Source organism: Paludibaculum fermentans (assembly GCF_051172195.1).
Lineage (GTDB): Bacteria > Acidobacteriota > Terriglobia > Bryobacterales > Bryobacteraceae > Paludibaculum > Paludibaculum fermentans_A.
On the sequence record NZ_JBPJAQ010000001.1, the window covers coordinates 238,186 to 295,856 of the forward strand.

Here is a 57,671-nt window from a genome sequence, read left to right on the forward strand (position 1 = left end):
CTTGAGAGGGAAGAGCGCGCGGAGTTCGTCCAGCTTCGGCCGCCGGCCGTACTCACACAGTTCGAAACACTCCACATGCTGGACCTTGGCCGCGGCCTCGGCCCCGATCTCCTCGGCCAGCACCTTGCGCTTCTCGTCGCTGATCGGCCCGCTGCGCCACTTCTCCAGCCAGACCCTGCGAGCCTTCACATCTTTGGGCACCTGCTCGAACTGGTGGTCCACCCATGGCAGCCATTCGTAGAACTGGGACACATGCGCATCCAGGCCGTCCAACTTCTGTTTCCACGTATCGTCGATGGACACCACCACATCGGGCCGGAAGGGAGCCGGCTTCTGGAAGTTGTCTTCCACGTAAAGGAAGATCGGATTGTCGACCAGCGCAGGCGTGTCCGTCACCGTATTCGGCACCACCACCATGTACGCCGCGTCCTGCACGAGCACACCGGTGTAGCGATGGTCCGGATGATAGTCGTTCGGCCGCGGAGCCAGCACGATGTCCGCCTTCCATTGCCGGATCGCCCGAATCACCTGCCGCCGCACTTCCAGCGAAGGCAGCAGTTCCCCATCGTGATTGTCCAGGATCTGGTATTCCATGATCCCCAGCCGCCGGGCGGACTCCTGCGCCTCGAGGTAGCGCCGCTTCGCCAGCGCCGCCCCGGCCAGCGTCTGGTGGCCCGCATCGCCGTTCGTCACAGCCAGGAACTTCACCGCGTGGCCGGCCTTGGCCAGCTTCGCAGCCGTCCCGCCAAAGCGGATGTCACAGTCGTCGGGATGTGCGCCGATGGCGATCACCCGCAATTTCCGCGTGGATGCAGCCGGGGTCTGGCCCATCGCCAGAACCCCGAAAATCACGCCGGCAGCCAGCACTCTTCTCGTCATACTGTCCCGTAGAGTCCTTTCCATGTCTGTTCTTTCTGGGCATACATGGCCGTGCGGCCCAGAATCGCGATCATCGTGGAACGCGCCGCGCGATCGGCTACGTTCTCCACATCGCCGCTGAGGATACGCCCCAGGAACTGCTCAATCCCCTCGTAGGTGATGTCGCGCTTCGACTCCATGGTCTCCACGTCGTTGCGCCCCTTGTAGTGCATCATGCTCGCCCGCGAGGTGACCAGCGTCCCCTTCGTGCCTGTGAACTCCTCGCCCACTTTGCGGTAACCGATAGGGGTCAACTGGTTCGCTTCAAAGTTCACCAGCAGGTTGTTCGGCCATTCGAACGTCAGATTTAGATTGTCGTTGATGTCCATGGTCGTGCGCACCTTGCGCCCGCAGTAGCCCACAGCGCGCAACGGCAGCCCGCCCAGGAACCAGTGCAGGACGTCCAGGTTGTGGCAGTCCTGCTCCACGATGAAATCGCCCGAGTACTTGCGGAAACAGAACCAGTTCCGCAGGTCGGCCTTCGCCGGATCCAGTCCCGGATAGTCGCGCCGCGTGAACGGATCGTTCGCGATCCAATAGCCTCGCGCCACCGACACACTGCCAATCGCTCCAGCCTGCAGCCGCTTGTACGCCTCCAGATAGACCGGACCGTAGCGCTGCTGGTAGCCGAACGACAGTACCTTCTTCGGGTCCATCTTCTTGCCTGCGGCCATCACACGCTTGCAGCCTTCGAAGTCCACGCCCGCGGGCTTCTCGCAGTAGACATGCTTCTTCGCGTCCACCGCCGCTTCCAGCATGCGCGGATGCTCAAACGGAGGCGTGGCGATGAACACAGCGTCGATCGACGGGTTCGCCAGCATCTTCTCGAACTCTTTGTAGGTGTCTACCTTGTCCAGCTGCAGCGCGGCCTTGGCCTGCTCGATGCGGTCGTCGTAGAGATCGGCCAGCGCCGTGATGCGCGCCCGCGGATCGGAATGCGTGATCTTGGAGTCGTATGTCCCCCGCCCGCCGCAGCCGATCAGGCCGACCGAAATCTTCGAGTTCGCCTGGGATCCGCGCACTGCCTGCGGACTGACAATCGAGAATGCGCTCGCGGCTGTGCTCGCCAACACGGCCCGGCGTGAAATGGATGGGGATTCGGGTGATTGCGGCATGGAATGTCCCTGCCGCCTGATTCTATCTCAAACGAACCCGCGAACTACTTCTTTACCGGCTCGGTCCGGCCGTGCCGGTGCTGGTGAGCGCTGTGGTAGATTTCGCGAATCTCCGAACCCGTGGTGGCCAGCGCAACGGCCCCCGCCGCCAGAAGCGGTACGGTCACCACAAAGAACATCATGCCCGAGATCGATTTCGCCGTCTGCGAGTCCACCCCCAACATGCGATGCAGCGCCAGGAAGCCGCACAGGTGGAATAACCCGACATTGCCCGGTGCACCAGGCACCACCGTTCCCAGCCGCAACACCACAAGTACGACCGCCGCCGCGCCCCATGGCAGGTTCAGCCCATAGCCCTGCAGCATCGCGTGGATCGGTATCACCTGCAAGGCAAGGTAGACCGTGCTGGCCGCCACCGCGGCGGGAAACGACTTCGACCGCCCCATCGCGTGCAGCCCTTCCACCACGCGCAGCAACTGCTCAGACCAGCGATGGCGTGTCGTCATGTGGTGGGCGAAGCGCCGGTTCAACACCGAGAACACCACCAATCCGCCAATCACCGCTACCACCGAGGCCAGGATCCAGACCCCTATCTCGATCTCCTTCGGCAGTTCGGCCGATAGCGAAACCAGGGCGAAGCCGACAATCAGCCAGACTCCATCGATCAGCCGCTCAATCAGGGCCGAGCTCAGCACCAACGGGAAAGGGATCTTGTCCCACACCGTCAGCAGGTAGCAGCGGATCAGCTCGCCGCTGCGCAGCGGCAGCACCTCATTCGCGAACAGCCCGATGTAGATCGCCTGCACGCTGCGCCAGAACGGGACACGCGCCACCGGCCGCAACAGGATATTCCAACGCCACGCCTGGGAAAAATAGACGAGGACATCGCAAGCTACGGCCAGCAGGATCCACGCCCAGTGCACGCGGGCCAGCTTGGGCAGTTCCAGACGCCAGTCGAAGTCGTGATAAACCCAGAGGAGACAGCCCAGCGAAAGCGCATAAACAAAAGCCGTGCCGAGCCACGGAGGAAATCGCCTGACTGCCCCACCGCCCACGGGTGAGTTTGTCCCCATTACTCTTCCATCTTAGACTTCCGATGCTCCCGGAAGTATCGCGGCCGATTTTCTGGGGTCGAATTCCGTTACAAGTGTTAATGCAGACGCGACGCCGTACTCTCGCGGACGATCAATTCCGGATTGAGTTGGATCACCACCGCATCCGGCGAACTGGCCCGTCCTTCGATCCTCTCGATCAGCAATTGAGCACCCCTCCGGCCAATCTCATAGGCCGGTTGAGCCACAACCGTGAGTCTCGGCTGAATGACGTCGCCGAACGGAATATCATCGAATACCGCCAGCGCAATGTCGCCCGGACACCGCAGCCCCAACTCCTGCATCGCCTTCAACGCGCCGAAGCCCATCATTGCGTTGGCCGCGAAAATTGCCGTCGGCGGTTCAGACCGCAGCAGCAGCTCCTTCGCCATCTTGTAGCCGCTGTCCAGCCGGAAATCGCCAAAACACACCAGCGATGGATCGAAGGGGACGCCGCTCTCTTCCAGCACGGACCGGTATCCGGCCAGCCGCTGCTCCGAGGTGTATACGTCGTGCGACCCGCACACCATGCCGATACGCTTGTGCCCGCGCAGCAGCAGGTGATGCATGCACATGCGCGTACCCTTCACGTTGTCCACGCAGACTGAATCCACTGGCGAATCCAGCGGGGCCCGGTCCAGGCAAACCACCGGCGTGCCGCCTTCGATCGCGGCCCGGATGTGGCCGATATCGCCCGAATCCGGCGCCATGACCAGCAGGATTCCATCCACCTTGCGCGCCCGCAGCAATGTGACCGCCCGTCGTTCCCGGTCCACGTGATCGTCCGTGTTCAGGGTAATCAGCAGATAGCCGCGCTCCAGCGCCGCATCCTCCGCCCCGCGGATCATCTGCGGGAAGAACGGATTCGTGATGTCGGTGACCACCGTCCCCAGAGTCTTGGTCGACCTTGTTTTCAGACTTCGTGCAATTTGATTCGGTTCATAATCCAGTGCCCGCATCGCCTCTTCCACACGGCGTCGCAGCTCCGGCCGCACTGACTCCGAACCAGACAGCACGTTCGACACAGTACCCACGGAAACGCGGGCTTTCTTTGCTACTTCCCGAATCGTGACCATCGCGATGTCAATCTACCACCATCCGATGGTCCCCTGCATTGCCACCCGGATTTTTACTTGAATCGTCTCCGGCCTCCGGCTCGCGAAGGGCTTCGATCGGCTTGCAGGGCGAGCCCTTTTCGAAGCCTGTTCAAATCGAGGGTTCAACTTTCACCGTGTTCATACATTCCGGCCTGATCCCCGGCCGGGAACTCAATGCGCCCAAGTATCAGCACCGCGCGATTTAGTGTCTGCTCGCAGCATGATACGATCATTTCCGCATGCGCCCCGCCATCCTACTTCCTACCTTCGCGGCCCTGCTCTTCCTCACCGGCTGCGGCTCTGAAACCAAGCCCGAGCCCGCGCCCGTCAAAAAGGCGGCCACACCCCCAGCCGACGAAAGCCGCCGCTTCCCCTCCGCCAACCGGGTAGAGACCAGCATCACGGCCGACCACCTGCTTGGTCATGATTTTCTTCCGGGCGGAAACATTGCCCACTACAAGAAGGGCGCGAAGGAGTTTGACCTGATCCTCGTCCGCACCGCCTCGCCCGAAGCGGCCGGCATCCTCCTGTTCGACTACAAGACCCGTCTCACCAACCCGAAAGTAGTCCCCGGCTTCGGCGGCTTTGCCGGCAAGGATGGCGCGCGCGAAGCCTTCCTCTTCGCCAAAGGCAGATACCTGGCCGGCGTGCTCGGCCTGCCCGAAGCCGACGCCGACGCGTTCGCCCGCGAGTTTGCAGCCCTCATCCAATAGCCAGATATCTGTTATGTCCTGCGGCCCCAAAGCCACGGAACTCGTTCAAATTGTCGGCCAAACCATGGCTGAAGCCCAGGCTAAGGGCGGCCCGTGGATCGTCTGCCGCCCCGGCTGCGCCGAATGCTGCCTGGGGACATTCGCGATCTCGCAGTCCGATGCGGAGCGGCTCCAGCACGGCCTCGAACAGTTGTCCGTCCAGGATCCATCCCGCGCTGCCCGTGTCCGTCAGCGCGCCAGGGCCTTTCTCGATCGCTTTGCCTCCAGTTTCCCCGGCCACCCCGATTCGGGCTTGCTCGACGACTCGCCCGAAGGCCAGGAACGCTTCGAAACATTCGGCGAAGACGTGCCCTGCCCGGCTCTCGACCCCGCCTCCCAAACCTGCGACCTCTACCCCTATCGTCCGGTTACCTGCCGCACCTTCGGACCCGCCATCCGCTACCCCGAAGGTGAGATCCGCGCCTGTGAACTCTGCTACCAGGACGCCACGGAGCAAGAGATCGCAGCAGCCGCTGTCCCCCTCGCCCCCGTCCATCTGCGCGAAATCCAGGAAGCCCACACCATCGCCGCCTGGGCCCTCGCCGGCCGGCCCCGGCGCTTTTAGGCGACAACGCCCCACCTGCCTGTTACCCTGAAGGAGACCCCCTCCATGCGCCAGCAGCCCCCCGTCCGCAAACCCGAAGTCATGAGTCCGGCCGGTTATTGGCCTCAACTTCGCGCCGCTATCGAAGCCGGAGCCGACTCCGTCTACTTCGGCCTGAAACACTTTTCCGCTCGCGCCAAGGTCGGCTTCACGCTGACGGAATTGCCCTCCGTCATGCGCGAACTCCACACCCGCGGGGTCCGCGGCTACATCACTTTCAACACCCTGGTCTTCGAACACGAGATCGCCGGAGCCGCCGACGCCATCGCCGCCATTGTCGACGCCGGGGCCGACGCCCTCATCATGCAGGACTACGGCATGGTGCGCCTGGCCCGCCAGATCGCGCCCGGCATGGAACTCCACGCCAGTACGCAGATGAGCATCACCGACGCCGCCGGGGTCCGCCAGGCCCAGGAACTGGGCGTCCAGCGCGTCACCCTCGCCCGCGAACTCGCCCTCACCGAGGTGCGCTCCATCATCGAGCAGACCTCCTGCGACCTCGAGATCTTCGTCCATGGCGCGCTCTGCGTCGCCTACTCCGGTCAGTGTTTTTCGTCCGAGGCCTGGGGCGGCCGCAGCGCCAATCGCGGCCAGTGCGCACAGGCCTGTCGCCTGCCCTACGAAATGCTCGTCGACGGCCGCCTGGAGCCGCTTGCCGACGCCCGCTACCTGCTCTCGCCCGGCGACCTCTACGGCTTACGCCAAATTCCCGAAATCGTCTCCATGGGCGTGTCCGCCCTCAAAATCGAAGGACGGTATAAGGACGCTGACTACGTCGCCCTCGCCACCGCCTCCTATCGCAAAGCAGTCGACGAAGCCGCCGCGGGACGCAAGCTCTCCATTACACCCGTCGAAGAGCTCCAGCTCGAACAGGTCTACTCCCGAGGCTCCGGGCCTTACTTCCTCACCGGCACCAACCACCAGACCGTCGTCAAAGGCCGCGCTCCGCGCCATCGCGGCGTCTGCATCGGCAAGGTCACCAAGGTCAGCCCGGACTCCGTCACCCTCCAGACGGCGCCGGCCCACAAAATCGCGCCCGTGAAACCCGGCGACGGCCTCGTTTTCGACGCCGCCGCCTGGCGCAGCCCGGAAGAGCCCGAAGAGGGCGGCCGCATTTTCCAGTCCCTGCCCAACCTCGACGGCTCGCTGGAACTGAAATTCGGCAACAACGCCGTCCGCTTCACGCGGATCCATCCCGGCGACCTGGTCTGGCGCACCCACGATCCCGCCCTGGAGCGCGTAGCTAAGCCCTATCTCGAACCCGCCGCCCCCGCTGCCCGCCAACCGCTCCACATCCGTGTGACCGCCGCCGAAGGCGCCCCTCTCGTGACCGAATGGCACCTCATCGCCCACCCGGAAATCACGACCACCGTCATCTCGCCCGAGTCCATCGAACGCGCCCAGAATCGCGGCCTCACCAAGAAATACCTGCACGACCAGTTCTCGCGCCTCGGCAACACACCCTACACCCTGCAAAGCATCGACCTCACCTGCACCGGCACTCCGTTCGCCGCCAGCTCGCTGCTGAACCGCCTGCGCCGCGAAGCGGTCGAACAGCTCCAGGCCCAGCAGGTCAACCGTCCGCGGTTGGAAGTCAATCCACCCAAGCCGCTCGTGGAAGCAGCCCTGCGCCAGGCCATTGCGGAACAACCCGCCAGTCCGGAGCCCCAGCTCCACCTGCTGGTCCGCACCCCCGAGCAACTCGAAGCCGCCCTCGAACTGGCACCCGCCAGCATCACTCTCGACTACCTCGACCTCTACGGCCTGCGCCCCTCCGTCGAAAAGGTCAAAACAGCCGGCATCGCCGTCCGCGTAGCCAGCCCTCGTATCCTGAAGCCCGGTGAAGCGCGCATCACCAACTTCCTGCTCAGCCTGGAGTGCCCGCTGGTCGTCCGCTCCACCGGCATTCTCCACGAACTCAAGCAGCAGGCACACGCTGACCTGATCGGCGACTTCAGCCTCAACACCGCCAACTCGCTCACCGCTTCGGCCTACTTCGAACTCGGCCTGTCGCGCCTGACGCCTACGCACGACCTCAACGCCGACCAGGTCGCCCGCCTCGCCCGCACCGCCGGCGCCGCCCGCATCGAGGTCATCGCTTACCAGCACCTGCCGGTCTTCCACACTGAGCACTGCGTCTTCTGCCGCTTCCTCTCCACCGGCACCACCTACAAGGACTGCGGCCGCCCCTGTGAAACCCACACCGTCGCCCTGAAGGACCCCTCCGGCCGCGCCCACCCCGTCATGGCCGACGTTGGCTGCCGCAACACCGTCTTCGGAGCCGAGGCCCAGGAGGCCAGCAGCTTCATCGACCAGTGGCAGGAAGCCGGCATCCGCCACTTCCGCCTGGAGTTCGTCCACGAGTCCGCCGCCCAGGTCCGCGAGGTCACCCAGGCCTTCCAGTCCTACCTGAAGGGCGAATCCACCGCGCTGCAGTTAGCCGCTGAACTGAAGCGCATTGCTCCGCAAGGTGTCACCCAAGGCAGCCTGTTCGTCCCGCCGGACTACCTGACCCTGCCGATTCTGCAGTAAGCCCGTTGCGGTGAACCTCTCCCCTGCCGGGGGCCGTTGTAGCAGGTGTTCCAGGGCCGGGCCGAAGGTCTATCGCAACTCGGAGGCGTTCCCCCGCTACTGGAGCGTTCATGAGGCCGCCACCGTCCCCGCCCCGGAGATCATTCCACGCGTGGGCGCCGAAGGCATGAATCTGCACCGGAAAGCCTGGATGACCGCCCAGACGTCGTCCCTGGAGACTTGCGAAGGCGGGGACGAACTGCGCCTGACCGCCCGCTCGACCACCACCTCGATCTTCGAGACCACCATGCGCTGCCGCGGACTGCTGATCGCCAGTGAAACACTTCCCCGGCTGGTACGGCTATGTCGACGGGCAACCGGTCCCGCTTCACGAAGTCTACGGCGCCCTGGGCGGTATCGTCGTCGGCGCGGGCCGTCACCGCGTGGAAATGCGCTACCGCCCCTCGTCGGTGTACTGGGGCGCTGGGCTCACTCTCACCGGCTCGCTCGCAGCGCTAGCCGCCGGATACCTCAGTTTCATCAGACAGACGCACTGAGCGTACTACCGTCGGTTTACGCCCCTCCACCCCGCCTGTTACGCTCCAGTTGAAGGGAGCAGTGTCACGTGACCAGCCACATCCACCCAGCCCCCGCGCTGCCTTGGCACCTGCGCTTTGGCCCGGCCATCGCCGCTGTTCTCTGCCTCTTCACTTTCTACTACCGCGGCCTCGACTGCTGGTTCTACCAGGACGACTTCGGCTGGCTTCACCTGGGCCCCGCCAAAAACTTCCCTGAGTTCCTGGGCATGATCTTCGGCCCCAAAGCCCACGGCAACCTGCGGCCCTGGAGCGAGAATCTCTATTTCTATGGGCTGAAGGCACTCTTCGGCATCAACCCGCTGCCGTTCCGCATCGTCGTATTTCTAACCGTGGCGGCCAACCTGTTCCTCATCAATGCCGTCACCCGTCGTCTCACGGGTTCTGTGCCGGCCGGTGCCGCCGCCACCTTCTGCTGGCTGTTGAACCCCTGTGTCGCGCCATCGCTCTGCTGGACCTGCATCTACAACCAGTCGCAGTCGCTCTGCTTCATCCTGCTGGCTTTCCTGTTTTATCTGCAGGGCCGCGAACGCGCCCAGTGGATCGTCTTCCTGCTCGGCCTCGGCTCCCTCGAAACCGTGGTCATGTACCCGTTGCTGGTCTCCACCTATGCCCTGCTATTCGATCGCAGCCGCTTCAAGCGGACCTTGCCGCTCTATGCCGGCTCGGCCGCTTTCACGCTAATCCACTTCCTGGTCGCCCCTGTCTACAAAACAGGCCCCTACGCAATCCAGGTGGACAGGAGAATTCTCCGGACGCTCTGGTCGTACATCGAGATGGCCTTGGCCCCGGAACGCATCGGCCACTTTCTCTGGAGCTGGCCCCCCTGGTTCTTCCTGGCCGCCACGGGCGTGCTCTGCGCGGCCGTCCTGCTTGCGCTGCTGATACGGGATCCAAGACCCGGACTCTCCCGATACTTCAATCCCACGGCTGTATTCGGAGCAGCCTGGTTTGTGATTCTCCTCGGTCCCCTGCTGCTGCTGCCCGATCATGTGATGGATTACGCGCTCACCGGACCCGTCGTTGGTCTCGCGTTCATCATCGGCGCCGCCGTCTCGGCGCGGAAGGCGATAGGCATCCCCATCGCCATCCTCTACCTGGTGTTTGCTGCACCCGCCGCCTGGAACGTCACCCGCTGGCACTGGGAACGCAGCCACCTCGCCCGGGACCTCGTCCAGGGCGTCCTCCGATTCAAACGCGCAAACCCCGAAAAAATGATGCTGCTCACCGGCATGGACACAGACCAATTCCTGGTTGGTTTCGCCGACCTGCCGTTCCAGGTCCACGGCTATTTCGACGTCTGGCTGGCGCCCGGCGCCGAAACGAAAATCCAGGACGCGGGTCATCTCGCTCCGCTGCTGGTCTGGAAACCTGAGAAATCCTACCCGCTGCTGGACTCCGGCCAAGCCATGGTCCTCGATGTGGCTGGTGGCAACGTACGCGACGTCACCGCCCAATACCAGGCCAATCGCCCGAAAAACTAGGCCGCCCGCGCCGGCAGCAGCACTGCCTGTACCGGCCTCTGCGCCCGGAACGCCGCCAACTCCGCCGGATACTCCCCAATCAGCGGCGCCGGCGCCCGCAGTGCCCGGTCCCCGAAAATCTCGCGCAATTGCAGTGCATTCACCATCGACCGGCCGCCCTCCGCATTGGCGGTCACCACCAGCACCCGCGCCGCGTTCGCGGCCAGTCGCTCAATGCGCGGCTGCCACTCCAACAACTCGTCCAGGTCATAGAGATACGACTGGTCCACCGGCTGGTCAAACTCACGAAAGCCCTCCGGGCTCCGCCGCCCATGCAATCGGACGACTGCCACCCCCGAGGTAAGCATCGCCGTGGGCGGCATCGCCCGGAAGTATTGCGGCTGGTCGATGTTGACGAACCCGACGCGGTAGTTCACCAGCGTCGTCACCGCCTCATCGCGCAGCCATGACTCATGTCGGAACTCCGCGGCCAGCGGAAACTCGTGAAACGTCCGCCGCAGCTGAATGAGGAATTGCTTGTTCTCCTCGGTGAAACGGAACGCCCACGGAAACTGCATCACCACCGCACCCAGCCGCCTGGCTTTCAACAGCGGGAACATCCCGGTCTTCCACGCTTCCACCGCACCTTCATTCAGGTCCCGGTCGTACGTGAAGCGCCGTTCCAGCAGCGCCGTGAACAGGAAGTCAAGATTCCGCTCCACCTTCTTCGCGTATAGCTTCGCAATCTCCTGCCGCAATGGCCCGGCGAAGGTCTGCCCTATCTCGGCAACATCCACATATCGCGCCAGTGTGTCCAGCGGATGCCAGCCGCGAGTCGCGGGCTTTGGATAAACAGTCGAAACCCAGTCCGCGCGGTGCCACCCGGACGGACCGATTGAGAGGTGGTGCAGGTTTGCCATGCTTCCTCCTTCGCCTTATGTTTGCCAACTCAGAATAGAACAAACAGCGAAGAAGTGCAACACAAAAAATGTCGCCATCAATTTCGGCCGACCTGTAACCTGAAACCGGCCTTTTGCGCTCTTATAGTCAATCCCCGTTACGAGAAGCGGGCGCCTTCACCCCAACACCCAACCCGGCGCCCGCACCCTCTTTCCCGTAGTCCTACCTAATCCATATCTATTAACCGGCTAAACTGCGCCCAAAAATGCGAAACACCCGCTGCTCGTCCGGATTCCTCCGTCAGAGCAGCGGGTGCCTTTATGCAAGCGCAACCAATTTTCAACTAATCCGCGAACATGCCCTCGAAAAGCGACGACGACAGATACCGCTCGCCCGCGTCCGGCAAAACCACCACAATCGTCTTGCCTGCAAACTCAGCCTGATGCGCCAGCCTCACCGCTACCGCCGCCGCCGCACCACACGAGATGCCGCTGAGGATCCCTTCCTCCGACGCCAGCCGCCGCGCCATCTCCATCGATTCGTCGTTCGAAACCTGCTCCACCCTGTCTACCATCGACAGGTCCAGGGTGCCCGGAATGAAGCCTGCTCCAATCCCCTGGATCTTGTGCGGACCCGGCTGCGGCGCTTCGCCGTTTCTCACCTGGGTGATCACCGGGCTCGCCGTCGGCTCAACCGCCACCGACAGAATCGGCTTCCCCTTCACCTGCTTGATATACCGCGAAGTGCCCGTAATTGTGCCGCCCGTGCCTACGCCCGACACCAGTACGTCTACCTGGCCATCGGTGTCATCCCAGATCTCCGGGCCCGTGGTCTCGAAGTGGATCTTCGGATTGGCCGGATTCTGGAACTGCTGCAACAGGACGTACTTGGAAGGATCTGAATTGTAGATCTCCTCCGCCTTCGCAATCGCACCCTTCATGCCCTTGGGACCTTCCGTCAACACCAGGTTCGCCCCAAAGACCTTCAGTACCTTGCGCCGCTCCAGCGACATCGTCTCGGGCATGGTCAGCGTGATGGGATACCCGCGCGCCGCCGCGACAAACGCCAGCGCGATGCCTGTGTTGCCGCTGGTGGGCTCCACCAGTTCCTTGCCCGGTCCCAGGATCCCGCTCTTCTCCGCGTCCCAGACCATCGAGGCGCCAATCCGGCATTTCACGGAATAAGCCGGATTCCGGCCTTCGATCTTCGCCAGCACCGTGGCGCCGGCGCCCTTCGTTACACGGTTCAGCCGGACTAAAGGAGTCCGGCCAATGCTAAACGAGTTGTCATCAAAAACTCTCATCGGCTCCCCTTAAATTTCCCAATTCGGCACGTATCGTGACTGCCGGTCCCGCCAATTCCGCGCCAATTCCGCAAACGTTGTCTTGTCGATGACTCCAGCCACCGCTTCGTCCACACGATCCCAGAATTCGCCCAGCGGACCCGGTTCTTCCAGGGCCGCCCGGCCGGTCCGGCCGCCCTCCACACTCCGCAGCACTTGACCCACCGTGATCGTCTCCGCCGCCTTCGCCAGCAGGTATCCACCCTCGGCGCCACGGCGCGACTCCAGGAACCCATGCTTCTTCAGGTCAGCCAGAATCGTCTCCAGGAACTTTTGCGGAATCTTCTGCCGGGTGGCAATGTCCGCGATTCTGATCGGTTGCGCCCCTGGCGCCAAGGTCAGGTCAAGCACGGCGCGGAGCGCGTATTCGCACTTGACGGAAACGTTCATGAGCGTCTGCAATGGCATTTCCCTATTCTCACTAGAGAATATCGTCTTCCACTCAAGCGGTCAACACAAGCCTGCTCTTTTCCATCACTTACCCCGTTTCCCCGGCCTTCCTACCGGCCTCAACACAGCATCCTACCCCTAGTCCGACATCAGGAAGATCAGTGGCCGGACGTCGTCTTCCGGCGTCCATTCCCAGTAACTTAACAGAATGGTATAAACCATCAGCCCCGTCTCCCCTTCGCCGAAGAACAGATACCGCGACGCCTGCTGCATCAGGTTGGCCCTGGTCAATCCAATGAAGATCGAGATTGGATCAATCAGTTCGCTGATGTAGGCAATCGTGTTCGCCAGCGCCGTCGCCCCATAGGCATTCGCAACAAAGTTATCTCCCTCCCTCTCGATCCGAAACTCCAGCGGAGCCGAAAACTCGCTCCGGTTGTCCGCCAGGTGGATGTGAACAAACAGGAAGGGTCCCTTCACTTTGTAGTGCTTGACGATCTCGGCCTGCTTCCGCGTCCGCGCCGCCGCCGTATCACTGCGGATCGGCACCAGGTGGACTTTCTTGCTCACCAACTCGGATGCCAGCCGCGCCGATTCCGAATTGCTGAAATAGCTCTTCGTCACCCGGAACTCAAACGATCGCATCGACCGGCTCAGGGCACTCACCAGCATCAGGGCGACCGTGAAAATGGAGCCGATGATCAGTCCGTCCGGCCGCTCGATGCAGTTGTCCACCAGGGTATAGGCGAACACCAGCGCCACTACGCCGGTGTAGACCGAAAGCGGTCTTCTGCCTTCCTTCCACAAATCCAGCGCCGCCGCGCAGGCCGCCGAGAGAATCAGCACCAGTACCCCGGTCGCATAGGCCCCGCTCTGCGCCTCTACATCCGCCCGAAACACCAGCGTGACCACCACATTGATCCCGAACAGCACCAGAACCAGCGGCCGCGACAGCGTCATCCATTCCGGAGCCATCCCAAATCGCGGCAGATACCGCGGAATCAGGTGCAGCAGCCCAGCCATCGCCGAAGCTCCGGCCAATGACAGGATCAGGATCGTCGACGCATCGTAAATCGATCCGAAGAAGCTCCCCATGTACTCGTGCGCCAGAAATGCAATCGCACGCCCACTCGCCTTGCCGCCGATCCGGTAGGCGGATTCCGGAATCAGTAGCGTAGTCACCACGCTGCTCGCCACCAGCATCACGCTCATGATCAGCGCCGCTGTCACCAGCAGCCGCTTTGTATTCCCCACCCGCCCGGACGGCGGCTTGCCGCTGCGCGGATTGTACCCCTGGTCCGCCGGCCCGCCATCAATCAGCGGCATCACTGAAACCCCGGTCTCAAATCCGCTCAACCCCAACGCCAGTTTTGGAAAGACCAGCAGCGCGCCCGCCATCACCATGGTCATATCGCCCTTCAACGACAGCGCCGCCCGCCAATCCGCCAACAGCGCCGGATGCAGGTAGATCTCATACGCCCCACGTGCCAGCACGGCTACATTCAGCAGCAAATAGGGGACGGAAGCGGCCGACGCCACCCCGATCGCCTCCTTGAACCCCTTCAGGAAGACCAGGGTCAGCGCGGTCAGCAGCCCCAACGTAATCAGGATCAGGTGATCACCAAGGTATGGGTGTAGAAAGGGATTCTCTACCGCGTGTTTGGCCGCATCGGCCGCGGACAACGTCATAGTGATGACGAAATCAGTGGCGGCGAACCCCAATAGCGTGAGCACCAGCAGCTTGCTCTTCCACCCCAGCAGCAGGTTCTCCAGCATCGCGATCGAACCCTGCCCGGCAAAACTGCGCTGCGCCACCTGCGCATACACCGGCAGCGCCCCCAAGAGCGTCACCAGAACCAGAATGGCCGTCGCCAGCGGAGCCACAGCCCCCGCCGCCAGCAGCGCAATGCCCGGCTGATACCCAAGAGTGGAAAAGTAATCCACGCCGGTCAGCCAGATCACCTTGTACCAGGGATGTGTGACCGTGTGCTCGGCCGACTCCTCCAACGCCTCTCCGCGCGCAATCCATCGTCCAAATGCGGAGCGGAACTGCAGCGACGGTTGCGGCAGTTCCTTGTTTACCGGAATGAGTCGGCCCATGACAGACCAGATGTTAGCTTATACGTCGCAGATGCGCATCATCTCATCGAGAGTGGCTATCGGATCCTTACCCTGCGAAGGGCTGTACTCGTGCGACATGAAGCCGGTGTAGCCAGTGTCAACAATCGCCTGGGCGATGCCCTTGTAGTTCATCTCCTGCGTATCGTCGAACTGGTGCCGCCCCGGATTGCCCGCCGTGTGGAAGTGTCCGAAATACTGGATGTTGTCGCGAATCGTGCGGATGATGTCACCTTCCATGATCTGCATGTGATAGATGTCATACAGCAGCTTGAAGCGCGGCGAGCCCACCCGCTTGCACAGCTCCACACCCCACTTGGCGTGATCGCACTGATAGTCCTTGTGATCCACCTTGGAATTCAGCAGTTCCATGCAGATGGTCACTTCGCTGTCTTCCGCCAGCTTCACCACGTCCTTCAGCACCAGCAGGCAGTTGTCCATGCCCTCTTCGTCACTCTTGCCGCGGCGGTTGCCGCTGAACGTAATGACGTTCGGGATCCCTTCCTTCTTCGCCCGCGGCAGATTCTCTTTGAATTGCGCCCGAATCGCGTCGTGCAGCGTCTTGTCGTTGCACGCATCGGTCAGTTTGCCGCCGCCCGCTGTCATGTTCGGCACCAGGCCGTGCTTTTTGAGAATCGGCCACTGCTCCGGTTGCGACAGGTCATAGCAGTGGGCGCCCAATCGCGCGGCCTGCCTGGCTCGCTCTTCAAACGGCATGTTGCGGCCAAATACGCCCCCGCAAACACCCTGCTTGATCCGGTTCTTACGCTGCACCTTCTGCTCGGTCACCTGAGCGCTCAACACCGCCGGCATCGCGGCCGCGGAAACGAGGAAATCTTTACGGGTCATGTGTGGAATCCTAGCCAGACGACTTCCGGCACCGTTTATCGTATAGCAGTCCCGGGCTGCGTGGACACCCTTCACCGGCTCAGCCCCTACTCCAGCTCAAAATCGATCGACTGTGACACGACACCCCGGGCGCCCTTCGCCAGCTTGTCCCACACCACCACCTGCAGTGCGTAGTCGCCCGGCTGGAACTGCTGCCCCAGTTGCAGCACTCCGCCCACCATCAGTTTCGACCTGTCCTTTGCCGCGGCCACACCCAGGGGCTTGGGGTCGCTGTGGAACACCTCCAGGCCATCCCGGTACAACCGGACAGACGTCAACAGTTGCGGCTCGCTCGTTCTGGAGTCCAGTGAGGCATTCAGAACCTTGTATCCGTAAGTCACCTTCTGCCCCCGGCGGAAATGCCGGATGGCCGCGTTCCCTTCCGAATACTGGGCCTGGTCTTCGTCGCCGCCCTCCCGGCCCGTCAGCTTCTGCACCGCCTCACTGGTGGCCGCCATCAGCATGATGCCCGACAGCGCCAGGTGGCCGTCTTTCAGGTTCGGGATCTCAATGAACTGCGTGGCCGAACCCAGCTTCTGCCCCTCCGGATCGCTCACCACCGCCCGCAGTTGAAAAGGACCCGCCTCCTTCAGCGGCTGCGCAATCGTGAAGATCACGCCATCCTCCATCAGCCGCTGGTACCGCGCATCGTTCGCACGCAGCGTGAACGACCCCGTCCGGCTCTCCGCCAGGCGCCCATCCTCGCCGAAGGTCGCCGTCACCACATCGATTGCCGCCTTGTGCCGGCCATCCGGCTCCACTACAAAGTGCAGATTGCGCGCATCAATGTGCAGCATCGAGAAGACAGAAGGACCACTCGCCGCATCCAGGTCAAACAGCGACGTCAGCCGCACTCCAATCTCGTTCGCGGCGAAGGGCGAAATCAGCGCGTTCACCACTCTCTCGCCGTGAGTCTTCGGACCCGCCGCCCGCACCGTCTCCGCTTCGTTGTAGAACCCGTTCCGCGAACGCACCCGCAGGCCCGCCCGCTTCACCCGCACCTGAATGTCGTGGTACCTCGTCTTCTCATTTCCACCGCGGAATGTGCCTGCTTCCGGATGGTAGCCGATCAGATAGTACCCGCCCTGGTCCTCGGCCGCCTTCCCCAGAAGGACTGAGACGTCATTCGATCCCTCCAGGTGCAGCCCGCCCGTTTCCACAGCCAGAAAATTCAGCCCCATCCGGGAGTCATTGAACTCCTGGCGCCGGGCATCCAGAGGCGAGAGCCGCCCGCGCGGATTCGGAACGTTGATTTCGGCCCCAGCCTGATCCTCGGCCCGCAGCCCCAACGGCAGCAGCCCGCGCGGATCCACGGAATAGAACACCACCCCGGACCGGTTCGCCAGGTCCGTCAGCGATCGCAGCCTGTCCCACACACCGATATTGTTCAGGTCGTTCTGCCTGAGCGCCAGGTTCTCGGAAAAGAGGATCACCGATTTCCGTCCAGGCATCGGACGCAAACCCTGCACCAGGTACCGCAAGACCCCCAGCGTCCCCGACGCGATGTGGTCGCGTTCCCGATTTTCCGCCTGCTCCTGCGACTCCTTCGTGTGCGCCTCATTGGCTCCGGCGGCCGGCTGCTGTGCCGCCCCCCGCCCGCTCCGCCCGCCGCTCCCGCCGCCCAACTCGCTCGCCGACCTCTCGTCGTACAACCTCGCGACGGAATCGATGCCCACCCGCGTCCGGAAATTGAACTTGATCTGCTGGATCGCCGCCCGCAACTGACGCTTGTCCGTCGTGAACCGCTGCAGGGTGCCTGCGCTTTGGCCCGTCCTCAGCACCGCCACCAGATCGCCCGGCTGCATCTGCTCGTCCACAAACTTGAGCATCGCCTCTTTCGCCCGCAGCACACTCTCAAAGGCCAAACCCAAATCGTCGACGACCAGCGCCATCGTCCGGTGCACTTCACCCGCAATCAGCTCCTTAGCCTTCTCCGCCGGCGCCGCTACCTCGCCTTTGGCCCGGCCCACCACTGGCTCAGGATTCACCCGGCCGGGTTCCGCCACATAGGTGAAGTTCGTAATCCTCTGGACCTTTCCGTCCTGCTTTATCTCAAAATCCTCGGCCCGCAGGTCCGTAACCGGCTTGCCCTTTCCGTCGTGGACCACCGCATCCACCTGCACCAACTCCACATTCATCCGGATAATCGGAGCATCCGGACTCTGCTGCGGCAGCGCCAACATCGCGGCCGCCAGAACGGCCACTCCCAATTTCCTGCAAACCAAAGCGCAAACCCTCCCGGTGTTCCTAATAATAAATGGTTCATGCGGCAATCTGGTTACAGGAACATTTACTGCAATGCCCAGTCGCCTCCAAGGCACGGGCCATCAACAAATGACAATTGGAACAGTCGAACCCAATTCCGGCAACGAAAGCACGGCCTTTTTACTGGCCCGCAGCCCACTCGGGAGCACGACCCCCACCACCCCACTCCTCATTCGTCCATAATCAGGTAACGTGTTGATCAGCATTACGAATACTGCCGGGCCAGCCACCGATCTCGGATTCCTCCTTCATAAAAATCCGTCCAATTTGCACTCAGCCGATCTCTCCTTCGGCAAGGCCCATGTCTTCTACACCGACGCCGAACCTCATCGCTGCACGGCTTGCCTCCTGCTCGAACTCGACCCCGTTGAACTCGTCCGCGGCGCCCAGCAGCTCGAAGCCTATGTGAACGACCGCCCCTACGTGTCATCCTCGTTCCTCACCGTCGCCATCAGTCGCATCTTCGGCACCGCCCTCTCCGGCATCTGCCAGAAGCGCCCCGAACTCGTCACCCAACGCCTGCCTCTTGAGATCTCCGTCTCCGTCCTTCGCGCCCGGGGCGATCGGGAACTCATCCCTCAACTCTTCGAGCCGCTCGGCTACCGCGTCGCCACCACCACGCTGCCCCTTGACCCGCACTTCCCGGAATGGGGCGACAGCCACTACGTCTCCCTCAACCTCCAGGCCGAAGTCACCGTCCACGACGCGCTCTCCCATCTCTACGTCCTGCTACCCGTCCTCGACGACCACAAGCACTATTACATCGGCGACGCCGAGGTCGACAAACTTCTCCGCCACGGGGAAGGCTGGCTCAGCCGCCACCCCCGCCGCCAGTTGATCGTCCAGCGCTACCTGCGCCGCAAACCCGACCTGGTCAGCGAAGCCTTCGCCCGGCTTCTCGACGATGAATCAGCCGCCATTGAAGCCGGCGAGACCAGCACAGAGCAGTCCACGCAGGCCGAGAAGGACCTCGAGCGCCCCATGACGCTCCACACCCAGCGCCTCAATCAGGTGGCCGGCCGTCTCAAGGAACTCGGCGCCCGCTCCGTTCTCGATCTCGGCTGCGGCGAGGGCAAACTTCTTCGCCGCCTTCTGGCCGACCGCAGCCTGGAACGCATCACTGGCATGGACGTCAGCCACCGCTCCCTCGAAATCGCCTCCGCTCGCCTGCGCCTCGACCGTATGTCCGAGCGCCAGCGCAAACGACTCCAGCTCTTCCAGGGCTCCCTCCTCTATCGCGACAACCGCCTGGCCGGCTTCGATGCCGCCGCCCTCGTCGAGGTCATCGAACACCTCGATCCCCCGCGCCTCGCTGCCTTGGAGCGTGTCGTCTTTGAATTCGCGCGCCCCCAGCACATCCTCATCACAACCCCCAACCGCGAGTACAACGTCTTGTTCCCTACCCTGCCCGAAGGCCGGCTCCGCCATGGCGACCACCGCTTTGAATGGACCCGCGCCGAATTCAACACCTGGGCCCAGGCCACCGCCGCCCGCTTCGGCTACCAGGTCCGCTTCGAACCCGTCGGCCCTGTCGACGCCCAGCACGGCGCGCCCTCCCAGATGGCTCTCTTCTCCCTGCCCCAGGCGGTCTCCGCATGAGAATCCTCGAGATCCCGGAACTCGCCCTCGTCACCCTCATCGGAGCCTCCGGTTCCGGCAAGTCCACCTTCGCGCGCCAGCACTTCAAGCCGGCCGAAATCCTCTCCTCCGACTTCTTCCGCGGCCTGGTCAGCAATGACGAGAATGATCAGGCGTGCTCCGCCGACGCGTTCGACACGCTCTATTACGTCCTCAGCAAGCGCCTCGCCCGCGGCCACCTCACCGTCGTCGACGCCACCAACGTCCGCGCCGACGACCGCAAACGCCTCGTCGAGCACGCCCGCCGCTACCACTGCATCTCCGTCGCCCTGGTCATCAATACGCCCGAGCGCCTCTGCCTCGAGCGCAACAGCCAGCGGCCCGACCGCGACTTCGGCGCCCACGTCGTCCGCCGCCAGATCGGCGACCTCAAACGCGGCCTGCGCGGCCTCGATCGCGAGGGCTTCCGCTATGTCCACATGATCGAACCCGGCGAGGAGATCGAAACCCGCCGCGCCCCGCTCTGGAACAATCGCAAGCACGAAACCGGCCCCTTCGACATCATCGGAGACGTCCACGGCTGCGCCTCAGAACTCCGCGCCCTGCTGCAACAACTGGGCTGGCAGCGCTATACACTTGAAGCGCCGGAAGCCCCCTGGGGCGGCGAATCCTGGAGCCACCCCGCCGGCCGTAAAGCCGTCTTTCTCGGGGACCTCGTCGATCGCGGCCCGCACATCGCCGACACCCTCCGCATCGTGCGCAATATGTGCGCCGCCGGCCACGCCCTCTGCGTCCCCGGCAACCACGACATGAAGCTCGTGCGCTGGCTCAAGGGCAAGAACGTCCAGATCCGCCATGGCCTCGAACAGTCCATCGCCGAACTCGAAGCCTGGACGCCCGCCGACCGCGCCCAACTCGCCGCTTTCCTCGATGGCCTGGTCAGCCACTATGTCCTCGACAAAGGCCGCCTCGTCGTCGCCCACGCCGGCCTGCGTGAGGAAATGCACGGCCGCGGCTCCGGTGCCGTCCGCGAATTCTGCCTTTTCGGAGAAACCACCGGCGAGACCGACGAGTTCGGCCTGCCTGTCCGCTACAACTGGGCCGCCGAGTATCGCGGCAAAGCCGCCGTGGTCTACGGCCACACCCCCGTACCCGAACCCGAGTGGCTCAACAACACCATCAACATCGATACCGGCGCCGTCTTCGGCGGCAAACTCACCGCCCTCCGCTACCCCGAACGGGAACTCGTCGCCCAGCCCTCCGCCGCTCAATACGCCGTGCCCGCTCGGCCCATCAGCCCGCCCGTGACCCAGCCGCGCTCCAGCCAGCAGCACCTCGACGATGTCCTCGACCTGGAAGACGTCACCGGTAAGCGCGTCATCGAAACCACCCTCCAACGCTCCGTCACCATCCGCGAAGAGAACTCCATCGCCGCTCTCGAGGTGATGAGCCGCTTCGCCACTGAGCCGCGCTGGATCATCTACCTGCCGCCCACCATGTCCCCGGCCGAAACCTCCACCCTGCCGGATTACCTCGAGTACCCCACCCAGGCCTTCGATTACTTCCGCCGGAACGCGGTCCAGCACGTCGTCTGTGAAGAGAAGCACATGGGCTCCCGAGCTGTGGTCGTCGTCTGCCGCGATGCCGCCTCCGCCCGCGAACGGTTCGGAGCCCTCGACGGCCGCCAGGGCGTCTGCTACACCCGCACCGGCCGCCCCTTCTTCTCGGACGCCGTCGACGAAGCAGCCTTCATCGCCCGCATCCAGGCCGCCCTCTCCACGGCCGGATTTTGGAAGGAATTCAACTCCTCCTGGTTCTGCCTCGACTGCGAGCTGATGCCGTGGTCCGCCAAGGCGCGGGAGCTGATCCAACGCCAATTCGCCCCAGTGGGCGCCGCCGGAGTCGCAGCGCTGGAAACCGCAGTCGAGGCCCTGCGCCGCAGCCCCGCCGCCGCCCACTTCACTGAAGCCTATGAACGCCGCCTGCGCCGCGTCCGCCAGTACCGCGACGCCTACCGGCGCTACTGCTGGCCCGTCCACTCGCTCAGCGACTATCGCCTCGCCCCCTTCCACCTGCTCGCCTCGGAAGGCGCTGTCCACACGGATAAGACCCACCGCTGGCACATGCAGACCCTCCACCGCCTCGCCGCGGCCGACCCCGGTTTCCTCGTGGCCACACCCTTCCTCGAGGTCGATCTCCATGACGAAGCTGCCGTCGCCGCAGCCACACAGTGGTGGGAGACCCTCACCGCCCAGGGCGGCGAAGGCATGGTCGTCAAACCCCTCGACTACATCGCCAAGGGCCCTAAAGGCGTGCTCCAGCCCGCCATCAAATGCCGCGGCCGCGAATACCTACGCATCATCTACGGACCTGAATACACCGCCGAGGATCAATTGCCGCGCCTGCGCGCCCGCGCCCTCAACGGCAAACGCTCGCTCGCCCTCCGCGAACTCGCCCTCGGCATCGAAGCCCTCCAGCGCTTCACCGCCCGTGAACCCCTCCGCCGCGTCCACGAATGCGTCTTCGGAGTTCTCGCCCTCGAATCCGAGCCCGTCGATCCGCGCCTCTAATCAATACAAACCCGCAAGATTCCTCTTGCGGGGTCCGGACATTTCATCTACTCTGTAGACCTAATGCCCGACTACCTGGGTGAGTTCGAGCAGATCGTCCTCCTCGCCGTCCTTCGCCTCGACGGCTCGGCCTACGGCGTGCCCATCCGCCAGGAGATCGAGCAACGCGCCGGCCGCGCCGTCACCATCGGCGCCCTCTACGCCACACTCGACCGCCTCGAAGCCAAAGGCTACGTCACTTCCTGGTTCTCTGAACCCACCCCCGAACGCGGCGGCCGCTCCAAACGCTACTTCCGCCTCCTGCCCGCCGGCGCCGAAGCCCTGGCTCGCAGCAAGGACATGCTCGACAGCATGTGGAAAGGCGTCCGGCTGAAAGGGGAGCATGGTGCATAAGCCACCCAGGCTCGCGGAACGCCTTCTGGTCCACATCGTCGGGGGCCGCGACGCGCAGGTCATCGCCGGCGACCTCGCTGAGTCCTACGAGGAGCGCGGCGGCGGCGCCCTCTGGTATTGGGGCCAGGTACTCAGCTGCCTTCTGGTGCGCCTCTCCCCTCACCGCCGCCTGATCCCCGACCTCGGCTACGACGTCCACCACGCTTTCCGCCTCATCCGCCGCAACCCGGGCTATGCCTTCGCCGCGGTCCTCTGCCTGGCCCTCGGCATCGGCATCAACACCACCGTCTTCAGCGTGCTCGATGGCATGTTCCTGCGCGGCCTCCCGCTGCCTGACCCCGGCCGCATCGTCACGCTCGACCGCGATGGCGCCGCCCCCTGCTCCATCAGCGAATACTTCGAACTGCGCAAGACCGCGAAGTCGCTGGTGAAGCCCGTAGCCGTCATTACCCGCAATACTTACCTGGATGTGGGCGCGGCCAACGAACCCGTCTTCATCGAGACCGTCATGGCCAACTACGCCGACGTGCTGCAAACCAGACCGCGCCTCGGACGCTGGTTCGCCTCGACGGATGAACAACCGCACGGTGGACTCCCGGTCGTCATCAGCGACCGCCTCTGGCAGCGCTACTTCCAGCGCGAGTCGAACGCACTGGGCCGCACCATCCGCCTCGAGGGCCAGGTCTACACCATCGTCGGCGTCGCTCGCCCGGAATTCCGGGGTGTCTCCTCCCCCGCGTCCATCGACGCCTGGGTGCCCCTCGCCAGCTTCCCTCTCAATCGCGCCGACTTCGACTCCACCACCGATCAGGCCGGCCCGGACGTCTCCGTCGTCAGCCGGCTGGCCCCGAACTTCACTCTCCAGCAGGCGCGCGCCGAGATCGCTGTCTTCGACGCTCACCTCCGGGCTCAATCCAAAGACGATCCGCGCCTCAAAGCCGCGCTCACGGTCGAACCCGTTCTTGGCTTCGTTTCGCGCCGCGCCCGGCGCAGCATCGCCCCTCTCGCCCTGCTGCTCGCCGGAGTGGTGGGCATCGTCCTGCTCATCGCCTGCGTGAATGTCGCCAACCTGCTGCTGGCCCGCGCAGCCGTGCGCCAGCGGGAAATGGCCGTCCGCCTCTCGCTCGGCGCTTCCCGCGGCCGCCTCATCCGCCAGACCCTCGCGGAAGGGCTCGTCCTCGCCGCCGGCGGCGCCGTGCTCGGCCTCATCGCCGGTTTCTGGACCAACCAGGCTCTCTCTGCCTGGCTCCCCACGTCCTTTCCCCAGGCCGCCTTGCGCACCGTTTTCCTCGAGATCAACTGGCGCGTCGCCGCGCTCACGGCCGCCGTCTCCCTGCTCTCCGCCCTGCTCTTCAGCCTCGCCCCGGCCTTCGAGACCGCCCGCACCGAATGCACGCCCGCCCTCAAAGGCGATGGCAGTGGATCCTCGCAACGCACCCTGCGCCGCCGCGACCTCTACGCCGCCGCCCAGGTGGCACTCTCCCTCGTGCTGCTCGTCTCCGCCGGCCTGCTGCTGCGCGCCCTCGATCGCGCCGCCTCCATCGACCCCGGCTTCGCCACCGCCCGCCGCGTCTACGTCCGCCTCTTCACACCCGGCCGCGACTTCACGCCCGAAGCCTCCACCCAGCTCTTCACCCGCCTCGTCGAAAACGCGCGCCAGTTGCCCGGCGTCCAGGACGCCACCCTCTCCTTCGCCCTCCTCGGCTTCGGCGACCGCAACTGCGCCGCCACCGGACCCACCGCCCCCACCCGTAAACTCCACATCAATGTAGTGGAGCCCAACTACTTCCACATGATGCAGGTGCCTCTCGTCCGCGGAGCGGGCTTCCAACCGCAGGGACGACCCGAGCCCATTCTGCCCGTCATCGTCAACGAAACCATGGCCCGCACCTGGTGGCCCGGCCAGGATGCCGTCGGCCAGCCCATCTGGTTCGGCTGCGAATCAGAACACCAACGCCTCGCCGGCCGCGTCATTGGCATCGCACGCGACAGCAAGTACCAGGCGCTCGACGAGGAACCGCTGCCCCTCTACTACGTCTCCACCCGCCAGTTCTGGTGGAACGGCTATCTGGCCCTGATCGTGGAAACGCGCGGCGAGACCCGCGAAGTCGTCGAACCGCTGCTGGCCCTCGCGCGCACCGGCGGCCGGAACCTGCGCATCGGCGAAGTGAACACCCTGGAGTCCGTCGTCTCCCTCTCGCTCTGGTACACCCGCTTCTACGCGGCGCTGCTGGGGCTCTTCGCGGCGCTGGCCATCGTGCTTTCCACCATCGGGTTGTACGGCGTGGTCGCTTACTCCGTGGCCCAACGCACCCGGGAGATCGGTATCCGCATGGCCCTGGGCGCCCACCGCGCCGACGTGCAGTGGATGGTGCTCGCCCGCGCCCTCAGGCTGACTGCCCTTGGCATCGGAGCGGGACTCCTGCTCAGTGCCGCCGCCACCCGCCTCCTGCGCCACTTCCTGCACGGCCTCAGTCCGCTCGACCCTGTCACCTTCACCGCCGCCGCCCTCGCCTGGATCGCCATCTCCATGCTGGCCAGCTATTTGCCCTCACTCCGCGCCACCCGTGTCGATCCCACGGTCGCCCTGCGTTACGAATGACTCAGCCCTGCTCCAGCATTCTGTAAACGTCGCGCTTGCCCAGCCCGCGTTCCCGCGCCACTGCCTTGATCGCGTCCATCCGGGGCAGTCCGGCCGCTTCCAGCCGCTTCACGGCATCCTCTACGTTCTCATCCATTTGCGGCTTTTTCTCAGACTTGCCCACCAGCACCGTAAACTCGCCCTTCACCGAATCCCGCGCCGCCAGCGTGGCCCGTACAGCCGAAGCCGGCCCGCGCAGGAACTCCTCGTGCAGTTTGGTCAGCTCCCGCGCCGCCACCACCGGGGGATCGCCCAGAACCTCCTCGACATCCTGCAGCGACTCCAGAATCCGGTGCGGAGCCTCGTAGAACGCCAGCGTCGATTCCTCCGTAAGCAGCCCCTCCAGCATCCTCCGGCGTTCGCCTGACTTTCGTGGGAAAAAACCGCAGAACCGGAACGAGTCCGTCGGCAATCCGGCCGCCGAAAGTGCTGTGATCAGGGCCGAGACACCTGGGATCGGCACTACGCGGATCCCGCGCTCCGCCGCCGCGTTGACAATGCGATAGCCCGGGTCCGAGATCAGCGGCGTGCCGGCATCGGAGACCAGCGCGATCGACGCTCCGCCCTCCAGCCGCTGCAGCAGGTCCACGGTACGCTCCGCCTCATTGTGCTCGTGGTAGCTCAAGGGGTGTGCCGCTATGCCGAAGTGATCCAATAACTTACGGGTCTGCCGCGTATCTTCGCAGGCAATGTGGTCCACACTCTTCAGGGTCTCCACCGCCCGGTATGTCATGTCAGACAGGTTCCCGATCGGGGTGGCAACGATGTACAGAACTCCGGCCATACGGTGATTTCCCTTAACTACTTGCCTAGTATGCCTGAAGGAAATCTGCCCCGCTGCCGATAAGGGAAAAGGATGATTTATGCTTGAGTTATCTGGTAGGGCACCATACGATAGAGCGAATAGCCAGTCGCATGGCCACCGCTCGGAGGATGGGCCTGCCGCGACGAGCCTCATGGATCAACAGCACCAGACCACCACTACCACCGCCGAGCCCGACAAGCCTGCCGGCACCGCGTATCTCTATGAAATTCCAGGTAAACCGATGTCGATCTACGTCGACTTCGATCTGGTCGACCGCCTGGGCTTTGAGATCATGCGCGGCTTCGGCGCAGTGCCGCGGCGCGGCGCTGAGGTAGGCGGCATCCTGCTGGGTTCGGCCGAAACCGGCGAACGCACCGTCCTGCGGATCGAGGACTTCGTGCCCGTCGCCTGCGAGCACATGCGCGGCCCGTCTTTCATCCTTTCCGAATCGGATCTTCACAACCTGGACGAAGCCATCGCCAAGTGGACTCCGGCTCCGGACAAGCGCATCTACGTCGTCGGCTTCTATCGCAGTAATACACGGGATGTCATACAGTTGGCGCCTGAGGACCTGACGCTGCTCGAACGCCGCTTCCCCATGCAGACCGCCATCTGCCTGCTGGTGAAGCCCTATGCCACCCGCGCCAGCGAAGCCACATTCTTCTACCGCGAGAACGGTGAGTTCCCCGGAGATCCCGCGCAGCAGACCTTCCCCTTCCGCCGCAAAGAGCTCGGCGGCGGTAAGCCGGCCCGCCGGCCCCGGGGAATTGACGTCCCCGATCCCGAACTCGAAACCGCCGCCACCGGCTACAACCTCACCGAAGAACCGCCGCCCCCCCAGCAACCGGAACCGGTGGAACTGCCCGCGCTCGCCGCGCTCAGCCTGAATGGCTTAGCCGCCGCCGGGCCCCGCAGCCAGGCTGCCATCGACCAGGCTCTCCCCGATCCCCTGCCCCGCTCGAAATATCGCAGCGGCTGGATCTGGATCCCTTTATCCTTCATCTTTCTGTTACTCGGCGTCGTCCTTGGCTTCCAGATCGCCCTCAGCTATAAGAGCCAGAAGGCGCCCGACGCCGCCACAGACCCTTACCTGCTCGACCTCACCCTCGTCCAGTTCGGCGAGAACCTCCACCTGAAGTGGAACACCGAGACCCTGGCCTTCCGCAACGCTCGCCGTGGCATCCTGCACATCCAGGACGGAGATAACAGCAAGACCGTCGAACTCAAACAGGAAGACCTCAGCCGCGGCGGAGTGCTCTACCGGAATGCGACGAATAACGTCAAGTTCCGGCTGGAGATCTTCCCTCGGGATCGCAACAGCGTCGCCGAATCCCTGGAAACCCGCATCCTGGAAGAGGCTAAGCCGGTTCAGGCCGCCAAGTAGTTTGGATCCGGTACAATAGCAAGAGTGCAGGACGACAATCTGTCGGCGGACGTCCAGTCCGATCCGGTCAGCCCACCACCTATTGAAGCGTCAGGGGCCATCGACACGCCCGAAGAGCATCACGTCGGCGAGCAGCCTCGTGGAGCCATCGCCGAGTGGGCCGTCACCATCTTGTTGCTCCTCTTCGGCACCACGGCACTCATCCAGGCGTTTGTCATCCCCACCGGTTCAATGGAGGACAACCTGCTGATTGGCGACCACTTACTGGTCGACAAGCTGGCTTTTGCCCCCTCCGGCGTGGTGAGCAAATACCTGCTGCCGTATACCCCGGTGAAGCGCGGCGACATCATCGTCTTCCGTTACCCCGTCGACATCCGCCAGACGTTCGTGAAACGCGTCATCGGCGTGCCCGGCGACCATATCAAGCTCATCAATAAGCAGCTTGTTCTCAACGGCAAGACGGTGGAAGAACCCTACAAGTTCAACAAGACCGACTTCATCGACTCCTACCGCGACAACTTCCCCACAGATCCGAATACCCGCGTCGACGACCGGGCGCTCGAGATGCTGGACAAGTGTGTCGTGAATGGTGAAGTCGTCGTTCCGCCGGACTCCTATTTCGCCATGGGCGACAACCGCGACTCGTCGCTGGACTCGCGTTACTGGGGGTTTGTCCCCCGGGCCAACATCATCGGCAAACCCCTGCTGGTCTACTGGTCCTATGACGCGCCCACCGAGAGGCTTGTCAATTCCGGCGTCGATATCGAACATTTGTTGGATCTTGCTCGTCACTTCTTTACGAAGACACGTTGGAAGCGCACGTTCATGCTGATCCGCGGCTATGATCTAAAGAACTGAGACGATGAAGCAAAAAGCAAAGAAGCCCGCCGGCACCGAGGCAGTGCCCCAGCAGCAAGATTCTGAAAAGCTCCAGAAGGTGAAGCCCGACTTCCCGGAACAGGTGCGGTCGTTTGTCTCCGAGTGGACGGTGACCATCATTCTGCTGCTATTCGGCACCACCACCATCCTGCAGGCCTTCGTCGTCCCCACCGGCTCGATGGAAGACACCGTGCTGATCGGCGACCATATGTTCGTCGACAAGCTGGCCTTCTCGCCGCCCGGCGCCATCAGTAAATACCTGCTGCCCTACACCCCCATCAAGCGCGGCGACATCATCGTCTTCAAGTGGCCGGTGGATCCGCGTCAGAACTACATCAAGCGCGTCATCGGCGTGCCCGGGGACCACATCAAGCTCATCAACAAGGAACTGGTCCTCAACGGTAAGAAGATGGCCGAGCCGTATGTGGTTCACAAGATGAACTACCTGGACTCCTACCGCGACAACTTCCCCAGCGAACCCAACATGCGGCTGGAAGCCGGCGCCGTCAGGATGCTGTCCGAGAACATGAAGGATGGCGAGATTGTGGTCCCCCCGAACTCCTATTTCGCGATGGGCGACAACCGCGACAATTCGCTCGACTCCCGCTACTGGGGCTTTGTGCCGCGCGGCAACATTGTGGGCAAGCCGGCCATCATCTTCTGGTCGTATGACGCGACCACGGAAGCGCTGGCCGACCCCAACATCATCTCCCTGAACCACCTCATCGACCTGGCGACCCACTTCTTCTCGAAGACCCGCTGGAATCGCACCCTGATGGTGCCCCGGCCCTATCCGCTGGGCCAGGGCTAAGCTCTACTTCTCCAACAGGAAGTTCCCGACCACCAGAGAATCGATGCCGGAGGAGTAGAAGCTCCTCACGGCGTCCCTGGGCGTGCACACCAGGGGATCCCCGAATAGGTTGAACGAGGTGTTGTACAGCACCGGCAGCCCCGTCTTCCGGCCCCACGCCATCAGCAACTTGTGGAACAGCGGGTTCTCCTGGGCATCCACCGTGTGGACGCGCACCAGGCCGTCGCCCAGCACCGCGGTTTCAAACGTCTTGCGATGGGCGTCGCGCACCCGGCCCACGGTCGCCAGGAAGCGGGCATTGCGGCCCACTTCGAAATACTCCGCCGCCAACTCCACTGGCACCGAAGCAGCAAACTTGCGGAACGGCTCGCGGTGCTTGATGTAAACGTTCAGATTCTCGGTGGAGTAAGGGTTCAGCGGCGAGGCAAGGATCGACCGCTGCCCCAGCGCCCGCGGCCCGAACTCCATGCGGCCCTGCATCCAGGCAACAATCTTGTCCGCCGCCAACTGCGTAATCGCGGCTTCCATTACCTCGTCAGTAGTCAGCAGGTATCGGAAGCCGAGTTTACAGTTCTCCAGGACTTTCTTGATCTCTTCGGACGTGAAGCTGGGTCCGAGAGATAGTGTGGTCATGGGCGAGCGGTGGTCGCGGCCGTGGACGACATGCCAGGCGTGATAGGCGGCTCCAATCGCAGTGCCGCTGTTTCCGGCGGCAGGTTGGACGAAGACGTTCTTCCAGTGGCCGCTGCGTTCCAGCGCGGCCACCAGCAGCGCGTTCAGCGCGAGGCCTCCGGCCAGGCACAGGTTCTCGCCTTCACCCGCCATTTCGACCACCAGGCGTTCAATGGCGGCCTGCAAACCCGCAGCGATGCGGGACTTCATTTCTGCCGGTATTTCGGCACCGTCTTCCAGTCCCAGCGCCATGTAAAATCGGTCGCTGAAGCCTCCGCCGTTCATCCGGTCGTTGTCAAACCAGCTTCGATCCACCCGCAGGCCAACACCATCCTGGACCAGGATGCCCCGGAACAGGGCCGCCAGGTCGGGCGAGCCGGCAGTGGAGAGCCACTGCACTTTATGTTCGTCGGCGCCGGGCTGGTAACCCAGCAGGTGGGTGACGCGGCTATAAAGATCACCCAGCGAGTCAGGATATGAGATCTCTTTCTCGAGGTGGATCTGGTTGCCGGCGGCACGCCAGCGGGAGCCGCAGCGGAAGTCGCCGGAGCGGTCCAGCGTCAGAACGCTGGCGTACTCAAACGGCGACGCAAAGTAGGCTGAGGACGCATGCGCCTGGTGGTGTTCCACTGTGACGATGCGCGCCGAAGGGAACAGTTCCCGCAGCTCTACATGGAGGTGATGGCGGCCGTTGGTTTCCGCAAACGGGCGGGCCAAGGCAACAGTCTGGACGTCGCCGGGTTCCACACCGGCCAATTGAAGGGCCATCATGGCCGCATGGATGGGGAGTCCACTCTGCGGACCGTGCGGAGCGACCTTTGGCTCCTCAATCGCGGCCACTAACTCGCCGTCCACAAGGACAGCACACGCGGCGTCCTTCAGGATGCCCCCGATACCCAGGATGATCATCTTAATTGAAGCCTTCCGTCTTCCTGACTAGGAGCCCTTCTCTTTCTGGGCTTTCTCGATCTTGGCCCACGAATCGCGCAGTCCGACGGTCCGGTTGAACACGAGGCTGCCAGGCTTGGTGTCAGTGTCCACACAGAAATAGCCCAGACGCTCGAACTGGTAGCGGTTCCCCGGCGCGGCGTCCGACAGGCTGGGCTCGAGTTTGCCGCCTGTGACCACCTCAAGGGAGTGGGGATTGAGATTGTCCATCCAATCCTGCCCCTCGGCGACGTCGTTAGGGTCTTCCTTGCTGAAGAGATTTTCGTACATCCGCACTTCAGCGTTGATTGCGTGAGGCGCGGAGACCCAATGTATGGTGGACTTCACTTTGCGCCCGTCGGGGGTGTTGCCGCCGCGGGTCGCCGGATCATACGAGCAATGCACTTCCACCACTTCTCCAGCTTGGTTCTTTAAGACGCTCGTGCACGTAATTAGATAGGCGTAACGAAGTCTTACTTCTTTACCAGGCGAGAGGCGATAGTAGCCCTTGGGGGGCACTTCGCGGAAGTCATCCTGCTCAATGTAAATTTCCCGTGAGAACGGCACATGGCGCGTGCCCATCGCTTCGTCCTCGGGGTTGTTGATGGCTTCCATCTCCTCGACCTGCCCTTCCGGGTAGTTGTCGATGATCACCTTGATGGGTTTCAGCACAGCCATCACGCGCGCTGCGCGCTTATTGAGGTCCTCGCGCACGGCATGTTCCAGCAGGCCCAGCTCGATGGTGCCGTTGGTCTTGGAGACGCCAATCCGGGAGCAGAACGTACGCATCGCTTCCGGCGTGTAACCGCGCCGACGGATGCCGCTCAGCGTGGGCATACGCGGATCGTCCCATCCAGTGACTACCTTGTTCTGGACGAGCGCGAGCAGCTTGCGCTTGCTCAACAGAGTGTATGTCAGGTTCAGCCGGTCGAACTCAATCTGCTGCGGCGGGAAGATCCCCAGGCTCTCGATGTACCAGTCGTACAGCGGCCGGTGATCCTCGAACTCGAGCGTGCAGATGGAGTGGGTGATCTTCTCAATGGAATCGGACTGGCCGTGGGTGAAGTCGTACATCGGGTAGATGCACCACGTTCCGCCCGTGCGATGGTGATCGGCATGAAGGATGCGGTACATCACCGGATCGCGCATGTTCAGGTTCGGCGAGGTCATGTCGATCTTCGAGCGGAGCGTGCGGGTTCCATCCGGAAACTCGCCCTTGCCCATGCGCTCGAACAGATCGAGATTTTCTTCAATGGAGCGGTTGCGGTACGGGCTCTCCGTGCCGGGCTCCGACAGCGTACCGCGGTACTTGCGGACCTCTTCCGCTGTCAGGTCGCAGACATACGCCTTACCGGCCTTGATCAGGTCGATCGCCCAGGCGTGGAGCTGGCCGAAATAGTCGGAGGCGTAGAAGACGCCATCCGGCTGGAAGCCCATCCAACGGACGTCCTCGATGATCGAATCGACGTATTCCACCTCTTCCTTGCAGGGGTTGGTGTCGTCGAAGCGCAGGTTGCACTTGCCGCTAAACTCAGCCGCCAGGCCGAAGTTCAGGCAGATGGACTTGGCATGTCCGATGTGGAGGTAGCCGTTGGGCTCAGGAGGGAAGCGCGTCTGGACCCGGCCATCGTGTTTTCCGCTGGCGATGTCCTTCAGGATGATGTCGCGAATGAAGTTGGACGGGCGCGGCTGCGCTTCAGGGGCGCTTTCGTTCCCGTTCACCGGTTTGTTCCCTGCTGAGTCGTCGTTGGGCATGGTGCTAGTGTTCGTTCCTTCTTACTTCAACTTCAGTACTGCCTGATCGATGCGGGTGAGGCAGGTTTCGCGGCCCAGCACTTCGAGCGTTTCGAAGAGCGGCGGAGCGACCTTCCGGCCGCACACGGCCACCCGGATCGGCTGAAACATCTGGCCCGCCTTGACGCCGAGCGCGGCAGCCTGGGCGCGCAGCACGGAGTCGAGCCCGTCATGGTTGAATTCGGCGGTTTCGAGGGCCGTGCGTCCCGCCTCGAGGACGCGCAGGGCCATGGCTGCATCGCCCTTCTGGGGCGTCAGTTCGGCCGGGTCATACGGCGCAAGTTCGTCAACAAAGAAGAAATCGGCCGCACCCACCGCGTCATTGAGAGTCTTGATGCGTTCCTGGATGAGCGGCGTGATCTTGAGGAGCTTGGCCTCGTCGAAGTGATAGCCGGCCGCGGTAAAGACCGGGGCGATGGCCGCGGCGAGTTCAGGCACGCTCAGCGCATAAATATGCTGCGAGTTGAGCCACAGCGCCTTCGGGTCGATGGGGTCTTCTTCGCTGAAATTAACCACCGCGTTGGCGCGATTGACGCCGTCGAACGTGAAGGCCTCGACGAGCTCGTCGAGCGACATCTTCTCGCGGTTGTCCTTGGGATTCCAGCCCAGCAGGCACAGGAAGTTGATATAGCTCTGTGGCAGGAAGCCGGCGTCGCGATAAGTGGTCACCGAAACCACGGGCCCGTGCTTGCGCTTGGAGAGCTTGGCTCCATCCGGAGCGGTCAGCAGCGGCAGATGCGCGAAACGCGGCGCTTCGACGCCCAGGGCCTCGAAGATCAGGATGTGTTTAAACGTGTTCGAAAGATGGTCCTGCCCGCGCACGATGTGGCTGATTTTGAGGTCGGCATCGTCGACGCACGAGGCGTGGTGGTAAGTGACGCCGCCATTGGAGCGCAGCAGCGCGAAGTCCTCGATGTCGGCGGTGGACTTCGACTGGTCTCCGTAAACGAGGTCGCTGAACGACACGGTGCGCTCAGGCTCGCGCGGCACCCGGAAGCGCAGGACGAACGGTTCCCCGGCGTTGGCGCGTCGGTCGGACTCCTCGCGCGAGAGCTCCCGCATGCCGGGATTGCACAACCAGGCGGCCTTCGCATCGCCCGATCTGTCTTCTCCGCCGGCGGACATCGGAGTGAAGTCGCGGTAGGCTAAGTCCTTGTCGAATATAGCCCAGGCGGCTTTGGCGTACAGTTCGCCGCGTTCACTCTGACGATAGAACTCGTCCCAGCCGAGGCCAAGCCAGTTGAGTCCGTCGAAGATGGAATCGAGCGAGGCTTGGGTATTGCGTTCGACGTCGGTGTCGTCAATACGCAGGATCATCGTGCCCTTCTGTTTGCGGGCGAAGAGCCAATTGAAGATAAAAGTGCGGGCGCTCCCAATGTGGAGGTACCCGGTGGGTGAAGGGGCGAATCGGACTCGAACCATTAATCTATTAGTATAGGGCGTCCGGTATGGAGGGCGCTGATTTTGCGGCATCCGGCATGGGAAGCAGCCGGTTGCAGCTCAGGGATGGACGGCGGTCGGGGCGGGTACAGGGACAGTGAGGACAGTGTGGCCGTCCGGCACCCGAAGCTGGTCGCTTAATACGCCCCGGGCCGAACATGGAGCGGCCAACCATCGCCGGGGATCAATTCCAGCGCCGGGCTGCACTAACCCCGTCCATAGGTCTCACGGAAGCAATGCAACCGCCCCCCCAGCATTCCCCTGGGCATTGCCCAAGGCTCATCCCAATCCCAACCCCGTCCCCCCCAGCATTACCCCCGGCGTCAGCCGGGGGCCCGCCCCATCCCAGCTAGAATCCGCACCACCAGCCACACGCCACCCACCAAACTTCCGAGAAACGGGCTGCCGCACAGCCCCGGGGTCATCGATTGCGTCGCATCCCCCGAAGTGGATAATGATGTAGGAAATCAAAGGATCGCAGAGGCCAATGGGCTGCAGCGACCGGTCCCGGACCTTCAAACGCCACAAAGCCGTGACGGTGCAGACAACAACTTCAGCAACGAACTGGCTGAATGGAACCGGGCTCGGCTACGACTCGAATGGGAATATGACGGGGTGGTCGACGCGGTCAGGGTCGGTGGCGGCCTCGTATGACATCGAGAACCGGATGACGCAGATTATGACTCCAAGCGTGACGGAGACGTACAAGTACGGTCCGGAAAAGGGACAGAAAAGGGGACAGCCTACAGAAAAGGGGACAGCCTGACGCGCACCACTTCATAAGTCACAGACAAATCAAGACTTACCGGCGCCATCTTCCCTCCGGCAGACGTTTGACCTCCCGAAATCCAGCCGCTCGCCGCCCTTCTCATTCTCCCGCAACCGCTTAGTATTCAATAACATACGAAGCCAAAACAAGCCCACCTCACGTTCACGGCGTACTCCGAAGTACGCATTCAATCCAGCGAAATGGCCACTGGGACGGGTCGCCCCCGGCAGGAGCGAGTGCCTCAGGGAAAGGCCGTCGCAGATCCAAAGGCTGAGCTCCTTTCCTCTAGGACTCCCATTCCATACGACATGCCAATTATCCCGGCGCACGGATGTCCCGAGTTCAGAGGCGACCCTGAGATTGCCGCCGAGGCCAGGAGGCCGGTTTCCCCACCCCAGCAATCTCCCCCCCCAGCATTACCCCCGGCGTCAGCCGGGGGCCCGCCCCATCCCAGATAGAATCCGCACCACGAGCCACACGTCGCCCACCAAACTTCCGAGAAACGGGCTGCCGCACAGCCCCAGGGTCATCGATTGCGTCGCATCCCCCGAAGTGGATAATGATGTAGGAAATCAAAGGATCGCAGAGGCCAATGGGCTGCAGCGACCGGTCCCGGACCTTCAAACGCCACAAAGCCGTGACGGTGCAGACAACAACTTCAGCAACGAACTGGCTGAATGGAACCGGGCTCGGCTACGACTCGAATGGGAATATGACGGGGTGGTCGACGCGGTCAGGGTCGGTGGCGGCCTCGTATGACATCGAGAACCGGATGACGCAGATTATGACTCCAAGCGTGACGGAGACGTACAAGTACGGTCCGGAAAAGGGGACAGCCTGACGCGCACCACTTCATAAGTCACAGACAAATCAAAACTTACCGGCGCCATCTTCCCTCCGGCAGACGTTTGACCTCCCGAAATCCAGCCGCTCGCCGCCCTTCTCATCCTCCCGCAACCGCTTATTATTCAATAACATACGAAGCCAAAACAAGCCCACCTCACGTTCACGGCGTACTCCGAAGTACGCATTCAATCCAGCGAAATGGCCACTGGGACGGGTCGCCCCCGGCAGGAGCGAGTGCCTCAGGGAAAGGCCGTCGCAGATCCAAAGGCTGAGCTCCTTTCCTCTAGGACTCCCATTCCATACGACATGCCAATTATCCCGGCGCACGGATGTCCCGAGTTCAGAGGCGACCCTGAGATTGCCGCCGAGGCCAGGAGGCCGGTTTCCCCACCCCAGCAATCTCCCCCCCCAGCATTACCCCCGGCGTCAGCCGGGGGCCCGCCCCATCCCAGATAGAATCCGCACCACGAGCCACACGTCGCCCACCAAACTTCCGAGAAACGGGCTGCCGCACAGCCCCAGGGTCATCGATGGCGTCGCATCCCCCCAAATGGATAATGAAGTAGGAAATCAAAGGATCGCAGAGGCCATTGGGGGGGGAACAGTTGGGGGGGGGGACAGCCTGGCGTGTACCTTCTTGCAAACCATAGAAAACGCAATACTTATCCCCCTGTTCCGCGCACCACCTGACGTTTGACCACCCTAAGTCCCGTAGCCCGCCAGTCTTCTTCTCGGCCAGCAACTGGCTTGGATGCACTAACATACGGGACCCAATCACGTCTGCCGTCCGGCCGCGACGTACTCCGAGGTACGCATTCAATTCATCGAAATGGCCACTGGGACGGGTCGCCCTCCGGCAGGAGCGTGTGCCTCCGCGAAAGGCCGTCGCAGATCCAAAGGCTCAGCTCCTTTCCTCTAGGACTCTCTCATTCCTGACGACATGCCGGTGTTTCCCGGCGCACGGATGTCCCGAGTTCAGACTCGATCCTGAGACTGCCGTACATGCCGGAAGGCCGGTTTCCGGTCACCGAAGCGGCACCTCGACAGGTCGCGCGCCTACCCCTCTGCGAGAAGCCGCGGAAAACAAGGCGGGAGCTCCTTTCGGGCGCCGCGGCATAATTGGCGAGCTTTGCCAGTCTTGCTAATGTGGCTTCGAGGACGCAATGCCGACCCGAAACATCAACCTGACAGACCACTTCGACCGCCTCATCGACGCCGAAGTAGGCTCCGGCCGGTATGGTAACGCCAGTGAGGTGGTCCGCGAAGGCCTGCGGTTGATCGAACGCCGCAAGCAGGAAGAGCAGGCCAAACTCAAGTGGTTGCGGGGCGCCGTAAGAGAGGGCCTCGATCAGATAGATCGCGGCGATGGCGTGGAGTTTGGCTCCATCGGCGAACTCGATCAGCAAATCGATCAGATCGGGGAGGCAGCATCGGCGGAACTCGCGCGCAATGGCGACCGTGGCTGAGTCTGGCAGGCCACGCCGAATCATTCTGGCCCCTGCCGCGCGGAGCGATATCCGTGATGCGTTGATGTGGAACTAGGATCGATTTGGTGAGCGCGCAGCCACGCGCTACGCCAAGCTTCTGAAACAGTCTCTCGCGACATCGTTGCTGATCCAAAGCGTCCCGGGCCCCAGGAGCGGCCGGATCTGGCACGCGGCGTCCGCACCTACCATCTGTTCTTCAGCCGTGATCGGGCTCGCGGCGACCTGGGCGTTGTTAGCAAGCCGCTGCATTTCCTGGTCTATCGCCTACGTGGCGAAGGCGTGGTCGATGTTGTGCGGGTTCTTCATGACGCCCGCGATCTGGAGCGGCATCTGCCCGAGGAGCGCCTTCGGGATTCGGGTCTGCCAGATCCAGACAACGGATAGGAAACGGGGACAACTTGGCGTGCACCTTTCTACAAGCCGCAGAAAACGAAAGGCTTATCGTCCCGCTCCACTCACCACCTGGCGTTTGACCGCCCCAAGTCCCGTGGCCCGCCAGTCCTTTTCTCATCCGCAACTGGCTTGGATGCAATAACATATAAGACCCAATCACGCCGCACTCCGGCCACGACCTACTCGGACGTACGCATTCAATCCATCGAAATGGCCACTGGGACGGTTCCCCCTCCTCTGGGATGGTGAGTCAGAGCGCAAGGCGCAGGTGCACGTGTTGGGCCCAGCTCTCCCGCCCCGCCAGCCCTCTTCACCGCCTCCTCGGCGATCAGGCGCACCGTCCACCACGCCCGGCCTTCGGGTGGCAGACTGCCAACCATGGCGATGATGCGCTGCTTGTCGGCTGCACTCAATAATTCGTGTGCTCCCCGCCGCCGGGCTCACAAAGCGCACGCGCTAAGCCACCCTCCTGGTAGCGATGTGCGATTCGGCGTACCACCTGAGATAAAAACACACGATGCGGGCCACTGCTGGAACGGTCAGACCAAGCGACAACTGCTCCAGAGCGCTAGCCCGCGGCGCATCTCGGACCGGTTGGACCCCGGCGCGGAGAACACTCCTGATCTCAATCCGTTCCTTGGACCGCAGCCCGAAGTCGATGGCATAGGGCGACACAACCCAGTGCAGGCCAGCACAATCTCGGGGTCACAGGTACTCCGGATTGCGCGCGTCGACGAAACCCCTGTGCGAGGGGAGAGGCTCAAGACGTTGGTCTTCCACCGCGACACCGGGCCCACACGGTTCGCGAGTTCAAGGTCTATCTGTCCGGATAGGCAGCGTCGACGTTCAGTGAGCCCAACTCCCGGTCCGGCGGTCTCCGTCCCTCAAGAAATCAAGGACTTACCCGAAGCGGCGCCGCGGCCCCGGGCGTGCACTTCCAAAGATCGAGGTGAACCCCATGCATGCCAAACACGCATTCTTAATTCTCATCGGCTTGTCCGCCAGCCTGGCGGCACAGACCGGTACACCAGTTCCGCAACTTCAGGCGTTCGATGACCGCCTTCCTCCACTGATGGAAAAATGGAATGTACCCGGATCCGCGCTGGCCATCGCGAAGGATGGTAAGTTGATCTTCGCCCGCGGCTATGGACTCGCCAATGTAGAGGCCCGTGAAGCCGTGCAGCCGGATTCTCTATTCCGCATCGCCAGTGTGTCCAAGCCCATTACGGCCACCGGCGTCATGAAACTCGTGGAGGCCGGCAAACTCGACCTCGACGCCAAAATCTACCCGATTCTGCGTGACCTCATTCCGCCGCGCGGTCAGCTGGCCGATCAGCGGCTGAAAGACATCACGGTGCGCGACCTCCTGCGTCATACCGGCGGGTGGGACGATCATGCCATCGAGCCTCTGAAGTACCTCATGACGCCCGTGGCGGCGGCCGAGTACTTCGACATGCCGGCTCCACCCAGCGCGCGCATGCTCACGCGGTATGCCTTCAGCAACATGCCGCTCGACAACGAACCCGCCGCCATCTACGCGTACTCGAACTTCGGCTACACGCTTCTCGGGCGCGTCATAGAAGAAATCAGCGGACTGCGCTACGAGGAGTACATCCGGCGCGAGGTGCTCGCTCCGGCGGGTATCACGAAAATGTCCATCAGCGGCAATTCTCCGGAAACGGCGCAGCCCGGTGAGGTCCGGTATTACGATTTTCCCGATGCCACGCCTGTGCCCTCCATCTTCCCGGAAGGGCCCAGGTATCTCAGCGCGCCTTACGACATGGATCTAGCCATGATGGATTCGTTCGGCGGCTGGGCGGCGTCCGCCGTGGATCTCCTGCGCTTCAGCGAGGCGTTCGACGGGCGTCGGGGCCAGGCGCTCCTGAAGCCCGAGACCATCGATGTCATGATGGCGCACGATTGGAGGCTCTGGCCTGGCACAAACTTCTGGTACGGTTTGGGCTGGAAGGTGCAGCCGGTGGGCGATCGTGTAGTGTGGTTCCACGAGGGCGAGCACCGCGGCAATCAAGCCTTTCTGGCGCACTGGCCGAATGGTATCTCGGTGGCCGTGGTGTTCAACAGTTGCCCTCAACAGACCAGCGACTTTCTCCAGGACGTGATCAACTCGATCAACACCGGCCTGGGCCAGGTCCGGGAGTGGCCCGACCACGACCTGTTCACGCAGTACGATCCCCCGCCCGCTCAGTAGTCTCAGATCATGCCCGCGAGCGGGCCGGCCGCACCCGTCGGCCCGCTTCAACAACCGGTATTTTGCAGATATCCAGATACAAACATACTTAATTCTCGACGCATAATAGTGGTGGATGTCTCGCAGGCCATCTTTCTACTGGTGGGTGATCGTGTGCGGCGTGGCGTTGACCCTGTGTTTCGCGATCACAGGCGTCCAACTCTGGCAGCATGCCAAGACCGGTAAGGACTATGGGTTCGGTGGACAAACACGCGACGACTCCATCGTGGTAACGGCCGTAGCCCCGGGCGGCCCGGTGGATGGCAAGCTTCGCGTCGGCGATATCATCCGCAAGGTCAACGGCTACTACGGCCCGGCCTGGCTCCTCAACCACCTCCTGCTGCTTGCTCCACACGACCGCCCCTACACGCTCACGGTGGTACGGCAGGGGCAACCACTGGACCTTCCATTGCGCATCGCCAACTCGCCCGCCCGCGGGCCGGTGTACTGGGGCTTCCCGCTGCAGTTGCTGGGCGGCGTGGCCTGCCTTGTGGTTGCCATGATGATGGGGCTATCCAGGCCCGGCGACCGCACGGTGCAGTTCGCCTGTCTGTCGTTCCTGGCTCTGGCGGCGATGCACTTCTTCCGGATTCTTGCCGTGTTGATGTGGTTCCTCGATCCCCTGCCGCGGTTCACGATGGCGCTTCTGAGTTTGGCCGATCCGCTGCCCTTGGTCACGGGTTTCCTGTTCGCGGAGCGTTTTCCGGCAGTTGTGCCGGCGCGGGCGTGGTGGCGCTACACGCGCATCCTGGTCTGCGCGGCCGTCACCGCTCAGTGGCTGTCGCAGTTGCCCAACCGCATATTCAGTTCGCTCAGCCCCGAACTGGCGGTGCCCGCATCGCACTGGCTGGCGGCCCCGATGTTGTGGTCATCGCGCATCCCGCATGTGTGGTGGAAGAGCGCGAACGTGCTGCTTCTAGTCGCCATCGCGGTCGTGATTCTCCGCAACTATCGCGCTGTGAAGCAGCCGGATCTGCGTCGCCGGATTCGGTGGGCGATGCTCGGCATCGTGCTCGCAATCGTGCCGTTGGCAGTGCTGTACGGTGTTGCGTCGGCGTTCATGTTGACAGGTCGACCCACTCAGGAGTGGCTAGGCCCAGGGGAAGAACTCTCCTTCGGTTTTGTCGGCCTGGCGGTGTCGTCCACCATCGGCTACGGCGTGCTACAGCACCGCCTGCTCGACATCCACCTGGCCATCCGGCGAAGTATTCAGTACCTCTTTGCCAAGCGCGTCCTGCAGGCCGCCATCTCCCTGCCCGTCGTTCTGATCCTCGCTCACGCCGCATGGGATCCGCGGCTCACCGTTCGTGACCTGTTCTTTGGCAGCCACGTTTCGCTGGCACTCATGGCCGTGGCGATTCTGGGACTGCTCTACCGGCGCCCCTTGTTGCTTGCCGTGGATCGGCGGTTCTTTCGCGAGGCCCACAGTCAGGAGAAAATCCTGCGCTCCCTGGTTGAGGAGATTGGGCATCACGACTCCATTGGCGATGTGTCGAAGCTCGTCTCCGTCAAAGTGGAAGAAGCCTTGCACCCGCTTCGCGTTCTGGTCTTCTGCCGCAGCGAGAGGCGCGGCGATTTCTCGCTGGGCCATTCTTCCGCGGGCGTGGAGGCCGAACTGCGCGTCAGCGCGACGTGCGGCGTCCTCCGATTACTGGAAGAGAGTCCTCGGCCGCGAGAATTCCCGGTCTCCGGTTTGGGGGATCCGGACATGAACGGCGCCGAGTATTTCCAGGAACTGGGCGTACGCCTGATGGTGCCCATCATGGGCATCGATCGACGGCTGGTGGGCATCCTGATGCTCGGTGAGAAGCTCTCCGAGTCTCCCTATACTGCCGCCGACCGCGATCTGCTGCAAGCCATCGCCGGTCAAATCGGCGTGGTCTATGAGAACATCGCCCTGCGGGAAAGCGTCAGGCGCGAGGCGCGCATCAAGCGCAATGTGCTGGCGCATCTGGACGGCACTAAAATCAATCTGCTGCAGGAGTGCCCACGCTGCGGAACCTGCTTTGATCGATCCGTGAATCAGTGCGGCTTCGATGGCGCGGCCTTGGAACTCACCGTTCCAGTGGAGCGTATCGTGGACGGTGTCTACCGCCTGGACCGCCGCATCGGGACCGGCGCAATGGGCGCGGTGTACCGCTCCACCGATCTGCGATTGGGCCGTACAGTCGCGGTCAAGCTGATGACCGGTAGCCTCTTCGGCAACCCCGCCGCGCTGCGCCGTTTCGAACGCGAGGCGCGGGCGGTCGCGCGGCTCAGCCATCCAAACATCGTCGCCATTTACGATTTCGGGGGCGTAGGTTCCGACGGCGCCTACCTGGTGATGGAAATGATCGAAGGGATCACCCTGCGCGCCGAACTGCAACGCGCGGGCAGGCTGAAGCCGGAACTCGCCGCCGCTCGATTCGATCAGCTCATGTCCGGGTTGGAGGCGGCCCAACTGGCGGGCGTGGTGCACCGCGACCTCAAGCCCGAGAACCTGATCATCGCACGCCTCGGCGACGGCGCCGAGTTGCTGAAGATCCTCGATTTCGGCCTCGCCAAGATTTGCTTCTCTGATGCCAGGGCAACAACCTCGCTCACCATGGCTGGCGCCGTTGTGGGGACGCTGGGATATATGTCTCCGGAGCAGTTGCTGGGCGAGGAGGTCGACGAACGCACCGACACCTTTTCGGTGGGCGTGTTGGTCGTGGAGGCGCTCACGGGCCGCCGGCCCTTCGTGGGTCAGTCGTTTCAGGAATTGCTTCACGCCACGCTTTATGAGTCTTACCGGCTGCCTGGGGCAGATGCGGCCAGCTTGAGGTTGAACGCAATTCTCGACCGATGTCTTGCCAAACGCCGTGAAGACCGGCCGCGCATCGGCGAGGTTCGGAGAGATCTGGTGGACGCGATGCGCGCTTGGCCCGAAGTGAAATGGATGGCAGTGGCATCGAACGAGGAGAGGACCATTGACGCAACCGGCTTCTGATGCGCACGCGCGCCTGGCTGCCTTCGAGGGACCCATGCGCGGCCACGTCTTTGAGCTCGTGTCCGAAGTCGATGATGAGCCGTGGAGTCTCGGTCGCGGCCGTGGCAACCGCCTGATACTGGACGATCCATCGCTCTCGCGGCGTCACTGCAGCATCACGTTCTTGGATGGGCACTTTCGGCTGCGGGATCTGGACAGCCACAATGGCACATTCGTCAACGGGTTCGCCGTGCATGACCATCCGCTCGCCGATGGTGACCAGATCAGGGCCGGGCATTCGGTATTTCACTTCCTGCTGAACGAGCGAGGCGGGAGACCGGAACTTCCCTCCGTGCACTTCGGCTCCGATCGGATTGAAAATCCCACGGTATTTCTCCCGCCGGGCCACGTTACATCTTTACCCCAGCTCTCCGAGCCCGAGGCATATCAGGCCCTGCTCCGCGTGGCGGGGGCGCTGCATGCCAACCGCGGCGTCTCCGCGCTGGCCGGCCACCTGCTCGAGACTCTGATCGAGATCGTGCCCGCGAGACGGGCCGCCCTCATACTGGCCCAGACTGCCACCGAGGAACCCAGTCTCATCGTTACGCTCGACCGCCACGCTGGCCCCGGCGCCCATGTCGAGATCAACCGCGCCGCTGTCGACCGCGTACTGCGCGAGGGCGCTTCCGTCCTCAGTGGCACCACTTATCTCGCCGCGCCACTCCTCAATGGTGAAAAGTCGTTTGGCGTCATCTACCTCGATGGCGAACCAACCGCGGGCGGGTTGCGCGAAGAACATCTACGCTTCGCGTCCGCCGTGGGCGCCATTGCTGGACCGGCGCTGACAGGCGCACTGGAGTTCAGTCAGGTCGCGGACGAGAATCGCCGTCTGTCCGAAGAGATCCGGGTACGCCACGAGATGGTGGGCGAATGCCCGGCAATGGAGGAGGTCTATCGCCTCATCGCCCGCGTCGCGCCTGCCTCCTCAACGGTCCTGATCCTGGGCGAAACCGGTACTGGAAAGGAACTCGTCGCGCGTGCCATCCATCGCAACAGTCCGCGAGCAAATGCTCCTTTTGTGGCCATCAATTGCGCTGCGCTGACTGAATCCCTACTAGAAAGCGAACTGTTCGGACACGAGCGGGGAGCGTTCACCGGGGCCGTGACGCAGAAGCGAGGGAAACTCGAGGTCGCCGATCAGGGCACCGTCTTCCTGGATGAAGTGGGTGATCTGCCGGCGACGTTTCAGACTAAGCTGCTGCGCGTGCTCCAGGAGCGCGAGTTCGAGCGCGTCGGCGGCACGCGGCCCATTCGCGTGGATATCCGGATTCTGGCCGCCACGAATCGAGATCTGCGTGCGGCCATCAATGGCAGGACTTTCCGCGAAGATCTGTACTATCGCCTCAATGTGGTGGCCATCCGCCTCCCGGCGCTCCGCGACCGTCGCGAGGATATTCCGCTGTTGGCCAACTACTTTCTGGAAAAACGCGCTGGGGCCGTGAGCCGCAGGATCTCCGGTATCTCCGGCCGCGCCCAAGCCTGCCTGATGAACTACGATTGGCCAGGAAATATCAGGGAATTGGAGCACGCCATCGAAAGCGCGATCGTCGTGGGTGAGGGCAAACTCATTGACGCCGAAGATCTGCCGGAAGCGATCCTGGAAGGTGCGCCAGCCGGGTCGCTTTCCGCCGACGGCTATCACGGCACTCTGAAGCACGACAAGTGCGAATTGATCCTTGCTGCGATTGAACGCGCCGGCGGCAACATCACCGAAGCGGCGCGGCAGTTGAAGCTGCACCCGAACTACCTGCACCGCCTCATTCGCAACCTGAATCTGCGGGGCCGTATCGGGCGGCCCCGCGCGTAAGCCCTCGGTTCGAGCCGGGGAGGCTAGAAGTGAAAGCCAAACCCAGCCTGGAAGACCACGTTGTTTCTGCCGGAACTTTTGTCGCACAGCGCAACGTAATCGCGAACCTCGGCCCGGAGGGCGAATCCGCGATGGATGCGAATCTCCGCGCCTCCGCCGAACGACGTGGCCGGCTTGATCCCGTGAATGACGCTCAGGCTCGGGGAGGACGAAACCACCAGGTTTGCTCCGTCGAACCAGCCAAATCCGAATCCGGCAGCGACATAGGGCTGGAAACGGGAAGCGGGTGCAAACTGGTACCGCACTCCGGGTGTAAGGAACAGGTGGCTGGCGGAAGCGTTGATGCTATCTTGTCTGATGCGAACATCGGCTTTCATCGTCCACGCGACAGGCACCTCCAGGTACAACGTGCCCGTCTCGTTTTGCTTGAACCGAAGTGCATAGTCGAACTGAATGGACAGATTGGCTCCAGCCGAAACGGAAGTGGTAGAACGAGTGTCCACGCTGGCTCCGTGCGCGCAGGCGCCCGTCAGGATGCTCAGTTCATGCGACCGGCCGAAAGCGGACGAGGGCTGAGTCAGTGCGATCGCCAGCGCTGCAAGGATCGCCAAAGTGAATCGGGTCTTCATATCATAATCTCCTTCTACCGATTGACTGTGCAGTCCGGCGGCCAATCCGAAACCCATTGCGGTTCAGTGACTTGGGCCCAACGCTTCGATTGGGAGACTCTATCCTGCGCGTGAGCCCCTATCGAATCGGATAGACCGCCCACAGGGTTCCCCAAGGAGACGATTTGGGAGGTTCTCACCCAAAAGCGCACGACCGCAGTCGGAAGACCCTCAACATCGCACTTCCCTTCCCGCACGCCATCTCGCCACGCAACTCGGCGATGGCGAGGAGGTCAGCCGACCAGATAGCCCGTAGCCCGCCAGTCTTCTGCCTGTCTAACAACGGGCTTGGATGCAATAACATACAGGACCCCATCACACCCACCCTCTTGCGACGGCGTACTCGGAAGTAAGCATTCAATCCATCGAAATGGCCACTGGGACGAATCGCCATCTTGCCGGGATTCGAATCCGGACAGCCCACCTCACGAAACATCATCAGCCTCACGTCGCAAGACTGCCGCCCACCCTCCACCTTCCCCTGAGACTCCGCCACCCCCGCAACATCCCCCCCCGTTTCCGCACATTAAGCTTCTTTGATGACGCCAGTTCAACAAAAATCTTCTCCTCTGCAATCAACAGATTACAGACCTCCATCTCCTAAATCCTAGGTCCACCCCAACCAAACTGGTTATAGAGGACATTTCATATGATTACTTCCGAACCAGTCGATTGCGCCTTCCCCGACATCGACCTCCTCAGCCGCCACGCCCAGGTCGCCGAGGATGGCATCCTCACCGGCGCCAAAGCCGCCAGCGTCACCACCTTCGTCGAACGCAAGGATTACTACAAAAAGATTCGTGCCGCCGTCCACGAACAGTTCAAACCAGCCACCACCTATCAGCACATCCTGGCCGACCGGATGGCCGAATGCATCTGGCGCGCCGAACGTTACGCCTCCTTCGAAGCCAATGCCCTCACCCTCCAGATCCAACGCCAGTGGGACAACACCATTGAACTGGTCCCCAAAGCCAGCCCCGGAGTCCACGCCTGGCAGGCCTTCCACACCATGGACCCCACTCAACGCAAAGCCCTCCTCGAAGCCCTAAAGCTGGAGGAGCGCTACTGGCGCCGCCACCGCGCCCTCTCAGCCGAACTCCGCCTCGTCCAGCGCCTCTACCCCATTCAACAGGTGCAGTGAAGTGCAAGGAGCCCCACCCATGCCCTCCACTCAAATCTCCGAAAAGCGCCTCGCTGCCAACCGGGCCAATGCCCAAAAATCCACCGGCCCGCGCACCGCCGCCGGCAAAGCCAAAGTCTCCGCCAACGCCCGACGCACCGGAGCCTACAGCGAAGACCACCGCATGTCGCCTCGCCTCGAAGCTCACTTCCGAGCCATCGCCGACGGCCGCACCCAGCACCTGACCGAACCAACCCTGCGTGCCCTTATTTACGAGTGGCACATGCTCCAGGGTCATCTCGTCATCCACGAGAGCCGCGAACGAGCCCTCTTCAACGCCGGTCTCGAGTACGGCCGCGGCAACGAGGACATCGCCCACGACTGGGTCCTCCGCCAGCACGGCTACATCCAGGCCCTCAATCGCTACTCCGGTTGGATCCAGATGCGCCTCCACCGAGTCGAAAGCGCCATCCTCTCCCAACCAGCGGGCCTGGACCACCTCACCCAACTCCTGGCCCCCAGCACGCAGGCTCCCCCCGAGACCGCAACCACCCAACCCACCACGAATTTTGAGGGAACAAACCCACTCTCCACCAACCAGTCCACGATCACGATCGCCAGCGCGTCCGCCAAAGAGTCACCCATCTCCAACGAACCGGGAAATCGCCCGAAGCCCTGTGCAGCCGCAAGTACAACCACAAGTAGAGCCGCGACCGTGAGGGAGCGGACAACCCCACGAAACGCCCCAACCAACCCAACCGCGCATCCCCCAACCCATGCATCCTCACCGGAGTCCCCCATCCCCAGTCCCGGAGCGCCAGCGACGGGCTGCCCGCGCGCTACCACCGAGCAGGCAGTTCCACTAAACCCTCCTCCCAACCCAGCCACCCGACCCACCGCTCACGTGTCATCAACAAACTCACCCCGGAGCCCTCCGGAGCCGGCACACCCGGAACTTCGCCCGCCCGGGCGTGTCTAATCCGCTGAAGAGTGAGAGAGCCGGCGCGTGGTCGTGCAGCCTGGTCCCGGCCGGGCACGCCGATGGCTGAATGAGTTGTTTGCGGATAGCGAGTGGGGACGGGTTCGACGCGTGGCGTCAGTAGGAGCCGGCGGCGAGTCATTCCGGGACGGGCGGTGCGGGTGCGCTCCTGCTCCGTAACCCGGGAGAGAGGAGATGGGCGTCCCTGACTTCTATCCGTATCGATCCGCGGCGGACAAAGAAGAGTATCTGGCCCACTATGATGCTCTCGCCGCGAAACAGTGGCCTCTGGATTCTGACACGAGGAGGGCGCGCACCTCGCAAGGCTCCACCTTTGTCCGGATCAGCGGTCCGCCGGGCGCGCCTCCGCTGGTGCTGCTGCCTGGCACAGGCGCAACGTCCCTGATGTGGGCACAGAACGTCGCGGCCCTTTCCGGGGAGTTCCGCACCTACGCTGTCGACCAGTTGGGCGAGTTGGGACGCAGCACCTGCCAGCAGCCGTTCCAGAACCTGGGCGATCAGATGGCCTGGCTGGATGAGTTATTCACGGCCCTCGAGTTGCACAATGGAGTGAACCTGGTTGGCATGTCATACGGGGGCGCGCTGGCGGCGCAGTATGCGCTGCGGCACCCGGAGCGAGTGAAGAAGGCGGTTCTGCTGGCTCCTGCGGCAACGGTCTACCGGTTGAACTTGGAGTTTGCGCTGCGGATGGTGCTGGTGGTAATTTCCGCCGACCGGTACCTACCCAGGCTGGCGAACTGGATGTTTGCGGACGCGGCTCGCGTGGATCCTCAATGGCTGCAGGAGACGATGGTGGAGCTGTTCATCAACATGCGGAAGCTGCAGCCGCGGAAGACGCCGATTCCTCCGGTCGTGAAGGATGCGGAATGGGCTGGATTGCGCGTGCCGATGCTGTTTCTGGTGGGCGAGCACGAGACCATCTATCCGGCGGAGAAGGCGGTGCGGCGGATGCGACGGGTGGCGCCCATGGTGACGTCGGAGGTGGTGCCGGGAGCGGGCCACGATCTGCATGTGGTGCAGGCGGCGCTGATCAACCGGCGGATGGTGGAGTTCCTCCGGTAGCGGTTGCCGGGCCTCGCCGTCCCGGGCGCTCGGCCTCTATGGCCGGAGCCGCGGACCGGATTCGAGGTGGAGTTGGAGATTCTCCAGGATGCTGGTCCAGCCGGCGGTGAGTTGTGCGGACGAGTGGGTCTCGGGGAAGCGCTCGTGCGTCAGGATGAGTTCGCACTGGCCGCCCCGGGGCCGGAGCTCTATGGTGACCAGCGTCTCCTGCTGATCCCAACGGGAGGAGATCCAGGTGAACTGGAGCCGGGAGGGCCGGTCGAGCACCAGGAATTCTCCTGTGTTCACGAAGCGCGCCTGCGCCGCGATCATGACGATCTGGAAGCGTCCGCCCACGCGGGGGTCGAGTTCGACTTCGCTGGCTGTGACCGGACCGGGACACATCCAGAGGGGCATGCCTTCGGCGTCGAGCCAGGCGTCAAAGACCTCTTCGCAGGAGGCTTGCAGGGTGCGGCGGATGGTGACGGTTTGGGTGGTCATCGCGAGGCTCTTTTGCGCTTCGAGATCAGGTGCGCTTCGAGGGCGTCGAGGCGGGTGCTCCAGAACTCGGAGTAATAGCTCATCCAGGTCATTGCTTCGTCGAAACGGGCTGCTTCCAGGCGGCAGGAGTGCTCGCGGCCTTGAATGCTGCGACGGATGAGGCCGGCACGCTCCAGCGTCTTCACGTGCTTGGAGACGGCGTTCAGGCTCATGTCGTAGGGCTCGGCCAGTTCGGTGATGGTCAGGGCTCCGTCGCGCAGGCGGTGGAGCATGGAGCGGCGGGTGGCGTCGGCTACCGCGCCGAAGATGAGATCCAGACTGTCTTCCTGCTTGGCGGTCCGGGTCATGGTGTTACCTTCAACGTTTCGATTGTAATCATTCAACCGATGGGTTGACAATCAACCATAAGGTTGAATATTCTAGCGGCATGGATAACGGAAAACCGGCGTTGCTGCATATCGACTCGAGCCCGATGGGCGAAGGGTCTGTCTCTCGCGAATTGACGCGCGAGTTCGTGGAGCGTTGGCGGAGCGCTCATCCCGGCGGGACGGTGGTTTCGCGGGACTTGGCGCAGACGCCGGTTCCGGTGATTGATGAGCAGTGGATCCTGGCGAATCTGACGCCGAAGGAGTCGCGAACCGCGGAGCAGGAGGCCCTCCTGGGGTTCTCGACGATGCTGACTCGGGAGCTGCTGGCAGCGGATGAGTGTGTGATCGGGCTGCCGATGCACAACTGGGGTCCAAGCTCGAGCTTCAAGCTATGGGTGGATCAGGTTGTGCGGTTCGGGGAGACGATTGTGGTGACGGGGGAGGGGCCCAGGGGGACGCTGGCGGCCACGCGCGTGACGGTGATCGTGGCGGCGGGGCGGCTGTATGGTCCGGGATCGGCCGAGGCTTCGAACAACTTCCTGGTGCCCTGGCTACGGACGTTCTTCGCGAATCTGGGAGTGACCCGACTGAGGGTGGTTTTGGCGGATGGGACGGTGCGGCTGCGGTACGGGCAGATCGGCCGGGCGGAGTTGCTGGGGCCCCATTTGGAAGTGGTCCGGGGGCTGGCGGCAGGTTGAGAGAAGCCCTGCAGCCGCCTTGCGCGGGGTTAGGACTTGCCGGCATAGTCGCCGTACTCCCAGTCGAAGGGGACGCCTGTGTTGCCGAGGATGAAGAGGACGAGATCGGCGAAGCCGGCTTCGGCACGGACGTCATTGGCGAGGATGAGAACGCAGCGCTGGCTGGCTTCGAGACAAACCATCGTATTGGCTGTGATCTCGTTGTGGCCTCCTTTGAAGAAGCCATGCCCCTGGGGCCCGTCGAAGACGACCACGCCCAAGCCGGCGTAGAGATCCTTGCGTTGTTTGGCGGCCGGCAGGTCGGGTTGCGACGCGGGGAATTGGTGGGCCGTCGTGATGTGGAGCTGGCGCTTCGTGATTTCGGACCGGGCGGCGGCGCTGAGGCCTTCCCCGCGAACCAGGGCGGCCACGAACTTCGACAGATCCGAGATGGTGGTGTCCATGGAACCGGCGGCGCGCACCTTGCTGCGCTGGTCGTGTTCATCGGGCTTGCCCTGGTCGTTCCAGCCGTCGGCCAGGTTGGCCGCGAAGTCGTTGCGCCAGACGAGGCTGGTGCGGGTCATGCCCAGCCGGTCGAAGTTGGCGCGGGTGAGTTCGCCCACATCGAGGCCAAGGCCCTTGTCTTTGCTGCCGCGTTCGATGACGGACTGGAGCAGGATGAGTCCTTCCCCGGAGTAGCTGTAGCGGGTCCCGGGCTCGAAGTGGATGCGCAGCTTCTGGTCGGGTTCCAGGAAATAGAAATTGCTGAACCCGATGGAGTGGGTGAGGGCCATGCGGGCCGTGATCTTCTCCCAGCGGGGGTCGGAGGCGAGGTCTTTATAAGGGCCGTATTTGTCGGGGAAGACGGGGTCGGGGCCGTAAGCCGGAAGAGGCTTGTCGAGATAGCTCTTGATGGGGGTGTCGAGCTTGAGCCTGCCCTGGTCGACGAGTTGCATGACGGTGTAGGCGAAGACGGTTTTGGTGAGGGATGCCCCGTACATGACGGTGTCGGGCGTAAGCGGATCTCCCTTGGCGTTGCGGATGCCGTAGGTCTGGGTGTAGGTGACCTTGCCGTGATCGATGACGGAGAGGGCGAGGCCGCGCGCGTGGGTCTTCTCCATGAGCTTGCGGGCTTCCGCGTCAATGGAGGCCGGAGCAGGGAGGGCCTGGGCGAAGGCAGCCAGGGGCAAAATTACCAAGGCGATGGCTCGCGCGGCAGGAGTGAGGATCTTGGTGGGGGTCATGGTTGGCTTTGACGTGGTGTGAAGGTAGATACGCGGGGAGAGACAGGAAGTTCCGTCATTTGGCCGTGGGCTCCTCCTCAGAGCTCCCCTCAGCCGGTGGCCGCACGTGTATGCTGAAAATCACCATGCCCAGCATCCCTCGTCGCAGCATGCTCGCCCTGCCGTTGCTTGCCGGCCGTCCTTTCGCCAGTTTCGCACGGGGCGCATCCGCCGCGCCGTCCAGGCCCAACATCCTCTTCGTGATGACGGACGACCATGCCTCGCAGGCGATCAGTTGCTATGGCAGCAAGGTGAACCAGACGCCGAACTTCGACAGGCTGGCCAGGGAAGGCATGCGCATGGATCGGGTGTTTGCCACCAATTCCATCTGCACGCCCAGCCGGGCTACGATCCTCACCGGCAAGTACAGCCACCTGAACGGCGTGCCCGTGTTCAACCGGTTCGACGGGGCACAACCCACCGTGGCCAAACTGCTGCAGAAGGCCGGCTACTACACGGCCATGGTGGGCAAGTGGCACCTGGGCAGCGACCCCACGGGCTTCGACTACTGGAATATCCTGCCGGGACAGGGCGTCTACAACAACCCGACCTTCTACGACAGAGACGGCTCCGCTGTGTACAAGGGCTATGCCACGGACATCACTACCGACATCACGATGGATGTCATGAAGAACCGGCCCAAGGACAAGCCGTTCTTCCTGATGTGCCACCACAAGGCGCCCCATCGTGAATGGACGCCCGATGAGAAGCACCGGAAGATGTTCGAGAACCTCCGTATCCCAGCACCGGCCAATCTCCGCGACGACTACGCCGGCCGGACCGATGCGCTACGGGAACAGCAGCAGTCGGTGTTCCGCGACCTGACGCGCTATGACCTGAAGTTGAAGCCGCCTGCCGGGCTCTCCGGGAGCGACCTGCGCCAGTGGATGATGGCGAAGCCTACCGAAGTCGAGATCGAAGTGGACGGCGTGAAGAGGACGCTCGGAGGCCGGGAACTGGAAGATTGGAAATACCAGCGCTACATGCAGGACTACCTGGCCTGCGTGCAGAGCGTGGACGACAACATGGGCCGGCTGCTGGACTCCCTGGACGCGAACGGGTTGGCAGAGAACACGGTGGTGATCTACACCAGCGATCAGGGTTTCTTCCTGGGCGAGCACGGCCTGTTCGATAAGCGGTTCATGTACGAAGAGTCGCTGCGGATGCCGTTCCTGGTGCGGTGGCCCGCCGGTATCCGGCCGGGCAGCACCTCGGAAGCAATCGGGATCAATTGCGACTTCGCGCCGACGTTCCTGGATCTCGCCGGCCAACCCACGCCGGGCGATATGCAAGGGCGCAGCTTCCTGCCTGTCTGGCAAGGGAAGACGCGGAAGAACTGGCGCCACTCGATGTACTACCGCTACTATCACGATCCCGGCGATCACAACACGCGCGCACATTACGGGGTCCGGACCGACACGCACAAGCTGATCTACTACTGGAAGAAGGATCAGTGGGAGTGCTACGACCTGAAAGCGGACCCGGCGGAGATGCACAACATCTACACTGAGCCGAAGGCGCAGAAACTGGTAGCGCGGTTGAAGAAGGAACTCTACCGGCTCAAGAAAGACTTGAAGGACGACGACCAGTTTGCAAACGAACAGCCGAAGGAGTCATCCTATGTGCAGGCGCCACCGCCAAAGAAGCAGTGACGGGGATGAGCCGTAAGTAGTGCCGGACAAACTCCGGAAATAGGCCGGAGCGATCCACCGTGGCTCTGCCGAAGGCCATGTGGAATAAATCCGCTTTCTGCTCGGCACACAGTCGCTTACCACTCGCTTTGCATTTTTCAGATTTTTTGCCGGCGCGATTTGCTTGTTCTTGACTTTGTGTACTTTGCATTATAAAGTACTTTCTATGATCACTGCCGATCAGCCCTGGATGCAGGCTCCTCGACGACGATGGCTGCCCTTGGAGATGACGCGGGCACCCTACTTAGACCCGGCAGTCCAGACCGGACCCGTGCTGCCGCGCTTCGCTCTGCTGGTCAATCCGTTCTATCCCAAGGACCCGCATGCCAGCTTCGGGAAGCATGTGCTCACTCCTTCGCTGGCTTTGACCAGCTTCGCGGCCACGACGCCGGCGCACTGGCGGGTGGAGTACTGGGACGAGAATCTACTGGATGGCCGGCCGCCTTTCGACCCTCTGCCTGAGGTGGTGGGGATCAGCGTCCACCTGACTTTCGCCGAGCGCGCCTTTGCCCTGGCCCGATGGTACCGGCAGCGCGGGTGCAAAGTGATTCTGGGCGGATTGCATGTGCTGTCCTGTCCCGAAGAGTGCGCTCCCTTCGCGGATGCGCTGGCCCTGGGCGATGGTGTGCGGCTGTGGCCGCGGATTCTGGCCGACGTTGAGGCGGGCTGCCTGCGGCCGGAGTACTCAGCCACCTATGACAGCGACTACCGCGAGGATCCGGCTCCTCGGCGCTCGATCCTGCCGAAGCGCAGTTTCCTGACGACGACCAGCCTGATCGCGACGCGCGGGTGCCACAACCGGTGCGGGTTCTGTTACCTGGCTACGGATGGTTTGAGGATGCCGTACCGGATGAGGGATCCGGCGCAGATCGCGGCGGAGTTTGTGGCGGACGGGCAACCCTATGCGGTGTTCGTCGACAACAACCTGGGCTCGAACCGGGCCTATCTGCGGGCGCTGTGCCAGGCGTTGCGGCCGCTGGAGAAGATCTGGAGCGCGGCCGTGTCGATCGATGTGACGGATGAACCGGGGCTGATCCGCGAGATGGCGCTCGCCGGCTGCACAGGCGTGTTTGTGGGCTTCGAATCGCTCACCGACGCCAACTTGACGGAGGCTCGCAAGAAGTCGCCCAAGGCAGAGGACTATGCGCGGAGGGTGCGGATCCTGCACGATGTCGGGATCCAGGTGAATGGGTCGTTCGTGCTGGGGTTCGATCACGACCGCAAAGACGTATTTGCGCGGACGGCGGAGTGGGTGGAAGAGAACCGGCTGGAGTGCGCGACCTTCCATATATTGACGCCGTATCCGGCGACTCCGCTGTTCCGGCAGATGGAGGCGGAGGGGCGATTGCTGCACCGGGACTGGGGCCGTTATGACACGGCGCACGCGGTGTTCCGTCCGAAGCATATGACTCCGGAGGAGCTGGAGCGGGGCTATGCGTGGATGTATGAGCGGTTGTTCTCGCACACTTCGATCTGGCGTCGGAGGCCGGCGGACTGGCGGGCCGTGGGGCCGTACCTGGGAATGTCCTACCTGTACAAGCGCTCGAACTGGCTATGGAGGTTCCTGATCGGGCAGCACTGGGTACATGGCGTTTGGCGGCCATTGGTGGAGGTAACACGGAAGCGGCACCTGCGGTTTCGCGCCGGGCTGGGAGACGGTTGCGCAGACGGTCGCGGTGTGGCGACCGGAGTGGTCCCGGGCGGGGTTTGAGGCGGAGCGAATGTCGTGGACGCTCGGGGCCAGAGTGCCGAGGAGGCATGGGCGCGCCATGCAAGTTGCGGTCCTGGCCCCGGCGCCGTTCGCGGCTGGCAGTTGGTTAGCCCCGGGGGGGCGAGATCAATTCAGGCGATCGGCGAAGTGTGGCACGATGGCGCGGTTCGCTACCGAGACGAAATCGGCGAGGGCGCAGTCGTTGGTGGCGTTGCGGGTGCTGCAGCCGGGGATGAAAATGGGGGCGGTGGCCGGCGGCGTGGTGAGCGACAGAGGCGTCCGGTTGCGTAGTTGGTCGAGCGTCTGGGCGATGTAGGAGGCGCGGACAAAGTACTCGCCGGTGCCCTGCGACTGACGGAGTTGCAGAACCAGGGCGCCGCCGGGCGGGCAGAAGTCGGGCTGATAGGTGGGCAGGATCCAATCGAGGTTCAGGAGCCCGGCAAACCCAGTGATATTGACGTCGGAGCCGACCAGCATGACCAGCTTGGTGGAGGGATCACCCAGCGCGCCAGGCGTAGGGGTGCCGGTGGCCGCCTGCAGCAGGGAGCGCACCACGTGGGAAGCCATATTGGAGCTCTGCACACCCGCCAGATAGGGCGTGCGGAAACTGAGGTCGATGGCCAGCATGTAGAGACGGGCGGTCTGGCCGATACCGTCGATGTTCAATTGGCCCCAGGCCACGTCAGAGAGCGGCAGCCCGTCGGCGTACTGCATGATGAACGGATCGACAGCGCCAGAGATGGGGGAAAGACCACCGATATTGACCGGCGCGCCGGCCGTGATCTCGATGGGCAGAGCGGTGACATCGATGACGCCTTTCGGCGCCGCGGGTGGGGGCGTCTGGCCGGCCGGGTAGCCGAGTAGGACGGAACGGGCCAGCGCGAGTTCCGGGGCGTAGGCAGTGGTCACAAGCTGGCCATCGCCGCCGAGGCGGCCTTTCACGGCCTGGACTGCTTTCTTCTGATCGAGGCGGGCGACCCCGGCTCCGATGGGGTCAAAGAGCGGGTCGCTCTGGCCGTCGGGATAGGTGTTGACGGTCACGGCCGCGGCGGGGAGCAGGCCGGTAGCGAAGGACTGCGCGGTGACGCGGGTGCGTTCCAGGGTATTGGCGCGGAAGTAGACGGAAGCCGCATCGGCTTCATCGTTGCCGGTGAGGAGACCCTCCTTCGTGAGCCACAGGCGGTAGTAGGCGCCGAGGAGGCTCTCGAGTTTCGCGCCGTTGGCCGTGAGGATGCCGGTGCCCACGCTGGGCACGGGGAACGGCTTGGCGGAGAAGGTGTCGAGTAAGGAGTTGGGGGCGACGGGAGCGCGCACGCTATGCCGTCCAAAAATGATGACTTGCCGGAGCTTGGTGTCATCGGCGGTTTGAGCCGCGGCAAAGGGAGCGCAGAGGAGGGTCAGCGCGACGAGTCGGACAAAGATGGTTCTCATATTTCACCAGGAGGAGACGTTGGCGGAAGACGGTTGTCTGAATTGTGCCGGAAGGCGGCACGGTGCCCACGCACGGAACGATGTCCGCGCGTGGGTTCGGCCGCTCTCCGAGGGTTGGGGAGACGGTTACTTCATGGACTGGTGGTAACGCTCGAGCAGTTCCTTGCGGTTCTGGCGCAGGTCCCGGCCGGTGGGTGAGGCCGGATAGGGCTTATTGCCTTTGAGACCCTTCCACAGAATCTGATTGAATACCTGAGGATCGACACGATCCTCGGATTCGAAGTCCATGCCCTTCATGGCGCGCACCCAATAGGAGGCCTTGTGAGCAGGCTTGGGGATGACCAGGCCGGCGGGCTTGGGCGGCAGCGGCAGCCTGGTGTTGTAGAGCATGGGCGCCGGAGCGGCGCTGAAGCTCCACGAACTGGGCTTGGTGTTAAAGATGTCGGCCATCGGCCTGGCGAGCGCATCGTTGAGGTTCATCGGCGGCAAGCCAAGAACTTCCTCGATGGTGCGCAGGAAATCGATGGTGTTGTATTGAGTGGAGACGAGGGCGCCCTGCTTCACATAGGCGCCAGCCACAAAGGCGGTGCTGCGGTGGGAATCGACATGGTCGCCGCCATCCTGGGCGTCATCTTCGATGATGAAGATGAGCGTGTCATCGGCATAGATGCTTTTGGAGATCTTCTCGACGAGTAGGCCGACCGCGTAGTCGTTATCGGCGACCTGCGTTTCGGGTGTGTTCACGCCCTCGATGGCGGTGTCGTAGTTCCCGGTATGGTCGTGCATGAAGCGGACCAGGCTGAGGGAAGGCAGGCCGCCCTTGGCGTAAGCTGAGTCGAAATCACGCTCCCACTCCTTGAAGCGGTAGTAATCGGGGAAGGCGTTGTCGAAGCCGCGGAAGAAGAGATCCGTATAGGGGGCGAGCGACGCGCTGGAGGGATATGCCACGCGGGTACCGGCCCAGTAAGGATCAGTGAGCAGCGGGATGGTGTACGTCTGCGTGTTGTAGCGGCCAGTGTCGATAAAGAAACCGTAATTGCGCACGGTGAGATTGGCGCGGAATGCGGAATCCCACAGATAGCCGGTATTCACTTCGTTGTCCGGCCCATCCGGCGCGGCGGTGTTGGTCTGTCCAGGGAGGATGTCGGGATCGTTGGGCGTGAACGGATTGGCGGCCTTGCGATCGGCGAGGGAGGGAATCGACACGTTCACGCTGCGGTTGGTGCCCTCGGAATCGAGGCTGAGGCCGCGGTAACCATAGGCAATGGGGTATTGGCGCTGCACGACGTCCGGGGCCTGGCCCGAGGTGGTCCAGAGCCAGCCGTCGTAGCTGACCTCGGCGGTATCGAGGAAGTTGTCGAGGGTGACGAACTTGCGCGCGAGGTTGTGCTGGTTGGGCGTGACCTGCTCGCCGAACTCCGTCAGGTCCGGGTCGCCGTTGCCGATCTCGAGATCGCCCAGGATCTGGTCGTAGGTGCGGTTTTCCTTGATGATGAAGATCACGTGTTTGGTGCCTTTGCGGACAGCCTCCATGATGGCGGCGTCTTCCGGGCTGCTGGTGGCGGAGAAGCGGTTGTTTTCAGCTACCTGTTTCGTGAGGGTATCCAGGGCGACCTGCGCAGGCAGCGGGAAGCTCTGGAAGCCGGCCTTGGTGAGTTGCGGGTTGTACTCGTTCGTGT

At 63.0% G+C, this 57,671-nt stretch carries 45 protein-coding genes (3 of these 45 cut by a window edge); 24 read left to right on the forward strand and 21 right to left on the reverse strand.

Annotated elements, in window-relative coordinates:
* On the reverse strand, nucleotide 1 holds a 1-nt sliver of the coding sequence (gene selA, locus ACR9Y2_RS00995; RefSeq protein WP_435039153.1) for an L-seryl-tRNA(Sec) selenium transferase. Its footprint begins 1,304 nt before the window's first position; just 1 of its 1,305 coding nucleotides falls inside the window; its start codon straddles the left edge of the window (only 1 of its three bases is visible, at nucleotide 1); its stop codon lies off the left edge, out of view.
* Nucleotides 1-879 carry the 5' portion of a PIG-L deacetylase family protein gene (locus ACR9Y2_RS01000; protein ID WP_435039154.1) on the reverse strand. 3 nt of this gene lie to the left of the window's left edge, so 879 of the gene's 882 nt are visible here — the first part of the coding sequence; it begins with the start codon at nucleotides 877-879; the stop codon falls past the left edge of the window. The genes selA and ACR9Y2_RS01000 overlap by 4 nt, the downstream gene beginning before the upstream one ends.
* Nucleotides 876-2,033, reverse strand: coding sequence for a Gfo/Idh/MocA family protein (locus ACR9Y2_RS01005; protein WP_435039155.1), 1,158 nt, complete (start codon nucleotides 2,031-2,033; stop codon nucleotides 876-878). Before ACR9Y2_RS01005 ends, ACR9Y2_RS01000 begins: the two co-directional genes overlap by 4 nt.
* Nucleotides 2,034-2,077: 44 nt before the next feature.
* On the reverse strand, nucleotides 2,078-3,106 hold the full coding sequence (locus ACR9Y2_RS01010) for a lysylphosphatidylglycerol synthase transmembrane domain-containing protein (protein WP_435039156.1): 1,029 nt from the start codon (nucleotides 3,104-3,106) through the stop codon (nucleotides 2,078-2,080).
* Between the two features lie 77 nt (nucleotides 3,107-3,183).
* Complete coding sequence (locus ACR9Y2_RS01015) at nucleotides 3,184-4,200, reverse strand: LacI family DNA-binding transcriptional regulator (RefSeq protein ID WP_435039157.1); 1,017 nt, start codon at nucleotides 4,198-4,200, stop codon at nucleotides 3,184-3,186.
* A 260-nt stretch (nucleotides 4,201-4,460) separates the two neighbouring features.
* Between ACR9Y2_RS01015 and ACR9Y2_RS01020 the strand changes: the two genes are divergently transcribed.
* From ACR9Y2_RS01020 to ACR9Y2_RS01040, 5 genes are all read left to right on the forward strand, one after another.
* A complete protein-coding gene (locus ACR9Y2_RS01020; RefSeq protein ID WP_435039158.1) occupies nucleotides 4,461-4,934 on the forward strand; it encodes a hypothetical protein in 474 nt (157 codons plus the stop codon).
* A gap of 13 nt (nucleotides 4,935-4,947) precedes the next feature.
* The gene (locus ACR9Y2_RS01025) at nucleotides 4,948-5,538 is read left to right on the forward strand and encodes a YkgJ family cysteine cluster protein (protein ID WP_435039159.1); all 591 of its coding nucleotides are present in this window, start codon (nucleotides 4,948-4,950) and stop codon (nucleotides 5,536-5,538) included.
* Nucleotides 5,539-5,583: 45 nt separating this feature from the next.
* Complete coding sequence (locus ACR9Y2_RS01030) at nucleotides 5,584-8,109, forward strand: DUF3656 domain-containing U32 family peptidase (protein WP_435039160.1); 2,526 nt, start codon at nucleotides 5,584-5,586, stop codon at nucleotides 8,107-8,109.
* 314 nt (nucleotides 8,110-8,423) lie between these two features.
* Nucleotides 8,424-8,645 (forward strand): hypothetical protein, encoded by a 222-nt coding sequence (locus ACR9Y2_RS01035; protein WP_435039161.1) that lies wholly within the window; start codon nucleotides 8,424-8,426, stop codon nucleotides 8,643-8,645.
* 68 nt (nucleotides 8,646-8,713) lie between these two features.
* Nucleotides 8,714-10,168 carry a hypothetical protein gene (locus ACR9Y2_RS01040; RefSeq protein ID WP_435039162.1) on the forward strand — a complete coding sequence of 485 codons (1,455 nt, stop codon included), beginning with the start codon at nucleotides 8,714-8,716 and terminating at the stop codon, nucleotides 10,166-10,168.
* Here the strand turns inward: ACR9Y2_RS01040 and ACR9Y2_RS01045 are convergent.
* The 6 genes from ACR9Y2_RS01045 to ACR9Y2_RS01070 form a co-directional block, all read right to left on the reverse strand.
* Nucleotides 10,165-11,067, reverse strand: coding sequence for a DUF72 domain-containing protein (locus tag ACR9Y2_RS01045; RefSeq protein WP_435039163.1), 903 nt, complete (start codon nucleotides 11,065-11,067; stop codon nucleotides 10,165-10,167). The two genes, ACR9Y2_RS01040 and ACR9Y2_RS01045, sit on opposite strands and share 4 nt — an antisense overlap.
* A gap of 323 nt (nucleotides 11,068-11,390) precedes the next feature.
* On the reverse strand, nucleotides 11,391-12,350 hold the full coding sequence (gene cysK / locus ACR9Y2_RS01050) for a cysteine synthase A (RefSeq protein WP_435039164.1): 960 nt from the start codon (nucleotides 12,348-12,350) through the stop codon (nucleotides 11,391-11,393).
* 9 nt (nucleotides 12,351-12,359) lie between these two features.
* Nucleotides 12,360-12,797: an RrF2 family transcriptional regulator gene (locus ACR9Y2_RS01055; RefSeq protein ID WP_435039165.1), complete on the reverse strand. Its 438-nt coding sequence runs from the start codon at nucleotides 12,795-12,797 to the stop codon at nucleotides 12,360-12,362.
* Nucleotides 12,798-12,917: 120 nt separating this feature from the next.
* Nucleotides 12,918-14,879: a hypothetical protein gene (locus ACR9Y2_RS01060; RefSeq protein WP_435039166.1), complete on the reverse strand. Its 1,962-nt coding sequence runs from the start codon at nucleotides 14,877-14,879 to the stop codon at nucleotides 12,918-12,920.
* Between the two features lie 18 nt (nucleotides 14,880-14,897).
* The gene (locus ACR9Y2_RS01065; RefSeq protein ID WP_435039167.1) at nucleotides 14,898-15,746 is read right to left on the reverse strand and encodes a hydroxypyruvate isomerase family protein; all 849 of its coding nucleotides are present in this window, start codon (nucleotides 15,744-15,746) and stop codon (nucleotides 14,898-14,900) included.
* Nucleotides 15,747-15,832: 86 nt separating this feature from the next.
* Nucleotides 15,833-17,989: a VWA domain-containing protein gene (locus ACR9Y2_RS01070; protein ID WP_435039168.1), complete on the reverse strand. Its 2,157-nt coding sequence runs from the start codon at nucleotides 17,987-17,989 to the stop codon at nucleotides 15,833-15,835.
* Between the two features lie 253 nt (nucleotides 17,990-18,242).
* On the opposite strand from ACR9Y2_RS01070, the gene ACR9Y2_RS01075 reads away from it, so the two are divergent.
* From ACR9Y2_RS01075 to ACR9Y2_RS01090, 4 genes are all read left to right on the forward strand, one after another.
* The gene (locus ACR9Y2_RS01075) at nucleotides 18,243-19,649 is read left to right on the forward strand and encodes a 3' terminal RNA ribose 2'-O-methyltransferase Hen1 (RefSeq protein ID WP_435039169.1); all 1,407 of its coding nucleotides are present in this window, start codon (nucleotides 18,243-18,245) and stop codon (nucleotides 19,647-19,649) included.
* Nucleotides 19,646-22,198 carry a polynucleotide kinase-phosphatase gene (locus tag ACR9Y2_RS01080; RefSeq protein ID WP_435039170.1) on the forward strand — a complete coding sequence of 851 codons (2,553 nt, stop codon included), beginning with the start codon at nucleotides 19,646-19,648 and terminating at the stop codon, nucleotides 22,196-22,198. The genes ACR9Y2_RS01075 and ACR9Y2_RS01080 overlap by 4 nt, the downstream gene beginning before the upstream one ends.
* A 63-nt stretch (nucleotides 22,199-22,261) precedes the next feature.
* Nucleotides 22,262-22,591 (forward strand): PadR family transcriptional regulator, encoded by a 330-nt coding sequence (locus ACR9Y2_RS01085; protein WP_435039171.1) that lies wholly within the window; start codon nucleotides 22,262-22,264, stop codon nucleotides 22,589-22,591.
* The gene (locus ACR9Y2_RS01090) at nucleotides 22,581-25,193 is read left to right on the forward strand and encodes an ABC transporter permease (protein WP_435039172.1); all 2,613 of its coding nucleotides are present in this window, start codon (nucleotides 22,581-22,583) and stop codon (nucleotides 25,191-25,193) included. Before ACR9Y2_RS01085 ends, ACR9Y2_RS01090 begins: the two co-directional genes overlap by 11 nt.
* Before the next feature lies 1 nt (nucleotide 25,194).
* Here ACR9Y2_RS01090 and rsmI read toward each other — a convergent pair whose 3' ends face one another.
* The gene (gene rsmI / locus ACR9Y2_RS01095; RefSeq protein ID WP_435039173.1) at nucleotides 25,195-26,016 is read right to left on the reverse strand and encodes a 16S rRNA (cytidine(1402)-2'-O)-methyltransferase; all 822 of its coding nucleotides are present in this window, start codon (nucleotides 26,014-26,016) and stop codon (nucleotides 25,195-25,197) included.
* A 172-nt stretch (nucleotides 26,017-26,188) separates the two neighbouring features.
* On the opposite strand from rsmI, the gene ACR9Y2_RS01100 reads away from it, so the two are divergent.
* From ACR9Y2_RS01100 to lepB (ACR9Y2_RS01110), 3 genes are read left to right on the forward strand one after another with little or no spacing between them, the layout of a single operon-like run.
* Nucleotides 26,189-27,421 (forward strand): hypothetical protein, encoded by a 1,233-nt coding sequence (locus ACR9Y2_RS01100; protein ID WP_435039174.1) that lies wholly within the window; start codon nucleotides 26,189-26,191, stop codon nucleotides 27,419-27,421.
* A 24-nt stretch (nucleotides 27,422-27,445) separates the two neighbouring features.
* On the forward strand, nucleotides 27,446-28,279 hold the full coding sequence (gene lepB / locus ACR9Y2_RS01105) for a signal peptidase I (RefSeq protein ID WP_435039175.1): 834 nt from the start codon (nucleotides 27,446-27,448) through the stop codon (nucleotides 28,277-28,279).
* A gap of 4 nt (nucleotides 28,280-28,283) precedes the next feature.
* Nucleotides 28,284-29,111: a signal peptidase I gene (gene lepB / locus ACR9Y2_RS01110; RefSeq protein WP_435039176.1), complete on the forward strand. Its 828-nt coding sequence runs from the start codon at nucleotides 28,284-28,286 to the stop codon at nucleotides 29,109-29,111.
* 3 nt (nucleotides 29,112-29,114) lie between these two features.
* Here the strand turns inward: lepB (ACR9Y2_RS01110) and ACR9Y2_RS01115 are convergent, their stop codons facing one another.
* The 3 genes from ACR9Y2_RS01115 to gltX are packed head-to-tail and all read right to left on the reverse strand — an operon-like array spanning nucleotide 29,115 to nucleotide 33,977.
* A complete protein-coding gene (locus ACR9Y2_RS01115; protein ID WP_435039177.1) occupies nucleotides 29,115-30,692 on the reverse strand; it encodes a carbamoyltransferase family protein in 1,578 nt (525 codons plus the stop codon).
* A gap of 27 nt (nucleotides 30,693-30,719) precedes the next feature.
* Nucleotides 30,720-32,465, reverse strand: a complete 1,746-nt coding sequence (locus ACR9Y2_RS01120) for a glutamine--tRNA ligase/YqeY domain fusion protein (RefSeq protein WP_435039178.1) — start codon at nucleotides 32,463-32,465, stop codon at nucleotides 30,720-30,722.
* Between the two features lie 21 nt (nucleotides 32,466-32,486).
* Entirely contained in the window at nucleotides 32,487-33,977 is a 1,491-nt protein-coding gene (gene gltX / locus ACR9Y2_RS01125; protein WP_435039179.1) for a glutamate--tRNA ligase, read from the reverse strand.
* A 454-nt stretch (nucleotides 33,978-34,431) separates the two neighbouring features.
* On the opposite strand from gltX, the gene ACR9Y2_RS01130 reads away from it, so the two are divergent.
* The 6 genes from ACR9Y2_RS01130 (at nucleotide 34,432) to ACR9Y2_RS01155 (ending at nucleotide 44,501) form a co-directional block, all read left to right on the forward strand.
* Complete coding sequence (locus ACR9Y2_RS01130) at nucleotides 34,432-34,710, forward strand: hypothetical protein (protein ID WP_435039180.1); 279 nt, start codon at nucleotides 34,432-34,434, stop codon at nucleotides 34,708-34,710.
* 595 nt (nucleotides 34,711-35,305) lie between these two features.
* Complete coding sequence (locus ACR9Y2_RS01135) at nucleotides 35,306-35,554, forward strand: hypothetical protein (RefSeq protein WP_435039181.1); 249 nt, start codon at nucleotides 35,306-35,308, stop codon at nucleotides 35,552-35,554.
* 1,168 nt (nucleotides 35,555-36,722) lie between these two features.
* Nucleotides 36,723-37,025, forward strand: a complete 303-nt coding sequence (locus tag ACR9Y2_RS01140) for a type II toxin-antitoxin system ParD family antitoxin (protein ID WP_435039182.1) — start codon at nucleotides 36,723-36,725, stop codon at nucleotides 37,023-37,025.
* A gap of 1,372 nt (nucleotides 37,026-38,397) precedes the next feature.
* Nucleotides 38,398-39,648, forward strand: coding sequence for a serine hydrolase domain-containing protein (locus tag ACR9Y2_RS01145; protein ID WP_435039183.1), 1,251 nt, complete (start codon nucleotides 38,398-38,400; stop codon nucleotides 39,646-39,648).
* A gap of 115 nt (nucleotides 39,649-39,763) precedes the next feature.
* Complete coding sequence (locus tag ACR9Y2_RS01150) at nucleotides 39,764-42,655, forward strand: protein kinase domain-containing protein (RefSeq protein ID WP_435039184.1); 2,892 nt, start codon at nucleotides 39,764-39,766, stop codon at nucleotides 42,653-42,655.
* Nucleotides 42,636-44,501 (forward strand): sigma 54-interacting transcriptional regulator, encoded by a 1,866-nt coding sequence (locus tag ACR9Y2_RS01155; protein WP_435039185.1) that lies wholly within the window; start codon nucleotides 42,636-42,638, stop codon nucleotides 44,499-44,501. Before ACR9Y2_RS01150 ends, ACR9Y2_RS01155 begins: the two co-directional genes overlap by 20 nt.
* Nucleotides 44,502-44,524: 23 nt before the next feature.
* Here ACR9Y2_RS01155 and ACR9Y2_RS01160 read toward each other — a convergent pair whose 3' ends face one another.
* Nucleotides 44,525-45,130, reverse strand: coding sequence for an outer membrane beta-barrel protein (locus tag ACR9Y2_RS01160; RefSeq protein WP_435039186.1), 606 nt, complete (start codon nucleotides 45,128-45,130; stop codon nucleotides 44,525-44,527).
* Nucleotides 45,131-45,818: 688 nt separating this feature from the next.
* Between ACR9Y2_RS01160 and ACR9Y2_RS01165 the strand changes: the two genes are divergently transcribed.
* The 3 genes from ACR9Y2_RS01165 (at nucleotide 45,819) to ACR9Y2_RS01175 (ending at nucleotide 48,351) form a co-directional block, all read left to right on the forward strand.
* Nucleotides 45,819-46,310, forward strand: a complete 492-nt coding sequence (locus ACR9Y2_RS01165; RefSeq protein WP_435039187.1) for a hypothetical protein — start codon at nucleotides 45,819-45,821, stop codon at nucleotides 46,308-46,310.
* Between the two features lie 19 nt (nucleotides 46,311-46,329).
* Nucleotides 46,330-47,268 carry a hypothetical protein gene (locus tag ACR9Y2_RS01170; RefSeq protein WP_435039188.1) on the forward strand — a complete coding sequence of 313 codons (939 nt, stop codon included), beginning with the start codon at nucleotides 46,330-46,332 and terminating at the stop codon, nucleotides 47,266-47,268.
* A gap of 195 nt (nucleotides 47,269-47,463) precedes the next feature.
* The gene (locus ACR9Y2_RS01175) at nucleotides 47,464-48,351 is read left to right on the forward strand and encodes an alpha/beta fold hydrolase (protein WP_435039189.1); all 888 of its coding nucleotides are present in this window, start codon (nucleotides 47,464-47,466) and stop codon (nucleotides 48,349-48,351) included.
* 36 nt (nucleotides 48,352-48,387) lie between these two features.
* On the opposite strand, the gene ACR9Y2_RS01180 is transcribed toward ACR9Y2_RS01175, so the two are convergent.
* Both ACR9Y2_RS01180 and ACR9Y2_RS01185 read right to left on the reverse strand, forming a co-directional pair.
* On the reverse strand, nucleotides 48,388-48,831 hold the full coding sequence (locus ACR9Y2_RS01180; RefSeq protein ID WP_435039190.1) for an SRPBCC family protein: 444 nt from the start codon (nucleotides 48,829-48,831) through the stop codon (nucleotides 48,388-48,390).
* Entirely contained in the window at nucleotides 48,828-49,178 is a 351-nt protein-coding gene (locus ACR9Y2_RS01185) for an ArsR/SmtB family transcription factor (RefSeq protein WP_435039191.1), read from the reverse strand. The genes ACR9Y2_RS01180 and ACR9Y2_RS01185 overlap by 4 nt, the downstream gene beginning before the upstream one ends.
* Nucleotides 49,179-49,258: 80 nt before the next feature.
* Here ACR9Y2_RS01185 and ACR9Y2_RS01190 point away from each other — a divergent pair, with 80 nt between their 5' ends.
* Nucleotides 49,259-49,897 carry an FMN-dependent NADH-azoreductase gene (locus ACR9Y2_RS01190; RefSeq protein ID WP_435039192.1) on the forward strand — a complete coding sequence of 213 codons (639 nt, stop codon included), beginning with the start codon at nucleotides 49,259-49,261 and terminating at the stop codon, nucleotides 49,895-49,897.
* Between the two features lie 29 nt (nucleotides 49,898-49,926).
* Here the strand turns inward: ACR9Y2_RS01190 and ACR9Y2_RS01195 are convergent, their stop codons facing one another.
* Nucleotides 49,927-51,120, reverse strand: coding sequence for a serine hydrolase domain-containing protein (locus ACR9Y2_RS01195; protein WP_435039193.1), 1,194 nt, complete (start codon nucleotides 51,118-51,120; stop codon nucleotides 49,927-49,929).
* Between the two features lie 125 nt (nucleotides 51,121-51,245).
* Between ACR9Y2_RS01195 and ACR9Y2_RS01200 the strand changes: the two genes are divergently transcribed.
* Nucleotides 51,246-52,811 carry a sulfatase family protein gene (locus ACR9Y2_RS01200; RefSeq protein ID WP_435039194.1) on the forward strand — a complete coding sequence of 522 codons (1,566 nt, stop codon included), beginning with the start codon at nucleotides 51,246-51,248 and terminating at the stop codon, nucleotides 52,809-52,811.
* Nucleotides 52,812-53,016: 205 nt separating this feature from the next.
* Nucleotides 53,017-54,561, forward strand: a complete 1,545-nt coding sequence (locus ACR9Y2_RS01205) for a B12-binding domain-containing radical SAM protein (RefSeq protein ID WP_435039195.1) — start codon at nucleotides 53,017-53,019, stop codon at nucleotides 54,559-54,561.
* Nucleotides 54,562-54,687: 126 nt separating this feature from the next.
* Here ACR9Y2_RS01205 and ACR9Y2_RS01210 read toward each other — a convergent pair whose 3' ends face one another.
* Together ACR9Y2_RS01210 and ACR9Y2_RS01215 are read right to left on the reverse strand one after the other, a co-directional pair.
* Nucleotides 54,688-55,992 carry a histidine-type phosphatase gene (locus tag ACR9Y2_RS01210; RefSeq protein ID WP_435039196.1) on the reverse strand — a complete coding sequence of 435 codons (1,305 nt, stop codon included), beginning with the start codon at nucleotides 55,990-55,992 and terminating at the stop codon, nucleotides 54,688-54,690.
* Nucleotides 55,993-56,118: 126 nt separating this feature from the next.
* Nucleotides 56,119-57,671: the 3' portion of a hypothetical protein gene (locus ACR9Y2_RS01215; protein WP_435039197.1), read on the reverse strand. The gene runs 1,438 nt beyond the window's last position; 1,553 of the gene's 2,991 nt are visible here — the last part of the coding sequence; the start codon falls outside the window, past its right edge — the gene reads right to left on this strand; it ends in the stop codon at nucleotides 56,119-56,121.

Bases quoted from the DNA above. Each gene is read 5' to 3' on its own strand.
- ACR9Y2_RS01005 (WP_435039155.1), bottom strand. From the start codon at position 2,033: ATGCCGCAATCACCCGAATCCCCATCCATTTCACGCCGGGCCGTGTTG.
- ACR9Y2_RS01010 (WP_435039156.1), bottom strand. From the start codon at position 3,106: ATGGGGACAAACTCACCCGTGGGCGGTGGGGCAGTCAGGCGATTTCCT.
- ACR9Y2_RS01015 (WP_435039157.1), bottom strand. From the start codon at position 4,200: ATGGTCACGATTCGGGAAGTAGCAAAGAAAGCCCGCGTTTCCGTGGGT.
- ACR9Y2_RS01020 (WP_435039158.1), top strand. From the start codon at position 4,461: ATGCGCCCCGCCATCCTACTTCCTACCTTCGCGGCCCTGCTCTTCCTC.
- ACR9Y2_RS01025 (WP_435039159.1), top strand. From the start codon at position 4,948: ATGTCCTGCGGCCCCAAAGCCACGGAACTCGTTCAAATTGTCGGCCAA.
- ACR9Y2_RS01030 (WP_435039160.1), top strand. From the start codon at position 5,584: ATGCGCCAGCAGCCCCCCGTCCGCAAACCCGAAGTCATGAGTCCGGCC.
- ACR9Y2_RS01045 (WP_435039163.1), bottom strand. From the start codon at position 11,067: ATGGCAAACCTGCACCACCTCTCAATCGGTCCGTCCGGGTGGCACCGC.
- cysK (WP_435039164.1), bottom strand. From the start codon at position 12,350: ATGAGAGTTTTTGATGACAACTCGTTTAGCATTGGCCGGACTCCTTTA.
- ACR9Y2_RS01055 (WP_435039165.1), bottom strand. From the start codon at position 12,797: ATGCCATTGCAGACGCTCATGAACGTTTCCGTCAAGTGCGAATACGCG.
- ACR9Y2_RS01060 (WP_435039166.1), bottom strand. From the start codon at position 14,879: ATGGGCCGACTCATTCCGGTAAACAAGGAACTGCCGCAACCGTCGCTG.
- ACR9Y2_RS01065 (WP_435039167.1), bottom strand. From the start codon at position 15,746: ATGACCCGTAAAGATTTCCTCGTTTCCGCGGCCGCGATGCCGGCGGTG.
- ACR9Y2_RS01080 (WP_435039170.1), top strand. From the start codon at position 19,646: ATGAGAATCCTCGAGATCCCGGAACTCGCCCTCGTCACCCTCATCGGA.
- ACR9Y2_RS01085 (WP_435039171.1), top strand. From the start codon at position 22,262: ATGCCCGACTACCTGGGTGAGTTCGAGCAGATCGTCCTCCTCGCCGTC.
- ACR9Y2_RS01090 (WP_435039172.1), top strand. From the start codon at position 22,581: ATGGTGCATAAGCCACCCAGGCTCGCGGAACGCCTTCTGGTCCACATC.
- rsmI (WP_435039173.1), bottom strand. From the start codon at position 26,016: ATGGCCGGAGTTCTGTACATCGTTGCCACCCCGATCGGGAACCTGTCT.
- ACR9Y2_RS01100 (WP_435039174.1), top strand. From the start codon at position 26,189: ATGGATCAACAGCACCAGACCACCACTACCACCGCCGAGCCCGACAAG.
- lepB (WP_435039176.1), top strand. From the start codon at position 28,284: ATGAAGCAAAAAGCAAAGAAGCCCGCCGGCACCGAGGCAGTGCCCCAG.
- ACR9Y2_RS01115 (WP_435039177.1), bottom strand. From the start codon at position 30,692: ATGATCATCCTGGGTATCGGGGGCATCCTGAAGGACGCCGCGTGTGCT.
- ACR9Y2_RS01120 (WP_435039178.1), bottom strand. From the start codon at position 32,465: ATGCCCAACGACGACTCAGCAGGGAACAAACCGGTGAACGGGAACGAA.
- gltX (WP_435039179.1), bottom strand. From the start codon at position 33,977: ATGCCGCAAAATCAGCGCCCTCCATACCGGACGCCCTATACTAATAGA.
- ACR9Y2_RS01130 (WP_435039180.1), top strand. From the start codon at position 34,432: ATGGGCTGCAGCGACCGGTCCCGGACCTTCAAACGCCACAAAGCCGTG.
- ACR9Y2_RS01135 (WP_435039181.1), top strand. From the start codon at position 35,306: ATGGGCTGCAGCGACCGGTCCCGGACCTTCAAACGCCACAAAGCCGTG.
- ACR9Y2_RS01140 (WP_435039182.1), top strand. From the start codon at position 36,723: ATGCCGACCCGAAACATCAACCTGACAGACCACTTCGACCGCCTCATC.
- ACR9Y2_RS01145 (WP_435039183.1), top strand. From the start codon at position 38,398: ATGCATGCCAAACACGCATTCTTAATTCTCATCGGCTTGTCCGCCAGC.
- ACR9Y2_RS01150 (WP_435039184.1), top strand. From the start codon at position 39,764: ATGTCTCGCAGGCCATCTTTCTACTGGTGGGTGATCGTGTGCGGCGTG.
- ACR9Y2_RS01160 (WP_435039186.1), bottom strand. From the start codon at position 45,130: ATGAAGACCCGATTCACTTTGGCGATCCTTGCAGCGCTGGCGATCGCA.
- ACR9Y2_RS01165 (WP_435039187.1), top strand. From the start codon at position 45,819: ATGATTACTTCCGAACCAGTCGATTGCGCCTTCCCCGACATCGACCTC.
- ACR9Y2_RS01170 (WP_435039188.1), top strand. From the start codon at position 46,330: ATGCCCTCCACTCAAATCTCCGAAAAGCGCCTCGCTGCCAACCGGGCC.
- ACR9Y2_RS01175 (WP_435039189.1), top strand. From the start codon at position 47,464: ATGGGCGTCCCTGACTTCTATCCGTATCGATCCGCGGCGGACAAAGAA.
- ACR9Y2_RS01180 (WP_435039190.1), bottom strand. From the start codon at position 48,831: ATGACCACCCAAACCGTCACCATCCGCCGCACCCTGCAAGCCTCCTGC.
- ACR9Y2_RS01185 (WP_435039191.1), bottom strand. From the start codon at position 49,178: ATGACCCGGACCGCCAAGCAGGAAGACAGTCTGGATCTCATCTTCGGC.
- ACR9Y2_RS01190 (WP_435039192.1), top strand. From the start codon at position 49,259: ATGGATAACGGAAAACCGGCGTTGCTGCATATCGACTCGAGCCCGATG.
- ACR9Y2_RS01195 (WP_435039193.1), bottom strand. From the start codon at position 51,120: ATGACCCCCACCAAGATCCTCACTCCTGCCGCGCGAGCCATCGCCTTG.
- ACR9Y2_RS01200 (WP_435039194.1), top strand. From the start codon at position 51,246: ATGCCCAGCATCCCTCGTCGCAGCATGCTCGCCCTGCCGTTGCTTGCC.
- ACR9Y2_RS01205 (WP_435039195.1), top strand. From the start codon at position 53,017: ATGATCACTGCCGATCAGCCCTGGATGCAGGCTCCTCGACGACGATGG.
- ACR9Y2_RS01210 (WP_435039196.1), bottom strand. From the start codon at position 55,992: ATGAGAACCATCTTTGTCCGACTCGTCGCGCTGACCCTCCTCTGCGCT.